52 protein-coding genes (2 of these 52 only partly in view) are annotated in these 57,671 nt (G+C 51.7%); 24 read left to right on the top strand and 28 right to left on the bottom strand.

Going from position 1 to position 57,671, the window contains the following annotated elements; all coding sequences use genetic code 11:
- Window positions 1-258, top strand: partial view of a zinc metallochaperone GTPase ZigA gene (gene zigA / locus K5Y33_RS12725; RefSeq protein WP_222234148.1) — the 3' end only. 963 nt of this gene lie to the left of the window's left edge; 258 of the gene's 1,221 nt are visible here — the last part of the coding sequence; its start codon lies beyond the left edge, outside the window; it ends in the stop codon at window positions 256-258.
- Between the two features lie 28 nt (window positions 259-286).
- Here zigA and K5Y33_RS12720 read toward each other — a convergent pair whose 3' ends face one another.
- On the bottom strand, window positions 287-961 hold the full coding sequence (locus tag K5Y33_RS12720; protein ID WP_222234147.1) for an O-methyltransferase: 675 nt from the start codon (window positions 959-961) through the stop codon (window positions 287-289).
- Between the two features lie 90 nt (window positions 962-1,051).
- On the opposite strand from K5Y33_RS12720, the gene K5Y33_RS12715 reads away from it, so the two are divergent.
- The 4 genes from K5Y33_RS12715 (at window position 1,052) to K5Y33_RS12700 (ending at window position 3,310) form a co-directional block, all read left to right on the top strand.
- The gene (locus tag K5Y33_RS12715; RefSeq protein ID WP_222234146.1) at window positions 1,052-1,690 is read left to right on the top strand and encodes a TetR family transcriptional regulator; all 639 of its coding nucleotides are present in this window, start codon (window positions 1,052-1,054) and stop codon (window positions 1,688-1,690) included.
- Between the two features lie 122 nt (window positions 1,691-1,812).
- A complete protein-coding gene (locus tag K5Y33_RS12710) occupies window positions 1,813-2,634 on the top strand; it encodes a Cof-type HAD-IIB family hydrolase (RefSeq protein WP_222234145.1) in 822 nt (273 codons plus the stop codon).
- A gap of 104 nt (window positions 2,635-2,738) precedes the next feature.
- Window positions 2,739-3,011, top strand: a complete 273-nt coding sequence (locus K5Y33_RS12705) for a type II toxin-antitoxin system Phd/YefM family antitoxin (RefSeq protein WP_222234144.1) — start codon at window positions 2,739-2,741, stop codon at window positions 3,009-3,011.
- An 8-nt stretch (window positions 3,012-3,019) separates the two neighbouring features.
- The gene (locus K5Y33_RS12700) at window positions 3,020-3,310 is read left to right on the top strand and encodes a type II toxin-antitoxin system RelE/ParE family toxin (RefSeq protein WP_110867087.1); all 291 of its coding nucleotides are present in this window, start codon (window positions 3,020-3,022) and stop codon (window positions 3,308-3,310) included.
- Window positions 3,311-3,347: 37 nt separating this feature from the next.
- On the opposite strand, the gene K5Y33_RS12695 is transcribed toward K5Y33_RS12700, so the two are convergent.
- Window positions 3,348-4,238 (bottom strand): SDR family oxidoreductase, encoded by an 891-nt coding sequence (locus K5Y33_RS12695; protein WP_222234143.1) that lies wholly within the window; start codon window positions 4,236-4,238, stop codon window positions 3,348-3,350.
- Window positions 4,239-4,341: 103 nt separating this feature from the next.
- Between K5Y33_RS12695 and K5Y33_RS12690 the strand changes: the two genes are divergently transcribed.
- Entirely contained in the window at window positions 4,342-5,166 is an 825-nt protein-coding gene (locus K5Y33_RS12690; protein WP_192235306.1) for a helix-turn-helix transcriptional regulator, read from the top strand.
- On the opposite strand, the gene K5Y33_RS12685 is transcribed toward K5Y33_RS12690, so the two are convergent.
- The gene (locus tag K5Y33_RS12685) at window positions 5,108-5,539 is read right to left on the bottom strand and encodes a helix-turn-helix domain-containing protein (protein ID WP_192414610.1); all 432 of its coding nucleotides are present in this window, start codon (window positions 5,537-5,539) and stop codon (window positions 5,108-5,110) included. The genes K5Y33_RS12690 and K5Y33_RS12685 overlap by 59 nt on opposite strands.
- A gap of 111 nt (window positions 5,540-5,650) precedes the next feature.
- On the opposite strand from K5Y33_RS12685, the gene K5Y33_RS12680 reads away from it, so the two are divergent.
- From K5Y33_RS12680 to K5Y33_RS12670, 3 genes are all read left to right on the top strand, one after another.
- The gene (locus K5Y33_RS12680) at window positions 5,651-6,700 is read left to right on the top strand and encodes an NAD(P)-dependent alcohol dehydrogenase (protein WP_110867091.1); all 1,050 of its coding nucleotides are present in this window, start codon (window positions 5,651-5,653) and stop codon (window positions 6,698-6,700) included.
- Window positions 6,701-7,130: 430 nt separating this feature from the next.
- The gene (locus K5Y33_RS12675) at window positions 7,131-8,966 is read left to right on the top strand and encodes a methyl-accepting chemotaxis protein (protein WP_222234142.1); all 1,836 of its coding nucleotides are present in this window, start codon (window positions 7,131-7,133) and stop codon (window positions 8,964-8,966) included.
- Window positions 8,967-9,138: 172 nt separating this feature from the next.
- The gene (locus K5Y33_RS12670) at window positions 9,139-10,215 is read left to right on the top strand and encodes a diguanylate cyclase (protein WP_101761219.1); all 1,077 of its coding nucleotides are present in this window, start codon (window positions 9,139-9,141) and stop codon (window positions 10,213-10,215) included.
- A 1-nt stretch (window position 10,216) separates the two neighbouring features.
- On the opposite strand, the gene K5Y33_RS12665 is transcribed toward K5Y33_RS12670, so the two are convergent.
- Window positions 10,217-10,678, bottom strand: coding sequence for an OsmC family protein (locus K5Y33_RS12665; RefSeq protein WP_101761220.1), 462 nt, complete (start codon window positions 10,676-10,678; stop codon window positions 10,217-10,219).
- A gap of 176 nt (window positions 10,679-10,854) precedes the next feature.
- On the opposite strand from K5Y33_RS12665, the gene K5Y33_RS12660 reads away from it, so the two are divergent.
- Entirely contained in the window at window positions 10,855-11,403 is a 549-nt protein-coding gene (locus K5Y33_RS12660) for a GNAT family N-acetyltransferase (RefSeq protein WP_222234141.1), read from the top strand.
- On the opposite strand, the gene K5Y33_RS12655 is transcribed toward K5Y33_RS12660, so the two are convergent.
- The 3 genes from K5Y33_RS12655 to K5Y33_RS12645 all read right to left on the bottom strand — a co-directional run bounded on the left by K5Y33_RS12655 (window position 11,384) and on the right by K5Y33_RS12645 (window position 14,825).
- Window positions 11,384-12,463: a mechanosensitive ion channel family protein gene (locus K5Y33_RS12655; protein WP_110867095.1), complete on the bottom strand. Its 1,080-nt coding sequence runs from the start codon at window positions 12,461-12,463 to the stop codon at window positions 11,384-11,386. The two genes, K5Y33_RS12660 and K5Y33_RS12655, sit on opposite strands and share 20 nt — an antisense overlap.
- Window positions 12,464-12,714: 251 nt before the next feature.
- Complete coding sequence (locus K5Y33_RS12650; protein WP_101761223.1) at window positions 12,715-13,584, bottom strand: ATP-grasp fold amidoligase family protein; 870 nt, start codon at window positions 13,582-13,584, stop codon at window positions 12,715-12,717.
- Window positions 13,585-13,589: 5 nt separating this feature from the next.
- Window positions 13,590-14,825: an oligosaccharide flippase family protein gene (locus tag K5Y33_RS12645; protein ID WP_222234140.1), complete on the bottom strand. Its 1,236-nt coding sequence runs from the start codon at window positions 14,823-14,825 to the stop codon at window positions 13,590-13,592.
- A 610-nt stretch (window positions 14,826-15,435) separates the two neighbouring features.
- Between K5Y33_RS12645 and K5Y33_RS12640 the strand changes: the two genes are divergently transcribed.
- Window positions 15,436-15,624 (top strand): YjfB family protein, encoded by a 189-nt coding sequence (locus K5Y33_RS12640; RefSeq protein ID WP_110867097.1) that lies wholly within the window; start codon window positions 15,436-15,438, stop codon window positions 15,622-15,624.
- Between the two features lie 110 nt (window positions 15,625-15,734).
- Here the strand turns inward: K5Y33_RS12640 and K5Y33_RS12635 are convergent, their stop codons facing one another.
- The 6 genes from K5Y33_RS12635 to K5Y33_RS12610 form a co-directional block, all read right to left on the bottom strand.
- The gene (locus K5Y33_RS12635; protein ID WP_222234139.1) at window positions 15,735-16,343 is read right to left on the bottom strand and encodes an SIS domain-containing protein; all 609 of its coding nucleotides are present in this window, start codon (window positions 16,341-16,343) and stop codon (window positions 15,735-15,737) included.
- The gene (locus K5Y33_RS12630) at window positions 16,340-17,980 is read right to left on the bottom strand and encodes an FGGY-family carbohydrate kinase (RefSeq protein ID WP_222234138.1); all 1,641 of its coding nucleotides are present in this window, start codon (window positions 17,978-17,980) and stop codon (window positions 16,340-16,342) included. Before K5Y33_RS12630 ends, K5Y33_RS12635 begins: the two co-directional genes overlap by 4 nt.
- Window positions 17,981-18,008: 28 nt before the next feature.
- Window positions 18,009-18,962, bottom strand: coding sequence for an ABC transporter permease (locus tag K5Y33_RS12625; RefSeq protein ID WP_222234137.1), 954 nt, complete (start codon window positions 18,960-18,962; stop codon window positions 18,009-18,011).
- A gap of 1 nt (window position 18,963) precedes the next feature.
- A complete protein-coding gene (locus K5Y33_RS12620; RefSeq protein WP_222234136.1) occupies window positions 18,964-19,953 on the bottom strand; it encodes an ABC transporter permease in 990 nt (329 codons plus the stop codon).
- Window positions 19,946-21,466, bottom strand: a complete 1,521-nt coding sequence (locus K5Y33_RS12615; protein WP_222234135.1) for a sugar ABC transporter ATP-binding protein — start codon at window positions 21,464-21,466, stop codon at window positions 19,946-19,948. Before K5Y33_RS12615 ends, K5Y33_RS12620 begins: the two co-directional genes overlap by 8 nt.
- Window positions 21,467-21,711: 245 nt before the next feature.
- A complete protein-coding gene (locus K5Y33_RS12610) occupies window positions 21,712-22,698 on the bottom strand; it encodes an autoinducer 2 ABC transporter substrate-binding protein (RefSeq protein ID WP_110867101.1) in 987 nt (328 codons plus the stop codon).
- A gap of 639 nt (window positions 22,699-23,337) precedes the next feature.
- Between K5Y33_RS12610 and K5Y33_RS12605 the strand changes: the two genes are divergently transcribed.
- Together K5Y33_RS12605 and K5Y33_RS12600 are read left to right on the top strand one after the other, a co-directional pair.
- Window positions 23,338-24,633 (top strand): MFS transporter, encoded by a 1,296-nt coding sequence (locus K5Y33_RS12605; protein ID WP_222234134.1) that lies wholly within the window; start codon window positions 23,338-23,340, stop codon window positions 24,631-24,633.
- Between the two features lie 15 nt (window positions 24,634-24,648).
- On the top strand, window positions 24,649-25,455 hold the full coding sequence (locus tag K5Y33_RS12600; protein ID WP_222234133.1) for a substrate-binding domain-containing protein: 807 nt from the start codon (window positions 24,649-24,651) through the stop codon (window positions 25,453-25,455).
- Here the strand turns inward: K5Y33_RS12600 and K5Y33_RS12595 are convergent.
- The 3 genes from K5Y33_RS12595 to K5Y33_RS12585 all read right to left on the bottom strand — a co-directional run bounded on the left by K5Y33_RS12595 (window position 25,430) and on the right by K5Y33_RS12585 (window position 27,747).
- Window positions 25,430-26,329: a LysR family transcriptional regulator gene (locus K5Y33_RS12595; protein ID WP_101761233.1), complete on the bottom strand. Its 900-nt coding sequence runs from the start codon at window positions 26,327-26,329 to the stop codon at window positions 25,430-25,432. The genes K5Y33_RS12600 and K5Y33_RS12595 overlap by 26 nt on opposite strands.
- A gap of 137 nt (window positions 26,330-26,466) precedes the next feature.
- Entirely contained in the window at window positions 26,467-27,258 is a 792-nt protein-coding gene (locus K5Y33_RS12590; protein WP_255610307.1) for a cytochrome c oxidase assembly protein, read from the bottom strand.
- 12 nt (window positions 27,259-27,270) lie between these two features.
- Window positions 27,271-27,747: a DUF2243 domain-containing protein gene (locus K5Y33_RS12585; protein WP_210080152.1), complete on the bottom strand. Its 477-nt coding sequence runs from the start codon at window positions 27,745-27,747 to the stop codon at window positions 27,271-27,273.
- Window positions 27,748-27,987: 240 nt separating this feature from the next.
- On the opposite strand from K5Y33_RS12585, the gene K5Y33_RS12580 reads away from it, so the two are divergent.
- The 5 genes from K5Y33_RS12580 (at window position 27,988) to K5Y33_RS12560 (ending at window position 34,256) form a co-directional block, all read left to right on the top strand.
- Window positions 27,988-28,602: a TetR/AcrR family transcriptional regulator gene (locus tag K5Y33_RS12580; RefSeq protein WP_222234132.1), complete on the top strand. Its 615-nt coding sequence runs from the start codon at window positions 27,988-27,990 to the stop codon at window positions 28,600-28,602.
- 73 nt (window positions 28,603-28,675) lie between these two features.
- Window positions 28,676-29,776 (top strand): efflux RND transporter periplasmic adaptor subunit, encoded by a 1,101-nt coding sequence (locus K5Y33_RS12575; RefSeq protein ID WP_222234131.1) that lies wholly within the window; start codon window positions 28,676-28,678, stop codon window positions 29,774-29,776.
- Complete coding sequence (locus tag K5Y33_RS12570) at window positions 29,773-32,823, top strand: efflux RND transporter permease subunit (RefSeq protein ID WP_222234130.1); 3,051 nt, start codon at window positions 29,773-29,775, stop codon at window positions 32,821-32,823. Before K5Y33_RS12575 ends, K5Y33_RS12570 begins: the two co-directional genes overlap by 4 nt.
- Window positions 32,824-33,655: 832 nt before the next feature.
- Window positions 33,656-33,940: a hypothetical protein gene (locus K5Y33_RS12565; protein ID WP_101761238.1), complete on the top strand. Its 285-nt coding sequence runs from the start codon at window positions 33,656-33,658 to the stop codon at window positions 33,938-33,940.
- A gap of 64 nt (window positions 33,941-34,004) precedes the next feature.
- On the top strand, window positions 34,005-34,256 hold the full coding sequence (locus K5Y33_RS12560) for a biofilm development regulator YmgB/AriR family protein (RefSeq protein ID WP_101761239.1): 252 nt from the start codon (window positions 34,005-34,007) through the stop codon (window positions 34,254-34,256).
- Between the two features lie 113 nt (window positions 34,257-34,369).
- On the opposite strand, the gene K5Y33_RS12555 is transcribed toward K5Y33_RS12560, so the two are convergent.
- The 5 genes from K5Y33_RS12555 to K5Y33_RS12535 form a co-directional block, all read right to left on the bottom strand.
- A complete protein-coding gene (locus tag K5Y33_RS12555) occupies window positions 34,370-34,654 on the bottom strand; it encodes a biofilm development regulator YmgB/AriR family protein (protein ID WP_101761240.1) in 285 nt (94 codons plus the stop codon).
- A 249-nt stretch (window positions 34,655-34,903) separates the two neighbouring features.
- The gene (ycgZ, locus tag K5Y33_RS12550; protein ID WP_101761241.1) at window positions 34,904-35,146 is read right to left on the bottom strand and encodes a regulatory protein YcgZ; all 243 of its coding nucleotides are present in this window, start codon (window positions 35,144-35,146) and stop codon (window positions 34,904-34,906) included.
- Window positions 35,147-35,486: 340 nt separating this feature from the next.
- Window positions 35,487-35,756, bottom strand: a complete 270-nt coding sequence (locus tag K5Y33_RS12545) for a hypothetical protein (protein ID WP_222234129.1) — start codon at window positions 35,754-35,756, stop codon at window positions 35,487-35,489.
- A gap of 427 nt (window positions 35,757-36,183) precedes the next feature.
- Window positions 36,184-36,444 (bottom strand): hypothetical protein, encoded by a 261-nt coding sequence (locus K5Y33_RS12540; RefSeq protein WP_222234128.1) that lies wholly within the window; start codon window positions 36,442-36,444, stop codon window positions 36,184-36,186.
- A 636-nt stretch (window positions 36,445-37,080) separates the two neighbouring features.
- Entirely contained in the window at window positions 37,081-37,698 is a 618-nt protein-coding gene (locus K5Y33_RS12535; protein WP_222234127.1) for a dTMP kinase, read from the bottom strand.
- 538 nt (window positions 37,699-38,236) lie between these two features.
- On the opposite strand from K5Y33_RS12535, the gene K5Y33_RS12530 reads away from it, so the two are divergent.
- Entirely contained in the window at window positions 38,237-38,743 is a 507-nt protein-coding gene (locus K5Y33_RS12530) for an ATP-binding protein (RefSeq protein WP_217547859.1), read from the top strand.
- A 257-nt stretch (window positions 38,744-39,000) separates the two neighbouring features.
- On the opposite strand, the gene K5Y33_RS12525 is transcribed toward K5Y33_RS12530, so the two are convergent.
- Entirely contained in the window at window positions 39,001-39,330 is a 330-nt protein-coding gene (locus K5Y33_RS12525) for an NIPSNAP family protein (protein ID WP_101761246.1), read from the bottom strand.
- A 511-nt stretch (window positions 39,331-39,841) separates the two neighbouring features.
- The gene (gene cspA / locus K5Y33_RS12520) at window positions 39,842-40,054 is read right to left on the bottom strand and encodes an RNA chaperone/antiterminator CspA (protein ID WP_007885867.1); all 213 of its coding nucleotides are present in this window, start codon (window positions 40,052-40,054) and stop codon (window positions 39,842-39,844) included.
- A 450-nt stretch (window positions 40,055-40,504) separates the two neighbouring features.
- On the opposite strand from cspA, the gene pagP reads away from it, so the two are divergent.
- Both pagP and K5Y33_RS12510 read left to right on the top strand, forming a co-directional pair.
- Entirely contained in the window at window positions 40,505-41,062 is a 558-nt protein-coding gene (gene pagP / locus K5Y33_RS12515) for a lipid IV(A) palmitoyltransferase PagP (protein ID WP_370634135.1), read from the top strand.
- Entirely contained in the window at window positions 41,052-42,569 is a 1,518-nt protein-coding gene (locus tag K5Y33_RS12510) for a carboxylesterase (protein WP_222234126.1), read from the top strand. The genes pagP and K5Y33_RS12510 overlap by 11 nt, the downstream gene beginning before the upstream one ends.
- Here K5Y33_RS12510 and K5Y33_RS12505 read toward each other — a convergent pair.
- Genes K5Y33_RS12505 through K5Y33_RS12495 form a run of 3 tightly spaced genes read right to left on the bottom strand, consistent with a single transcriptional unit; the run spans window position 42,556 to window position 47,575 of the window.
- Window positions 42,556-43,521, bottom strand: coding sequence for an acyltransferase (locus tag K5Y33_RS12505; RefSeq protein WP_222234125.1), 966 nt, complete (start codon window positions 43,519-43,521; stop codon window positions 42,556-42,558). The two genes, K5Y33_RS12510 and K5Y33_RS12505, sit on opposite strands and share 14 nt — an antisense overlap.
- Complete coding sequence (locus K5Y33_RS12500) at window positions 43,518-46,580, bottom strand: efflux RND transporter permease subunit (protein ID WP_222234124.1); 3,063 nt, start codon at window positions 46,578-46,580, stop codon at window positions 43,518-43,520. The genes K5Y33_RS12505 and K5Y33_RS12500 overlap by 4 nt, the downstream gene beginning before the upstream one ends.
- The gene (locus K5Y33_RS12495) at window positions 46,580-47,575 is read right to left on the bottom strand and encodes an efflux RND transporter periplasmic adaptor subunit (RefSeq protein WP_255610331.1); all 996 of its coding nucleotides are present in this window, start codon (window positions 47,573-47,575) and stop codon (window positions 46,580-46,582) included. Before K5Y33_RS12495 ends, K5Y33_RS12500 begins: the two co-directional genes overlap by 1 nt.
- Before the next feature lie 851 nt (window positions 47,576-48,426).
- Between K5Y33_RS12495 and K5Y33_RS12490 the strand changes: the two genes are divergently transcribed.
- A complete protein-coding gene (locus K5Y33_RS12490) occupies window positions 48,427-51,114 on the top strand; it encodes a cation-transporting P-type ATPase (protein ID WP_110867122.1) in 2,688 nt (895 codons plus the stop codon).
- A 125-nt stretch (window positions 51,115-51,239) separates the two neighbouring features.
- A complete protein-coding gene (locus K5Y33_RS12485; RefSeq protein ID WP_222234122.1) occupies window positions 51,240-52,280 on the top strand; it encodes an AI-2E family transporter in 1,041 nt (346 codons plus the stop codon).
- A gap of 336 nt (window positions 52,281-52,616) precedes the next feature.
- Here K5Y33_RS12485 and K5Y33_RS12480 read toward each other — a convergent pair whose 3' ends face one another.
- Window positions 52,617-55,661 (bottom strand): efflux RND transporter permease subunit, encoded by a 3,045-nt coding sequence (locus tag K5Y33_RS12480; protein ID WP_222234121.1) that lies wholly within the window; start codon window positions 55,659-55,661, stop codon window positions 52,617-52,619.
- Complete coding sequence (locus K5Y33_RS12475) at window positions 55,661-56,749, bottom strand: efflux RND transporter periplasmic adaptor subunit (RefSeq protein WP_222234120.1); 1,089 nt, start codon at window positions 56,747-56,749, stop codon at window positions 55,661-55,663. The genes K5Y33_RS12480 and K5Y33_RS12475 overlap by 1 nt, the downstream gene beginning before the upstream one ends.
- Window positions 56,750-57,255: 506 nt before the next feature.
- Between K5Y33_RS12475 and K5Y33_RS12470 the strand changes: the two genes are divergently transcribed.
- Window positions 57,256-57,671, top strand: partial view of a cation-transporting P-type ATPase gene (locus K5Y33_RS12470; RefSeq protein WP_222234119.1) — the beginning only. Its footprint extends 2,284 nt past the window's final position; only the first 416 of its 2,700 coding nucleotides appear in the window; it begins with the start codon at window positions 57,256-57,258; the stop codon falls past the right edge of the window.

Below are 57,671 nucleotides of genomic sequence, written 5' to 3'. Positions count from 1 at the left end.
GGTTTAGCCGGCATGTGGTGGGCCAGCGTGCCAAAAGATCGCTGGCCGGAAGATGCGGAAAACCTTGGCTACATCTTAGAGAACTGGGTTGACGGCAGCGGCGACGCGCGACAGGAACTGGTGTTTATCGGCATAGAAATGGATGAAAACGCGCTGCTTAGCAAACTGGAACAGGCGCTGTTAACCGATGAGGAAATGGCGCTCGGACCCGATAACTGGGTGGAATTCCCCGACCCGTTCCAGCCATGGTTTAACTGATTAGTCAGGTCGCCATTCCTGGCGACCTTCATAATGACTCATTCCCAACCCACATCGACACCTCAACCCCATCGTTAAACGGCAGCGACATAAAACCACGATTACTGTGCACCAGCTCCAGATACTCCGGGCTGAAGTCGGCATCGTCGGCAACAATCAGCGCGCCGGGACGCAAAAACGGCTGCACCAACGTTACAATCTCCGGGTAAATCGCTTTTGCACCGTCCAGCACCAGCATATCGATGGTGGCCGGTAGATCGCGGCTCAATGTCTGCAACGCATCGCCCACGCGCACCTCAATCAAATCGCTGACGCCGGCATCGGCGAAATGGTTACGAGCTAACGCCACTTTCCCCGGTTCAAACTCGCAGGTGATGATGTTACCGCCGCCGTTATCGCGCAGCGCCGCCGCCAGATGCAGCGTGGAAATGCCGAATGAGGTGCCAAATTCAACGATGGTTTGGGCATTGCTGCTGCGCGCCAGCATATACAGCAACTTGCCGGTTTCACGCGATACCGCTAACGGCACCTCTTTTAGATGTCCATAAAGTTCCAGGTAATCGGTTTTGCTGTGTAGCAGGCGATGTTGCTCGGCGTCAGTCATGGTTCTGAAGGCATTATTGGTTGGATGCGCCATATTATCGGCCAGCTCAAACAGGTAATTCAGCAGCGGCGCCAGTGGCGCAGAGGTTAAGGTATTCATGTTGTTCTCCGTGCAGACAAATGGATTTTGCTGTGCCAACAGAATACGATGAATCATTCGCATTTCACTATTCGTGTTCAGGAGATGATAGTGACTGAGCCACGTAACATTAAGATTTCAGAGAGAAAAAGACCCAGGCAGGCGCGTTCCAGCGAGCTGGTTTCCGCCATTTTGCAGGCGGCTACTCAGGTTTTGGCGCTGGAAGGCGCCGCGCGTTTCACCACGGCGCGGGTGGCGGAACGCGCGGGCGTCAGTATTGGATCGCTGTATCAATATTTCCCCAATAAGGCAGCTATTCTTTTCAGGTTGCAAAGCGAAGAGTGGCTACGCACTAGCGATTTGTTAGGTGCGATTCTGCGCAATACCGCCAACACGCCGCGTCAACGACTGCACGATCTCACACTGGCGTTTTTGCATTCGGAATGTGAAGAGGCGGCGATGCGCACCGCGCTGAATGACGCCGCACCTTTGTATCGTGATGCGCCGGAAGTGCAGGAAGCGCGCGCGGCGGGTCAAAACGTCATCAGTGATTTTCTGCGTGAAGTATTACCGCACTCAGAGGAAAGTGAACGATCGCGCGCCGCAGATTTATTGAACAGTACGCTGGGCAATGTTGGGAAACATTTTTCCGAATCGCCGCGCACGCCAGCTGAGATTCAGGCTTACGCGCAAGAGATGGCGGCGATGTTTTGTGCCTGGATCAGGGAAAAAGGCGCCGATATACAGTAAAAGATGGGCTGGAAATCTCTGAAAGCGGTTAACAAACTCATTATTCACATTCTCAATAATCCACACCGCGAGTAAGCTTAACAAAACCTTTATAGAGCCGAATGAGCAAACGGGAGAGCAAAATGGCAGTGAAGATGATTGCGGTGGATATGGATGGCACTTTTCTCGATGACAACAAACAATACAACGCGCAGCGCTTTGCGCGTCAGTATGCGTTGCTGAAAGAGAAGGGCATTCGTTTCGTGGTCGCCAGCGGCAATCAGTATTATCAGTTGCTGCGCTACTTTCCTGATATCAAAGACGAGATCGCTTTTGTTGCGGAAAACGGCGCCTGGGTTTCTGACAGCAATGAAGAGATCTTCTGCGGCGAACTGGCGCAGGAGCGCGTGCATCAAATCCTCGATATTCTCGCTAAAGAGCCGGACATCAGCACCGTGGTCTGTGGCCGCAACGGCGCGTACGTGCACACCTCAATGTCCGACGAAGTGATTGCCATGCTGGCGAATCACTATCATCGTCTGGAAAAGCGCGACAATCTCTACAATATCGACGACACCATCTTTAAGTTCTCGCTGAATCTGGCGCACGAAGGCGTTGATGCCTTGATGGAACGTCTGCACGCTGAGTTGGGCGCGATTGAAAACATCATGCATCCGGTTTCCAGCGGTTTTGGGTTTGTGGATTTGATCATTCCTGGCTGCCACAAAGCGCACGGAATCGCGCTGCTTCAGGAAAAATGGGGCATTGATGATTGTGAAGTGGTGGCGATAGGCGACAGCGCCAATGACATCGAAATGCTGCGTCAGGCGTGCTACAGCTTCTCAATGGCGAACGCCGCCGCGCCAGTCAGCGCCGTGTCGCGTTACAGAACCGAAAGCAACAATGACGAAGGCGCGCTTAACGTGATCGCACGCATTTTGGCGCGCGAAGTGCCGTTTGGCTGATGTTTTGGAGGTGTCGACAATGGTCAAAGTTGTGATTGTAATAGAGCATCGCGAGAACTAATATAGGTACGAATCGGTACGATTTGACCAAAATAGGTGGGATTATGTATAGCTTTACAGCCAGCGAAGCCAAAATCCAGTTTGGCGAAGTTCTCAACAAAGCGACACGCGAGCCTGTCGGCATTACCAAAAATGGCAATCCAAAATTTGTCATTATGTCAGTGGACGATTACAACGCGCTGGAAGCACATAAGCTGGAGAATCTTCGCAATATGCTTACCGAGTCTATTGCTGCTTCCGAGCAAGGCGATGTTTACACTATGGAAGATGTTTTTAGTCCACTGACTGCTGAAGAAATCAAATCTGCCGGGGAGTAAACCCAGGGATGACCGTCATTTTTACCGGACCAGCAAGAAAGCAGGTCAGAGACATCAATGCACATTCGCATAAAACGTATGGGCCAATGACAGCGCAAATCTATGTTCAGGGTATGCAGAACACCTTGAGTCATTTAGATAAAAATCCGGGCACAGGCCGTAAACGTGACGAACTTGGCCCGAATATTTTGAGTTTCCCTAGCGGCTCCCACATGATTTTCTATCGTCTGGTGCCCGGTGGAATTGAAGTGCTCGCTGTTATTCATCAGCGTGATGATGTGGGTAAATATTTCTCTTAGCGTTTTAAGTCAATGATCTTGAGAACTCATCACGGGTTCACTCACTGAAATATCCCGCCTCGCGCATATCCTGCAATAACCCCGGCCCGCTCGGCTGCCAGTTAAACGTCTGACGCGTCCACGCGCTGGATGACGGATTATCGGTAGAGGCGAAAAATGCCATCCAGCCTAACCACGCTTTTGCTTCTTCCAGCGTCAGGCTTTTCACCGGCAGTGATAATCCGGTGCCGATGGTTTCGGCAATCTGTCGGAATGGCACCCCTTCTTCCTGCACTGCATGCAGAATCGCGCCCGGCTCAGCTTTTTCAGCCGCGAGGCAAAACAGTTCAGCGGCATCATCGCGATGCACCGCGGGCCAGCGATTCTCACCCTCGCCGACATACACCGCTGCGCCTTTTTCCTTCGCCATATTGATGATCATCGGAATAAATCCGTGATCGCCTGCGCCATGTACGGTTGGCGGTAAACGCACCAGCGCCACGCGCACACCGCTGTCGGCCAGCGCCAGCGCGGCGACGTTGGAGTTGGAACGTGGATGCGCGCCCGCTGCTGGTTGAATCTGTTCGGTTGCGAGACGTCCCGGCGACACCAGCGCGGTGCCGGTGGTGACAATCAGCGGGCGATCTGAACCTGCCAATACGTCACCCATCGCAAGAATCGCGCGTTGGTCGACTTCGGCGGCATGATCCATGCGGCTGAAATCATGAATATATCCTGCGTGGATCACGCCATCGCTCTGTTCGACCGCCTTACGCAGGCCGTCGAGATCTTGCAGATCGCCGCGAATCACCTGCACACCTTGCTGCTGCAGTTTTTCTGCGGAAGCCTCGCTGCGCGCCAGACCTTGCACCTGATAACCGCGTGCCTGCAGTTTTTTCACAATGGCGGAACCGATAAAGCCGCTCGCCCCGGTCACAAAAATTCGCATATTGGTGCTCCACTTTTTCAAAGTTGAAGCACTATCATAAAAGTCTGCAACGCGACGAAAAGTCGTGAGCTTATACAGGTATACGCACTAACAGGATAAAGGCATGACTCCCCAAGATGACAACCTGCTCGGCAACTATCTGCGTGAACGTCGCCAGCGGCTGGATGCGGCGAAACTTGGTTACACTCTACTTCGTCGCCGCACGCCGGGCCTGCGCCGGGAAGAAGTGGCGGTGCGCGCGTGTGTCAGCACTACCTGGTATACGTGGCTGGAGCAGGGCAGAGGCGGCGCGCCATCGGAAGAAGTATTGGAACGCTTAGCCCGCGCATTAGAGCTGAGCGCCGCCGAGCGCGATCATCTGTTTTTGCTGGCGCAAAATCGTCTGCCTGGCGTGACATGGCAGGCGGGCGTTGATGTTTCGCCATCGCTGCAGCGCGTGCTCGACAGCATGGAGAACACGCCAGCGCTGGTCAAAACCGCAGAGTGGCAAGTGGTGGCGTGGAACCGTGCGGCAACCAAAGTGTTTGTCGATTACGCTGAACTGCCGCCTGCCCAGCGCAATATCCTGCTGATGATGTTTCGCAACGAGGAGATGAAAAAGCGTCTGCCGGACTGGCATAAAGTGACACGCGGCATGGTGGCCAACTTCCGCGCAGATGTGGCGCGCACCGGCGCCAGCGAGCATGTGCGCGCGCTGGTGGAGGAGCTGTGCGAGATGAGCGACACCTTCCGCCAGCTGTGGCAATCACAGGAAGTGAGTCAGCATGGCGAAGGTATTAAACAGCTGTGGCTGCCGGACGAAGGCGTGCTCGAGCTGGAATACAGCACCTTTGCGGTTGAAGGTAAACCGGGTTTAAGCCTGGTGGTGTTTAATCCGCGTCAGCAGCACGATCGGGAATGTGTGGCGCGGCTGATGGCGCGTCCGTAGCAGCGCGAAAGTGGGCTTCCATCTCATCCAGCGCCGCCTGATTCTCCAGCCCCCATTGATACATCTGCTCGATCGGTGCGGCGAACGTCATGCCGAGCGGTGTTAGGCGATAATCGACTTTCGGCGGCACCACATCATAAACGTGACGCGCAATCAGCCCGCGCTGCTCCAGCTCTTTCAACGTCTGAAACAGCATCTTCTTCGAAATTCCCTGCAGACTGCGCTGGAGCTCGCCGGTGCGCGCGCGATGGTTAGGCCAATGATAGAGCGCATGCAGAACCATGCTGCTCCATTTCACCGAAAACAGATCCATTAACCGTCGCGGCGGCGAATCCGCATAAAAAAACAGTTTACCGTCTACCATCGCGGGCATAGTTCTCGTCTCCTGAATGGTTACCAAAAGGTAACTACTATCAATTTTGCACCATGTTCACTATAGTCTGCCGCCTTCAGCTAGCCAAAGCCAACTCATTTCGGAGGCCCTTTGAAAATCAATGCATTAGTCGCGCACGACGCGGCCCAACCGCTCTCTTCAGGCCAGATTGCATTGCGACCGCTGCAACAGCAGGATGTCAAAATTGAAATTCTGTATTGCGGTGTGTGCCATTCGGATCTGCACATGGCCCGTAACGAATGGGCGGTCAGCCGCTATCCGCTGGTGCCGGGACATGAAATTGTCGGACGCGTTGTTGAAACCGGCGCGGACGTAACGAATTTCAAAGCCGGTGATGTAGTTGGCGTCGGCGTAATGGTCGATTCCTGCCGCGAATGCCATTTCTGTCAGCAGCAAGAAGAGCAATATTGTGAAGCCGGCTTTGTGGCGACCTATAACGGCATCGACAAATACACCGGCGACAGCACGTGGGGCGGCTATGCGCAGAATGTGGTGGTCGATCAGCACTTTGTGGTGTCCGTACCGCAAACCTTGCCACTGGCTGGCGTTGCACCGCTGCTGTGTGCGGGCGTTACCGTATGGTCGCCGCTGCGTCACTTTAACGTAAAAGCCGGCGATAAAGTCGGCGTAGTCGGTTTGGGCGGATTAGGGCATATGGCAGTTAAGCTGGCGAGCGCAATGGGCGCGGAAGTCACGCTTTTCACCACTTCACCCGGCAAAGGTGAAGATGCGCTGCGCTTGGGTGCGACGCGCGTGGTGGTTTCACGTGACGCCGGGCAGATGGCCGCCGCGCAAACTTCACTGGATTTCATCGTAGACTGCGTCTCGGCTCCGCACGATCTCGATCCTTACCTTGCCACGCTGAAAACCAACGGTCGCCTGGTGCTGGTGGGTATCCCGGAGCAACCGCACCAGTCTCCAAATGTGACGCCGATGGTAAATCGTCGTTTGAGCATTAGCGGCTCATCGATTGGCAGCATTCAGGAAACTCAGGAGATGCTGGATTTCTGCGGCAAACATAATATTACTGCCGATATTGAAGTGATTGCCGGTCAAGAGATCGAAACAGCCTTCGCGCGCATGTTGAAGGGCGATGTGAAATATCGTTTCGTTATCGATATGCAAGCGACACGCTGGTAAAACCATTAACGCCTGCGCTTTTCCGCAGGCGAGTTCATCCTGAAATCGCCATCTTCGCCGAGACACAAGCTGCTGATAGCATTGAATTTTAAAGCAAGCCAGACCAATAATTTCGACAAACGTAGATTTTAGCTCATATAGTTACAACATACTTTAATGTGAAATGCTAACCAATAGAGCAAACTTTTGCTGACGAGCTGGTTTGGGTTAGTCAGGAAAAAAAGTAAAGTCGTGGGTGATGGGGTTACCACTCCGTTTAGGTTTCAGCCAGTTAGCGCAACAAGTTTGCCCCTAAATTTTGCGCACTGCTCTCAATAGCGCGTCACATCCTGCAATCACTTTTTGCACCATCCCGAATAAACATTTCCCGCAACGCTCCGATAACTCCCTTACAAACCATACAAAAATAATTAACGCAGGAGCAGGGAAGATGGGGCTGGTATCCCGATTACGTAATGTGCGCATCACGCGTAAGCTGTCGGCAGGATTCGGCATCGTGCTGTTGTTAGTGGCGCTGGCAACCGGATTAAGCGTGCAGCGCTTTAACGCCATTCATGACATCTATCAGAAAACTAACCTAATTTATGACATCAACATTGAAGTGTTCCAGGCCAAAATTAACCGCCTCAAATATCTGTATGGCGATGACAAATCCGGCCAGGTGATGGCGAATTACGTCACGCATGCGCAGCAACTCACCAGCGATGCGAAGCAACTTTCATGGTCGGAAGGTGCCAGAGCGCGGGTGGATGAACTGGGAACGCACCTCGCCAGTTTCCAGAACAGCATTGGCGCGATGACGCAAGCCACGCAGCAACTCAATAGCCTGCGCTCGCAACTTGACGCTTTAAGCCGGCAAGACATGACTTCGCGCTACACCCAACTGATTCGCACACCGGTTACTAATCCTGAACTTACCAATCAAATTTACCAGCAGCTGTTCGCTATCAGCAATGTGCGCGAAGAAGCCTGGGCGTTGCGTTTTAACGTCAGCGATGCGCTGCGTAAAACGCTGGAGAATCATTTCCAGCAGGCGGATCATGGCATGAAAGCGCTGCTGGCACAGTTGCCGCCGGAACAGCAGGGCGAATTCACCGCACTGTGGCAGGACACTGAGAAATTCAAAAGCCTGAGTCTGCAAGCGGCGGATGCCTATGGCCAGCTGCGTGCGGCGGAAGACACCGTCAAAGTGGCGGGCGACAAGAGCAGTGCAGCGATCAAACAGATCATTACCATCGTCAAAGCGCGTAACGATGAACTGGCCAACGGCTCGGCGGCGATTTCGCTGCTGATTGGTGGTCTGGCGATTTTGTTCGGCGTGCTGGTGGCGTGGTACATCATTCGTCAGATCACGCGTCCGGTATTCCATAACCTCGAACTGGCGGAGCGCATCGCCAATGGCGATCTCAGCTCGCAGTTTGCCACCGATCGGCATGATGAGTTCGGCAAGCTGACTTCGGCGATGGGACGCATGAACGAACGGCTGCGCAGCATGATCGGCGATGTGCTGAGCAGCGTTAGCAGTGTATCGCAGGCGGCCAGCGCCATTAATCAAGGCAACCTCGATTTGTCTTCACGCACCGAACAACAAGCGGCGGCGGTGGTGGAAACCGCTGCCAGCATGGAGCAACTCACCGCCACGGTGAAAAACAACGCCGCCAATGCGCGACAGGCGAGTCAGATTGCGGCGGAAGCCTCGTACAACGCCAATAAAGGCGGCATCGCGGTGCGTGATGTGGTGAACACCATGGGCGAAATCTCTGACAGCTCGAAGAAGATTGCCGATATCACCGCCGTGATTAACAGCATCGCGTTCCAGACCAACATCCTCGCACTGAACGCGGCGGTAGAAGCCGCGCGTGCCGGCGAGCAGGGACGCGGTTTTGCCGTGGTCGCCAGCGAAGTGCGCAATCTGGCACAGCGCAGCGCCGGGGCGGCGAAAGACATCGAACAGTTGATCAATGAATCGGTCGGACGCATCAGCAATGGCCATCAGCAGGTGGCGCGCGCCGGTGAAACCATGGATCAGATTCTCGGCAGCATTGCGCGTGTGAATCAAATTATGGAAGAGATTTCCGCGGCGTCGGATGAACAGAGCCGCGGAATCGAGCAAATTGCCCGCGCGGTCGGCGAGCTGGATACCACCACGCAGCAGAACGCCACGCTGGTGAGCGCCTCTTCGCACTCGGCGAACTCCCTGGAAGAGCAGGCGCTGATGCTGGAGCGATTGGTGTCGCAGTTCCGCCTGCAAGGTGCTGCACGTTAGAAAAACAGCGTGGAAGTAGCTCCAGATTTACTTCCACGGTCTTTCTTTGGGTCAGCTTGCAATACTTTTTTTCGGCCGCAGAAATGCAAGGTAAATATTCTTAAAATAAAGCGACCTGCCGCCGATATTTCCCGTTAAACTGCAATTCTTGTCGTCCTGATACTTTCCTTGCATGAACTACTACTCACCTGACGATAGCCATTTGAAGCGGCGCTCCCAACGCTTCGTCCGCCGCATGTTTATCATGCGTCAGCTCGGCACGATGTTATGTTTTTTCCCGATTCTCTCAGTACTGATGGAGCGGGATCGTGGCCTGGCGTTTAGCGCCCTGTTATTTGTGAATGCGTTTCTCTGGCCGTGGCTGGCTTATCAGCGCGCGCTGCGGGCTGAAGATTCCACCGCCACCGAGCGGCACAACTTAACCCTTGATGCCGCCTTTGGTGGCATTTGGGTAGCGCTGATGGCGCTGAGTCCGCTGCCTTCCTTTGTCATCATGGCGGTGTTGGCCTCGGACCGCTATGCAGCGGGCGGTGCTGCCCAGTTGATTGCAGCGATGCAGGCATTTCTCTGCGCCTTTGTGCTGGTATGGCTGGTGGATGGCGCAGGCGTTGATTTGGCGTTCAGCACGCGAACTGTCTGGCTGAGCCTGCCGCTGGCAACCTGTTACATGCTGGTACTCAGCGTCACCTCGTACAATCTCACCTGGCAACTGCGCAAACGCAACCGCGAGCTGGAGCGCATTGCGCTGATGGATCCCGGTCTGGGGATTCCCAATCGTCGCTTGTTTGAACGTCGGCTGGAGAGCGAATTTCTCAGCACGCGTCGTGGCGACAGCGCTGGCTATTTACTGCTTATAGACCTCGATTATTTCAAATCGGTAAACGATACGTGGGGACACGAGGCGGGGGATTTCCTGCTGGCGGAAATTTCATCGCTGCTGCGGAATCATGTGGGATTGCAGGATATTCCGGCGCGTTTTGGCGGCGATGAGCTAGGCGTGATTGTGCATCATGCCAGCGACGAATCGGTGGTGGCGCTGGCCCAACGTTTGCAGGAAAAGATTGCGCAGGTGCGTTTACCGGCATCGGCGGAGTTTCGTTGTTCGGTGAGTATAGGTATTGCATCGGCAGCGCATGCAGAATCCATACGTCACTGGTTGCGGCATGCCGATGAAGCGCTGTATGAGGTGAAACGCGCCGGACGCAATGGCGTGCGCTTGTGGCAACCGTCGCTGGCCGGCGCGGCCTGAATTACACGAACTCGGGTTCGCAGTTCACTGGGAAGTTAAGCGAGTTAGCAATAAAGCAGGCTTCGTGGGCCTGATGATGCAGCTCACGCGCGCGGTCCGCATCCGCCGGATCGCGCAGCGCAATGCGCGGTTTCAACGTGATGTTGGTAAACCGACCGCGCGTGCCCTCAATCATTGTCCCTTCTGCTGCATCTTCATAAGCTTCCACCACAATTCCGGCGTCAGAACATAAATGTAGATACCACAATTTGTGGCATGCCGAGGCCGAAGCCAGCAATAACTCTTCCGGATTCCAGCGCGTCGCATCCCCGCGAAACGCTGGATCGGCGCTTAGCGCTATCGTCTCTTTGCCAGCGGCAATCAGCTCCGCGTTACGATCGTAAGCAGTATAAGATGCGGTGCCGTTGCCGCGGTTGCCGGTCCAGCGCACCGTGACCTGATAATAGTGTTCTTTTGCTGCCATTACTGATGCTCCTTTTAAAATGAACATGACATCAGCAGACTATCAGGAATTGCCGCTACAACGCCTGCGATCGGTGAAATCGATTTTCATGAAAGGATAGGGGCCGTGTAATTTGTTTATAGCGAAGGCTGTTAGGTAAACTCAAGGAATCGGATAACGTTAAGGGAAAATTTACCATGTTAGAGACAAACCGCCTGATCCTCCGACAATGGCAGCAAACAGACTTACAACCCTTTGCCGAACTCAATGCCGATCCCGAAGTGATGAAGTATTTCCCGAAAACGCTGAGTCGTCAGGAAAGCGACAACGTCGTTGCAAGATTTAAGTCGATGATTGGTGCAAACCAGGGTTGGGGTTTTTGGGCCGTTGAGATGAAAGCCACCGGCGAATTTGTCGGCAGCGTGGGTTTAGCACAGCAGCCAGATCGCTTCGATTTTTCTCCCTGCACGGAAATTGGTTGGCGTATTAATAAAAAGTTCTGGGGGCAGGGAATCGCCAAAGAGGCCGCCCAGGCATCGTTGGCTTACGCGTTTAATGTTTTACATCTTCCCGAGGTCGTTTCGTTCACCAGCACTCATAACACGCCATCTGAGAAGCTGATGCAGCGATTGGGGATGCAGAAACGCACTACCTTTCTCCATCCCGCGTTACCTGGCGATCACGCGCTAGCTGAGCATGTGCTGTATAAGATTTTCCACAACAACTTTATTGACTCGCCTCTCTAAACCCGGCATCAGTCAATGTCGCCCGCACATGAGGAAGACTCTGCGGATAATTTTGCTGAATAAACTCAATCATCTTTTCCCGCACGTAACAGCGTAAATCAAAGGCGGTGGGGGAATTCTGCGCCGTCATTAATAATCTGATGGTCATGGTTTTGTCAGTGGTATCCGTAACCTGAAGCACCTGAGTTTGTTGATCCCAGAGTTTAGTTTCACTGAGGACTTTTTCAAAATGCTTACGCAGAGGATCTAATGGCATCGAATAATCAAGGTAAAGAAAAACAGAGCCTAATATTTGGGCGTTATTGCGCGTCCAGTTTTGGAAAGCATTTTCGGTAAAGTAGGTGATGGGCAAAACTAAACGACGCAGATCCCAAATACGCACCACAACATAAGTCAGGTTGATCTCTTCAATCCAGCCCCATTCATTTTCCACCACCACAGCATCATCAATTTTTATCGGTTGGGTAAAGGCGATCTGAATCCCGGCGAACAGGTTAACCAGCGATTTCTGCAGGGCAAAGCCAATGATTATACCGGCAACGCCGGCACCGGCGAGAATGGTCGTGCCGAATTTTCGCACGCCAGGGAAACTGAGCAAAATTAGCGAAAGACACAATGTCACCAGTACGACAATCGCGACTTTTTTCACATACATTATCTGCGTGCGAATTTTTCGCGCACGAAGGTTATTCGAAAGATTGATGTCATAGCGAATAAATAGCATATCCTGCGCCACATTAATCAATCGAATAAGTACCGAACAAAAGGATAAAATAATGAATATATTAACGGTGGTGGTAATAAAGCTCAGAGATCCTGGCTGGATATTAACATAATTAAGTCCAGCACTAATTAACAGTAAAGGGATAAACAGAAACAGCGACCCGCGCAGATGCTTTTCCAGTGACTTGAACAGTTTTCTGTCACGTTTTTGCCAGTAGCGAATAAATCTAAGGAGAATAAATCGCGCCAGAAATCCTATTGCGAGTGAGAGAGTGACAAGCATAACAGCAGGCACCCATGTTGGAGCACCAGATAACTCATCAAATAATAATGGCATTACTTTCCCTTTTATTAAGCCAACAACCGTGGTTGTCAGATAAGTCAAAAAATTCAGTAACCATTCTGATATCGGTTATCTGCAGATTATTTATTCATACTTATCAGTATAGACGCTGTAGCAGTCAGGGGATGGGTGGCGTATGCATCGGTCGCCACAAATGGCGACCCTTAGGCAGTTTGGCGAGGTTTTTGTAGGGTGCGCATTGATGCGCACCTGTTACGAAAGGAGGTAAATCAATCACTTTGAAACTACAACTTTAGCTGGCTGCCTAAAATAGCATCGGCTTCCTGCAGTGTCACATCGAGTCCCGCAGAGGGCGTAAATGTCAATTCGCCAAAAATAACCTTACCGTTGAGAAGGTAGAAGTCAGCACGAACAAATTTAAAATCAGCGGCCAGTTTAACCGCATACTCTTTCATGTTATTGAAACCTTCCGGCATTTTTGGATAGCTGTTGGTATTGATTAATTCAACAGTATCTTCAAAGGGAAGCGGATGCCAGTTCATATCAAAATAGTAGAATTTAGGTGTACCTTTCTCTCGCTCCATGCACACCATTACCGCATAAGGTTTTCCATTGAAACAGTAGAATTTATAATCCTCTGGGAATCCACCACGTTCATTCTCAATGTATTTTTCGCATAAGATTTTACGGTCAATTTTCTTATACTGCGGCTCAATGAAATGGGAGGAGAAATCCTGCTTCAACCACTTACTGAGTTGCTTGTTGGTTTTTTCAATGTCCAGTGATGCTTTGCTATCACAGATTATGTTGTAACCTGCGCCATGGTTACACTTAAGTGCGAATTTATTGGGTAATGCGCGGTAGTCAATATCCATTGGGTCATCATACACGCCGTAGAGTTCATTCAGGATTTCACCACACCCTTTCGCTATCACATACTCCCGAACCTTATACTTGTCCGCGCACAAGGTATAAATATCGCCATTTAACTCATTGAATTTGAGCCACTGAATTTTTTCATTGAAATTTATTGGATTGGTTAAGTTCAGCTTTTTCTTGAACTTAATATAGTAATGTGTTTTAGCGCAAAATTCTGGGTACATATATGCGCTGATTTTTAACGCTGATTTGACTGTGTGTTTTATCATTTTCATTAAAATTATCTCAGTTTGAAAATGTTAAGATGCATTTTGATGATTGTTTTATTTCTGAAGAAGTAATTGAGTAAAGTGCAAGACATAATCTCAACGATCAAAAAACAGTATGCGGCCCCATTAATGCCGAAGGAATTAATCATTAGCCATGAAAGCGGTATGGTTAAGACACAACATAAAAACATCTTTTTAGCCAGGTAACTGTATCCGGACTCTTTGATCATATAGCGATAACAAATTGTACCTAATGCAGAGAACATAGTGCCGATGATAATGATGGGAATGATACTCACGGAATCCATATACTTATCGCCATACAGTAAATGTATGAAGTATTCACCAAAAAAGTAGAATCCAGCTAACGCTATAAGCGAACACAAGATGACAATTCGGTTGATTTTAATGAGTAGCATTTCAACGGTGATTTGATCTTTTTCACTGTATATCTTTGAGAAGAAGCTTGTTATTAATGCCAATACGATAAATGACCAGGCACCTCCTAAAGTTAACGCGACGCTATAAACGCCCAGATTTGAGTAAGAAAGGATTTTTGCCAAAAAAATGCTCGATATCTGCGTATAGATGTCAGCCGATAGACTCGATAAAATCAGCGCACCGCCGGTGAATAACATATGACGGTTATACATTCCGGCGCCTTTACGATTCTCATTTATTTTTGTGGTGTAGTTAAAATAGATAAGACGCAGGAAATAAGGTATGAGCGGGATGATAACAATAGGAATGGTGAAGTAGTACACGGGCATTTTGAAGTATGAAATAGAGAATCGAATCAACAAGGCAAGAGATAAGCCGATCACATTGGTGATAGTGTTTATTTTTGATTTTAATTGCGTGTTGTTGTAGATGGAAAAGAAGTCCATCACAATGTAGTAAGTGGCAATACAGTTGGCCACACCAAATAGAAACACAATGATGTCAGTGAAGAAGTAGAGGTAGATCAATACCGCGCTTGATGACAGGAGAAAGAAAAATCGCCGTTGATTTTGTGTGTGTATCGCTAATGCGATCCCAGACTTACTCTTTTCACTCATGCGTTTAAAGATGATGTTCTGACCGCCAAACCACGATAGCGTTTGCACAAATATAAACAGAGAAGTTGAAATGTTTATTTTGCCATAGTCTTCAGGGCCAACGTATTTTGCCATCAGCGCATTAATATACAGTAGCCCGATGATATTGACTGACTTTTCTAACATGATCCATATTGAGTTAGAGTACATTGCATGTCTCTCATCTACAGAGCTGTGTTGATAGCGTTAAGGACTGTTTATAAGCCATCCGCAAAAAATGAAGCTTTCTTCTATATGCATTAATGTTGTGTATTATTGCGAAATATTCATATAAAAAACACCCAATATTACTGTTTATTCTGCAGGCTAAATTAATTGGTTGACAGTGTGGCTGCTGATATCCAATTAGTGAAGGGTTTTTTTATTAATCAGATTAATGACGTGCGTTTTCAAATATTGAGTCCATTATTTAATTGTGTTCGACTCTATATATTGTGATGATGATCATGATTTTCTTTAACGGGACTAATTACCGAGAGCACACAGTGTAGCGGCGCAATTCATTGCGCGATTATGCCCTATTTCATGGGGCTGATTTCTGACCACGTCAGTACCGCTGTGGCTTACAGCCTGCTGCAGCTGTGCTTTGTTGTGGTGCTGGCCTCGCAGACATTCATAATGCGGTGAGTGGCTTGAGGGGCGATTCTGCGGAATCGCCTTATGAATGAACGTTAAAGTAATGCGTGCAAATGCCGATAAGCCTTTCAGGCTTTTAAAAGCTGTTTTTGTACTCAATATTCGTATTAATCAGGAGAGCAAGATGGATGTATCACAAATTACATCACTGGCTACCGGCCTTGATAACATGGAACTGGCTAATAAAATAAGCACGTTAGTACTGAAAAAGACATTAGATAATCAGCAATCGATGGCGAGCGGCATTCTGGATTCGATTCCTCAGTTGCCTGCAAACCCTGCAATTGGGCGCAACATTAATACCACTGCCTGAAGTCAGCATTAACGGTTTTATGGAGTGATGTCGATCGGGTATCACTCCTCAAATGATTAAGTAGTGTTGGCATGTTATTAGCGGAAGAAATTACAGGATGAAGGTGTCGATCACATATCCTGTTCGCGCAGTATTTTGCCGACATTTCCGCCCGGATGGACGTTGAGCAGCCGCTGCTGATCGAAGCCGTTACGCAGCATGATGTTACAGCACAGCGCATCGAACACCGCCAGCACCAGCATGATAGAAGTGGTAGCCAGCATATTGAGCGGGTCGATCTCCCGCTGGATATGCGTTTTCACCACCAGCGTAGCGGCGTCGGCAATCGCTGAGTCCAGGTTTTCCGTCACGCTGATGATAGCAACGCCTTTGGTTTTAAGCGTCGGCAGCAGGCGCGTCAGTTCTTCAGAATTACCGCCACGTGAAATCAGGATCATCAGGTCGTTGTTGCGCATAAATCCCAGGTCACCGTGGGCTGCATCGGTAGCGTTGAGGTACACTGCCGGTTGCTCGACGCATGCCAGCATGTGGGCGATTTTCCGCGCGGCAATGCCCGAGGTGCCAACACCGGTCACAACAATTTTACCGTGGCATCCGGTAACCAGCATCAGGAGCTGATGCCAGGTTCCGGCATCAAGATTACGTTGTAACGCCAGTAATTCCTCGCTATAGGTCTGCCAGGCCTGACATGCCTGAGAAAATTCTTCTTCCGCATTCATTCAATTTTCCCCTGCATCAGGTCACGATATTTCATGCTGTCGTGATACATCTCGTGGAATACGCGGTATTTACGATCGTAATACTCTTTGATTTTGTTGGTCTGTGGTGTGATGGTTTTACCAATGCGGCTCATTGCAGCCATGGCTTCCGGCAGCGAATCATAGACACCCGCTGCAACGGTGCCCATCATGGCGCTGCCGAGCAACATCGCTTCACTCTCTTCCGGCAACAGCATTGCGCAACCTGTCGCGTTGGAATGCTCCTGCACAAAAATCGGGTTTTTAGTGCCGCCACCACTCGCCATCATGGTATCAATGCAATAACCACTCTGGTTCATGGTTTCAATAATATGACGAGTGCCGAGCGCCAGCGCCTGAATGGTGGCGAGATAATGCAGCGCCATGTCTTCCGGCGTGCGAGACAATTTCAGGCCAGTCAACGTGCCCGTGAGTGTTGGATTAGCACGCGGTGAGCGGTTGCCGTGGAAATAGGGCAACATATGAATGTCTTTGGTCAGGAAAGCGATATTTTCTGGCTCACCCGCCATTTTGCGCAAAATACCATTCAGAATTTCATAAATCGTTTTGCCGCTGTCTTTTCCCTGTTTGAGTAAATCCTGATAACACGGGTGTGACTGAATGACATGATCAATTAACGCGCCGGTAGTCGATTGTCCGCCTTCATTCAGCCAGTAATCCGGCAGAATCGCCGAATAATATGGTCCCCAGATCCCACCGATATAGCGCGCGCTACGCGACATCGCCATATGAGCGGTGGACGTCCCGCCAATCAGCGCGATGCGATTATCGAAATCTGCTGATTCGCCGGATACGCCGCTGGCACCCAGAATGCCGAGGCTACCCGCGTGGGCATCAATAATGGAGACGCTGACCGCCGTACCGGCAATCAACCCCATTTCTGCAGCGGCGCGCTGAGTTAATCCATGCCCCAGCGGCTCACCCATGGTTTTTACTTCACTGCCGATTTTTGACGCGTTGTTTTCCAGCAAATCTTCCAGACCGATCTGGCGGAAATAGCTCGAGTCCCAGCGGTCTTCGTGACCGATATATGTCCATTTGCAGACGGTGGAGCACAACGAACGTGTGGTGTCCTGCGTGGCGCGCCAGGTAAGAAAATCAGGCAGGTCGAACAGATGCCCGACGTTGCTCCAGGTCGTCGGCATGTGTTGCTTCAGCCACAGCAGTTTTGGCGTCTGCATTTCTGGTGAGATGATTCCGCCGACAAATTCCAGCACGCGGTGGCCGGTGGCATTGATGCGTTCTGCCTGCGTGATAGCACGGTGATCCATCCATACAATAATGTTCTGCTCGCTTCGCCCGGACGGGCTGACGGTCAGCGGTTTACCTTCTTTATCCAGCACCACCAGCGAACAAGTGGCGTCAAAACCGATGCCTTTCACCTGAATAGGATTGATATCTGCCTGATTAACCGCGTCTTTTACGGCGTTACAGACAGACTGCCAAATCTCATCGGAAGACTGTTCAACGAAATCGGCTTTCGGGCGGTACAGCGTGATCTCACGGCTGGCCTGGCCGACCATGCGGCCGGTCATATCGAAGACGCCTGCGCGGGCGCTGCCGGTTCCTACGTCTATTCCAATAAAATATGTCGCCATGTTTTTTCCCTTCGTAAAAATCTTTCGCTTATGATTTTCTGTTTTGCAGAGCGATAAACAGGATCAGAACGCAACCCCACAGCGCCATGGTCAGATAACTGCTGACGCCCATCAGGTTAAGGCCGCTCTCGAGCATTTGCAGGACGATCAACGCCAGTACCAGTCCGATGACCCGGCCAAACCCGCCGTCGGGATTAATTCCGCCAAGTACAGAAGCCAGAATGGTCACCAGCAAATAGGAGTCGCCATAGCCTGCTTTGGCCGAGTTGAATTTGGACATCATCAGCAGTGCCGCGCCCCATCCGAGCAGCGCGGAAAGCACATACACCGCGAGGGTAACTTTGTGGGTGTTGACGCCACTGAACCGCGTGGCCTGTTCGTTGGACCCCATCAGATAGAGGCTGCGTCCCAGCGTGGTATGTTCCAGTAACACCCACAACAGCAGCGCCACCAGCAGGAATAACAGCAGCGCCACCGGAATGCCAAGCAGGCTGCCGTTGCTGAGATACTGAATGGCTGCCGGGAAGCCGGAAATCACAGCACCATTGGTTAGCAGAATATTCAGCCCGCCAATCAGCGTCATGGTACCGAGGGTCGCCAGAATCGGCGAAACACCGATATAGGCGATCAGTGCGCCATTGAGCGCGCCAATGAGCACAGCGATGACCAGACCCGCGAGCATCGCCAGCGCGAAATATTCTGGCTGGTTCTGGTGCGCCACCAGAATGGCCGCCATCGCCAGCGAACAGGCATTGGCTCCGGCAATGACCGAAAGATTGATACCGCCGGTGAGCATGGTGATACCCATACCCAGCGCCAGCATGCCCAGAATCGGTAACTGAGAGGAGATCGACTGGAAATTGCCGACGCTGTAAAAACTGCCGCCCAGCGTGAACGAGAACAGCACGGCAACGGCGACGATGATCAATAACTGCAAGCGGATGATGCGATCGCCCGGAAAGAAGCGGTTTAAGGTTGTCATGTCACATTCCCTTTGCCAGTTTGCGTTTTTCATTCCACGCGGTGCTGCTGATGCTGACCAGAATGATCACGCCGCTGAAAACCTGATGCCAGTAAGATGAAATGCTCAGCAAGGTCATACCATTTTGCAGGAAGGCCAGCAGCATTACCCCCAGAATGGTGCCGGTCAGCGAGCCACGGCCGCCGGTCATGCTGGTGCCGCCTAATACCACCGCCGCCAGCACCGTCAGCTCATAACCCAGCAGGGAATTAGGCGCGACAGACTGGGTGATTTGCGCCTGAACCACGGCCGCTATACCCGCCAGCAATCCCATAAATCCGTATACATAAAAATGCAGTCGCAGGATGTTCAGGCCGAGACGCGACGCAGCGTCTCGGTTACTGCCCATGGCATAAATCTGGCGCCCCACGCGTGTGCGGTTCATCAACACGCCGGTGGCGATGATCACGCCCAGCAAGCTAAGCAGCGGCAGTGTCAGGCCATAGTCGTAACCGTCGGCGGCGGTAAAGGAGAACCAATTAACACCGTTCATAAACCAGTCGGGAAACCCGTATAACCAGGTGCCATTGGTGACATACACCAGCAGACCGTAAAACAGGTTTAACGTGGCAATGGTGATAATGATGGCCGGAACGCGGAGCCAGTACACCAGAAAACCGTTGACCAGCCCGAGCAGCAACCCGCTGCCCATCGACAGGGCAAATGCCAACGGAAAGCTACCGCCGTGATGGATGATGTAACTGGCCATCACGTACTGACCGATTGAGGTAATGGCCGGGAAGGAGATGTCGATGCCCCCGGCAATTAACACCACAAACAGACCACAGGCCAGAATGGCAAGAATGGCGTAACTGGTGGCGACGTCAGTCAGGTTACCCAGGGTCATAAATTCACTGGTGCCGACGCTTAAGCCAATCACCAGCAGCAGAACCAGTAATCCCAGCCAGAACTCGTGCTGGGAAAACAGTTTCGACAGAGATTTATTATCCATTAATCACCTCCGCAATCTGCGCTTCGCTGCTTTGGTGCGGCGCGAATTCCGCTACCAGTTCGCCTTTGCGCATCACCAGCACGCGATGACTGTTGTAATACGCTTCCGGAATTTCATCGCAAATCATCAGCACCGCCATGCCAGATTCCGCCAAATCGCGTGCGATGCGATAAATTCCCTCTTTGTTGGCAATATCTACGCCGACGGTCGGCGAATCGAGGATCAGAATATGGGGTTGTGTTGCTACCCATTTGGCGATGGCGATACGTTGTGCGTTACCGCCGGAAAGGGTTTTAACGGGTAACTGGCTATCCGAGACTTTGATGTTCAAATCGCGGATCAGGTCCCTCACCACCGCTGCGGCTTTCTTATGGTCCATTAATCCTGCGCCGGTGTGCAGCTTGTCGAAAATGGACACCAGCGTGTTGTCATAAATGGATTGCTCCATGATCAGACCCTGCGTCAGACGGTCTTCTGACACATAAGCAATGCCGTGACGGATGGCGTCGCGGTTACTGTGGAATTGCACCACATTGCCGTTAACGCGAATTTCTCCGCTATCTGGTTGGCTCATGCCGAACAGGCTCAGACAGAGTTCCGTCCGGCCCGAACCGAGCAGGCCAATAATCGAGGTGATTTCACCCTGGCGCAGCGCCAGTGAAATATTCTGATACTGACCTTTGCGGCTTAGTTGGCTGACTTCAAGGAGTGGCGTTACGTTGGCTGGCGCACGATGCGGCAGATGACTGTAGGTAAAACGTTGTCCGGTCATCAGGAATGCCAGTTCATTACTGTCGAGTTCGCTGGCCGGATAGGTGCCAACCAGTTTGCCGTCGCGCATCACGCTGATGCGATCGGCCACTTCCATCACCTCATCAAGACGGTGGCTGACAAACACCACGCAGATACCGGCGGATTTGAGCTCATTCACCACGCGCAATAGACCATTCACTTCAGTACGAGTCAGCGATGCGGTCGGTTCATCCATAATCACTAAACTGGCGTCAGCGGCGATAGCGCGGCATATGGCGACTAATTGGCGATCGGCGATCGACAGCTTTTCGACTTTACGATCCGGATCCAGAGAGACGCCGACCCGTTGCATCGCTGCCACCGCTTTTTTGCGCATTGCCTCGCGATGTACCCAAAAATCTCCGCCTGGTAAATAACGGTGAATGGCAATATTTTCGGCTACCGACAGATTGGGAAATAAAGACAAATCCTGATAAATAACCTGAATGCCGTAATACGAAGAGAGCTGCGGCGTCAGAGTATGAAATAGTTTTCCGTCCAGCGTAATGGCCGCGCCTTTTTCCGGCTGATAAACACCAGAAATGACTTTAATGATGGTACTTTTGCCACAGCCATTTTGACCAGCAAGGCAATGCACTTCGCCTTTATTTAACGTCAGGCTGACATTGTCTAATGCTAGTACGCCGGGAAATTTTTTGCTGATTCTTTCAAGGCTGATAAAGGCCTCATAAGGGGCAGGGGACGTATTAAGCGTATTCATCACCGATCCTTAAGCATATCCTTTGTAATTCCAGTGGGCATTGGCTGCGCAATTTAGAGCTAATCAATGGGTTATGTTTGCGCATTGGCCGCTTTGCCCTGCTGGAATTATTTAGGGTATAAATTTTCATGTCTGATTCGAGATCTAAATACGGCACAACATACAACGCCGCATTTATTTCTCTTAGCCTGGTGTGGCGCTGGAGATAATCTGTCTCCGGAAAATACCTGAATTAAAAAGCCTGATCAGAATCCAAGTGATTTCGCATTCTCTGGTGTCACTTCCAGAATTTTATTAAAGCGAATGACTTTTTTATCCATATCTACGTCAGCTTTCCCCAGCCCTTCGATAGTCAGATCTTTGGTGACTTCTTTACCCTGCAACAGCTGATCAGCGACCGTTACTAAGGCATAGCCGGCATCTTTTGGATCCCACAGCAGCGCTTTCTTAATATCACCGCGCATTAAATATGGAGCAGCTTGAGCGGGCATAGCGATACCAACAACGGCGATTTTATTTTTAGCGCGTTTCTGTTGAACCGCCTGACCCGCACCAATCGGGCCGAGCGAACCGAAACCGATAATCCCTTTCAGGTCGGGATAGGTCTTCATTAAATCCAATGTGGTGGAGTATGACTTATCAATATTTTCTGCCACCGGCAGGCGAGACGTTACTTCATGCATATCCGGGTACTTTTCTTTCTGATATTTGATCGCAGCATCCGCCCACGCGTTATGCAGCGGCACAGTCAGGGATCCGACATAAATGGCGTACCCTCCTTTGCTACCCATATCTTTTGCCAGTTCGTCCATATTGGCTTCAGCATATTTCTGGCTGTCAATGGTTTCGATATCCCATTGACCAATTTGCTGGTCCGGCGATTCATGGGTTAATACCACGATGCCCTGGTCACGCGCTTTCTTTAATACCGGCTCCAATACTTTGGCATCGTTTGGCACCACGATGATGGCGTCGACTTTTTTAGCAATCAAATCTTCAATCACCTTGACTTGCTGGGCCGGGTCTGGAGTGGAGCCGCCGACTTGATAAGCGTTGACATCCAGTTTTTGCGCGGCTTCTTTCACGCCGACTTCCATGCGGGTAAACCATGGAATACCGGTGACTTTGGCGACCACGGCAATATCGTAAGGCTTAGCGGCGAAAGTGGGTGTTGTGAATAACATGCATGCTGAAACCACACATGCACTGACTAATGCGAGGTTAAATTTCATTGCGATACCTTTCTTATGATGTTTTGCAGTAGGGAGCGGACGGTTGGTATTCAATTCACACTCAGAGATTAACTGAAGGAGACACCGGTTTTCGCATGATTGTGATCAAAATGTGAACAATGCCCAGTTTTGTTAAATTTAAAGATTGCTTGTGTTAATAAAAAGTAAATAAACACTCCTCCATTTCCCGGCATCCCTAATTTCAGAGGTGATGGGCCACTTTTATTAACAATTTATTTACAATGAAGTAACAAAAGAGAAATATTTGACCGCGTCGTATCTTTCTTGCAGCTAAGAAGGCGGTGCCAGAAATTTTATTTGCACGGAATGTGAACAGCAGCGCATTCCTGGCGATTTTAAGATTCCAAAAACGACGTTTCCCCATCGACGTCATTTTCATCCTCACCAGATATGAGCCTTGTCACAAAATACTTATGACGTTTTTAGCCCTCAAAAAGTAACGCTAAGAAGTGAGGGGCTGTTAAAGGCCCGTTGCAGCTTGTTAATGAATTTGTTAACGCAGATTAATGCATCAAACGCATCAACCCATGAGTTTATTGCGCTTATATAGTTTGTTTTGCTCATCCAGTCTGCAGAAGCAGGCGCTGTAAAAGCGCTAATGACAAACTGGAGATAAACATGCATTCCTCTAACCTACCCATGACGGCCCGAACCCGATGCAGTGCGATACTGCGGGTGACTTCTGGCAACTTTCTGGAACAATTCGATTTTTTCCTTTTCGGGTTTTATGCCACTTATATCGCCCATACTTTCTTTCCGGCCAGCAGTGAATTTGCTTCGCTGATGATGACCTTTGCGGTCTTTGGCGCAGGGTTTTTAATGCGTCCGGTCGGCGCGATTGTGCTGGGCGCGTATATTGATAAAGTTGGCAGACGTAAAGGGCTCATTGTTACCTTGTCGATCATGGCGGCGGGGACATTCCTGATTGTTCTCATTCCGTCTTATCAAACGATTGGGCTCTGGGCACCCTTTTTAGTGCTATGTGGTCGCTTATTGCAAGGCTTCTCAGCGGGCGCAGAGTTAGGCGGCGTATCCGTTTATCTGGCAGAAATTGCCACGCCCGGCCGTAAAGGTTTTTACACCAGCTGGCAATCTGGCAGCCAGCAAGTGGCCATTATGGTGGCAGCGGCCATGGGCTTCGCACTGAATGCGTCCATGGAAGAAAGCACCCTTCGCGAGTGGGGATGGCGTTTGCCTTTCCTGTTCGGCTGCCTGATTGTTCCGTTCATTTTTGTTCTGCGCCGTAAACTGGAAGAGACCGAAGCGTTCACTGCTCGGCGCAACCACCTGGCGATGCGAGACGTGTTTAAAACGCTGTTAGCAAACTGGCAGGTGGTTATCGCCGGAATGTTGATGGTCGCCATGACCACCACCGCGTTTTATCTGATCACCGTATATGCCCCTACCTTCGGTAAAAAAGTGCTGATGCTGAGCGCTTCTGACAGCCTGTTGGTGACTCTGCTGGTTGCGGTATCAAACTTCTTCTGGCTACCGGTTGGGGGAGCCTTGTCAGACCGCTATGGCCGTAAGCCTGTATTGGTGACCATGGCGATGCTGGCGCTGATGACTGCTTATCCGGCACTTAACCTGCTTGCTGAAGCACCCAGCTTTTCGATGATGCTGACAGTGCTATTGTGGCTCTCCTTCCTTTACGGTCTGTATAACGGCGCCATGATCCCGGCATTAACAGAGATTATGCCGGTAGAAGTGCGAGTTGCAGGCTTCTCTCTGGCCTACAGTCTGGCTACGGCTATTTTCGGTGGATTTACGCCAGTCATTTCAACTGCACTGATTGAGTACACCGGCGATAAGGCTTCACCCGGCTACTGGATGAGCTTTGCTGCGATTTATGCATTACTGGCCACCCTCTATTTATACCGTCGCAGCGCGTTATCACTTCAAACCGCTGGTTAGTTCAGGAATAACATCATGCAAAAAATACATCGTTCACTTCTCATTACGCTGTTAGTGAGTTCCGTTAGTTTTTCAGCGGCGGCCAAAGATGTCACCGTTATGATTTCGGGCGGATTTAAAGCGGCGCTGGAAAAACTGGCCCCACAATTTGAAGCAAAAAGCGGCGACAAGATCATTTTGATCTCTGGTCCCTCGATGGGGAGAACGCCTCAGGCGATTCCTGCGCGTCTGGCGCGCGGGGAGAAGGCGGATGTGGTGATTATGGTCGGTGATGCGCTGAAAAACCTGGAGAAGGATAACTGGCTTCAGCTTGGTTCGCGCGTTGAGCTAGCCGACTCTTCAATTGGTATGGTCGTCAAAGAAGGTGAGCCTAAACTAAATATTAAAACGGATGCAGATCTGCGTAATGCCCTTTTGCAGGCCAAATCTATTGCTTATTCTGACAGTGCCAGCGGCCGCTATGTCAGCAGCCAACTGTTTAAAAAACTGGGTATAGAAGACCAGGTAAAAACAAAAGCGCATAGGGTAGAGCGCATTCCGGTGGCATCCGAAGTGGCTAAAGGCAATTATGCCATCGGTTTCCAGCAAGTGAGTGAATTGCTACCTGTGCCGGGCGTCACCTTTGTGGGTGAACTGCCTGAAGATGTGCAATACGTTACCCGCTTTGCCGGTGCGGTGACCGCCAAAGCAATAAACGGGCAGGAGGGCAAAGCGTTACTCAACTTCCTCTCTTCGGCTGAGGCGCAAGATACTGTGCGCGCTACCGGATTGCGTTCGGTGACGGCTGAACTGCCGGTTAAACAACACGATACTGTTCAGTGATCAGCTTCTCTAACTCAGCTGCAATGTAGGATTGCATACGGCCACTGCGCCTGATCAGGCCAACCGTACGCTTTACCACCGGCTCAGTGAGTGAAAGGTGTGTGAGTACTGAATGCTCTGACATCGGCATCGACATAGCGGGTACGGCAGCCATGCCGATACCCGCTTCAACCATACCTAGCATGGTGGTCACATGACGGGTTTCGCAGATACTGGGGCGCTCAGGAACGATGTGATCCAGCATCTTATCAAGTAGATGGCGGTTACCGGAGGTCTTATCCAGCTCAATGTAATCCTGCTGATAAAACTCTCGCCAGGTCAGGTTTTTTTTATTGGCTAATGGATGATCCCGCCTGCAGGCCGCCACGTAGACATCGCTCGTTAAGGGTATAAATTCGATAGTGGTTTGCAAATCTCTGGCAAAACAGATGCCGAAGTCTGCCTGACCACTGGCCACTGCTTCAATGACGTTTCCAGCGCTACTATCAATGATTTTCACACGCACTCGTGGATAGCGTGTCTGGAAACGGCGGATAACATCGGGCATAAAATAGTAGGCTGCCGAGGGTACAGTGGCAACGGTGACCAGCCCTATACGATCCTGACTCACCTTATTAATATCCGCTAATACCAGTTCAACATTCGCCAGCAGCTGATCTGAGCGTTCAGCAAAGGTCCGTCCATACAGTGTCAACGTGACACGCCGGGTCGTTCTATCGAACAACTTGATCCCTAACGCGGATTCTAGCTTTTCTATCCTACGACTCAATGCTGACTGTGAAAGGCAGATGGACTCAGCGGCAAGCCGAAAATTACTGTATTCAACCAGCGCACGGAAGGCATAAAGATCGTTAAGGTCAAAATTTACAGGCATAGCAGCAGACAGTCCTTTGGAGCCAGCGGGTGTTCAAAGGGGCAATGATAGCCACATTATTGATTACGGTAACCACGTCTTACCTACAAATGTTATTACTTTTCATATTGGCAAATAATTTTGTCATGGAATGGTCATTATTTCCCCACCAGCATTTCTGGCAGCGTGCTGCGTTGCCGGAACCACGCGGCAAAAAAGCCGACGATAATGCAAAACTCGGCAATATCTCCGCCGTAATACATCCACTGCGCAGCCTGCTGAATTTCTCCAGCGCTGGCTAAGGTTCCACGTGGGTATCCGAAGCCGTACATCAACTTCGCAAGAATAGCGTGAGCGGCCGTAGCAAAAAAAATTGCCGCCAGACGCACAGTTCTTGATGGACGGTGAGGCGCGGGATCGGGCCCGGCAACAGACCAGGTAAACAGGTAGCCGGAGAGGACAAAATGCAGATGCAGGAAAATAAACAGGGCAGGAATGGCCATGCTCAACGCATATAACGGAGTGAGATAAAGAAGATACATCCCGCCAATATCCAGCGAAGCAGCGGTAAATGGATGGATTAAAAAGCGTATCGGGCGGGTGCGGAGAATAGTCATCATAGCGCGCGCCCACCGTGCGGATAGAGTGCGTAATATCAGTGAGCTGGGCGCCCCAAATACCAATCCGAGAGGTCCAAACATACCAAGTAACAGATGCTGCAACATATGACCGCGTAAGTCATGATGCGCCCAGTTAGCCAAAGGCGGCAGCATGGATGCCACGATCATGACGATGCCGGCGGTGAAGCTGGCCATGCGCCAGGCGCTCCAGTGGGCAACCCGGCGTAAACGGACAGCGGCGATCAAATAAAAAAAGAGGATGACTGCAGGAGCTATGACCAAAAGAATAAATAGTGCGACTGAATGGGGCATCGCCGCAGGATGCATCATGGGATCCACGGATCAAACTTCCGTTTTAGCGGATAGAGCAGACCGCGCGTGACGATAAATCAGCAAGCCTGCCACCAATAACAGCACAGCAGACAGATTCCAGATAAGGTCATAAAGCAGCACGTTATCAACATAGCGGATCTGATGCAGCCTGAGCAGCTTGTGATCAACAATTCCATCAAACAGTTGAAAAGCCCCCAAACCCATAATGAATCCTGCCCATGCTGCCGTGCGGTTGAGTTTTCCACGGCTTCGCAGGTCCGCAAACATGAAAAAACCAAGCACGAAAAGAATCAGCTCGCCTGCGTGCAATAATCCATCTGAAAGCAGGCTAAACGCGGGTGTGCCCCAGTCAAAAAAGTGATGCCAGGCCAGAATCTGATGAAATACCACTTCATCAATTGCCGCCATCATACCGATTCCCAGCGGAAGGGTGGCTATGAATGAACGTTTCAGATCGGGTTGAGGACTGGAATTCAAAGTTGGCACTACGCTCTCCGGGTAAAAGTTAAATTTCACTTAAGAAGCGTAGATGATAATTCCCGCAGCCCGGCCGGTTTACGCCAGCGATATGCCGGGCAGGGCGCACGACATTACCAAAAGCGGTTTTCCAGGGATTCCGCTGGGATTGTGATGATAGCAATCAGGCCTTGAAGCGATGAGAAATTGTGACCAAAATATCCGCTGGTCACTCATCATTTACATTAGCTCACCGAGCAAAGTTGAAATATGACAGAGAAAAAAACTACCGCCGCCACGCGTGGGCCTTCCGACCATACCATCCGCAATCAGATTGTGGCTGCCGCCATGGAGTACTTTAGCCATTACGGCTTTGAGAAAACCACCGTATCCGATCTCGCGCGATCAATCGGCTTCTCCAAAGCCTACATTTACAAGTTTTTCGGTTCTAAGCAGGAAATCGGTGAAGTCATCTGCGCCAATTGCCTTACGGATATCACGGAAAGGCTGAACGCTGCGCTGGAGAAGTTACCTTCCGCCACGGAAAAAATAAAGCAGCTGTTTCAGACGCTTGCTGTGGCAGGCTGCGAGCTGTTTTTCCGCGAGCGTCGGCTGTATGACATTGCCGCCGCTTCCTCGCGTGAGCACTGGCCTGCTGCTGTGCAATATGAGGATTCCCTGCGTGAAATTGTGCTCGCCATCCTGCGCGCAGGACGCACTGCCGGGGAATTTGAGCGTAAAACGCCGCTGGATGAAACGGCCGCCGCCGTCTATCTGGTACTCAGACCTCTTGCCGATCCACTCCAATTGCAATCCTCACTTGATACGGCCAGAGAAGATGCAAGCCAATTGGCTGCATTAGTACTTAGAAGTCTCGCTCCGTAGTTTGTGACCATTGACATAATTGGTCACTAGTCAGAGAATGGCGTCCTCATACTTCCCTTGAGTAAGGTAACCCATGCTCCGGCATCTCCCTTTGTTGTCCGTCATCTGCCTGCTGCCGGTCATTCTGACTGGTTGCGGCGAACCTCTATCAGCCGCTGACGATCCGCGCTCCCGGCCGCCACTCATCAGGACGGCGACCGTCGAGCCTGCGGCGGGTCAATCTCGCGTTTTTACCGGCATTGTGGCCGCACGTTTTCAGAGCGACCTGGGTTTTCGCGTGTCGGGCAAGGTGCTTGAGCGTCTGGTTGATAAGGGGCAAAGCGTCAAACGCGGCCAGCTGCTGATGAGGCTCGATCCGGCTGATCTCGCGCTGCAGGTCCGCGCTGCGGAGGGTGCGGTAAACGCCGCCCAGGCACGCGCGCGCCAGACCGGCGATGATGAGAAACGCTATCGTGGATTGGTGGGTTCTGGCGCGGTCTCTGCATCCTCTTACAGTCAAATTCGTGCAGCGGCAGATGCCGCGCGTGCCGATCTGAGCGCCGCGCAGGCGCAGGCACGCGTGGCGCTCAACGCCTCGCAATATGCCGTACTGAGTGCTGATGCCGATGGCGTGGTGGTGGATACGTTGGCCGACCCAGGTCAGGTGGTTAGCGCCGGTCAAATGGTTGTGCGCCTCGCCCGCGCCGGTCAGCGTGAGGCGATGGTCAGTCTGCCGGAGACTTTGCGCCCGCAGGTGGGATCGCCGGCCACAGCCATCCTGTATGGCAGTGGGATCGAGAACGATGCCAGGCTGCGCGAGTTGTCAGACTCGGCGGATGCAGCAACCCGCACCTACGAAGCACGCTATGTGCTGAGCGGTGCCGCAGCCAGTGCTCCACTGGGTTCAACCGTAACCCTGCGTATCCCGGAATCTGCGGCGACGCAAGAATCCTGGTCAGTACCGCTCAGTGCAGTGTGGGATGCGGGACGTGGTGCTGGCGTCTGGCTGGTGGAAGGCAAACCCGCCAAAGTCACCTGGCGTGCCGTGACGCTGCTCGGCATTAGCGACGACAGTGCGCGCGTGTCGGGTCCGCTTCAGAGCGGGGAACAGGTAGCCGCGCTGGGCGCACACCTGCTGCATGAAGGTGAAGCCGTCCGCATCGGAATGCCTGGGTCGCAAGGAGCCACGCCATGAGCCGCAACCGCTTTAACCTCTCGGCGCTGGCGGTGCGTGAACGATCGGTCACGCTGTTCCTGATCATTCTCGTTACGGTTGCCGGCATAGTGGCTTTTCTTGGTCTGGGAAGAGCGGAAGATCCCCCGTTTACCGTCAAGCAGCTGACGGTGATCACCGCCTGGCCTGGCGCCACCGCGCAGGAGATGCAGGATCAGGTGGCTGAGCCGCTGGAGAAGCGGCTGCAGGAGCTGAAGTGGTATGACCGCACCGAGACCTATACTCGTCCCGGAATGGCATACACCATGCTTTCCCTACAGGACAGCACGCCACCTTCTGAAGTGCAGGAGCAGTTTTACCAGGCACGCAAAAAGCTCAGCGATGAGGCGCGCAACCTGCCGGCGGGTGTGATCGGGCCGATGGTTAACGATGAATTCTCGGATGTGGTTTTTGCCCTCTATGCACTGAAAGCAAAGGGTGAACCGCAGCGATTTCTGTCTCGTGATGCCGAAAAACTCCGTCAGCAGCTGCTACACGTTGCGGGCGTAAAAAAAGTCACCATTACCGGCGAGCAGGCAGAACGTATTTATGTCTCCTTTTCCAGCGATCGCCTCGCTACGCTGGGCATTACACCGGAACAGATATTTAACGCCCTGAACGGGCAAAATGCCCTGTCACCCGCCGGTTCGATACAAACGCGCGGGCCCGAGGTGTTTATCCGCCTTGACGGTGCGCTGGATACGCTCGAAAAAATCCGCAACACGCCGGTCGTCTCCGGTAATCACACGCTACGGCTTGTCGACGTGGCCAAGGTCGAACGTGGCTATGTCGATCCGCCCGATTTTCTCATCCGTAAAGAGGGTGAACCTGCACTGATGTTGAGCGTGGTAATGAGGGAAGGCTGGAACGGTCTTGAGCTGGGTAAAGCGCTGGAACAAGAGGTCCGAAATATAAATAGCGACATGCCGCTGGGCATGACGCTCACCAACGTTTCCGACCAGGCGGTTAACATCAGTTCGGCTGTCGATGAGTTCATGGTGAAGTTCTTCGTGGCTCTGCTGGTGGTGATGGTGGTGTGCTTTGTCAGCATGGGCTGGCGCGTTGGCATCGTGGTTGCTGCCGCGGTTCCGCTGACGCTTGCCGTGGTATTTGTGGTGATGGCCGCCACGGGAAAAAACTTTGACCGCATCACGCTGGGTTCACTTATCCTCGCACTGGGTTTACTGGTTGATGACGCCATCATTGCGATAGAGATGATGGTGGTGAAAATGGAAGAGGGCTATGACCGCATCAAAGCATCGGCCTACGCCTGGAGCCATACGGCCGCGCCGATGCTGGCCGGCACGCTGGTAACCGCGATCGGCTTCATGCCCAACGGCTTTGCGCAGTCCACCGCCGGTGAATACACCAGCAATATGTTCTGGATCGTGGGGATTGCCCTGATTGCCTCGTGGGTGGTGGCAGTATTGTTTACCCCTTATCTGGGCGTGAAGATGCTGCCCGACATCAAGCCGGTAGTCGGTGGCCACGCGGCAATCTATAACACCCGCCATTACAATCGCTTCAGACGACTGCTAACCAAAGTCATCGCGCATAAGTGGTGGGTGGCAGGCGCGGTGATTAGCTGCTTTGTGCTGGCCATCATGGGCATGGGGCTGGTGAAAAAACAGTTCTTCCCAACCTCCGATCGTCCTGAGGTGCTGGTTGAAGTGCAAATGCCTTACGGCACCTCAATAGAGCAGACCAGCCAGACCACGGCGCGAATTGAGCACTGGCTGAAAAAGCAAAAAGAAACCCGCACGGTAACCGCGTATATCGGGCAGGGTGCGCCGCGTTTCTATCTGGCGATGGCCCCGGAATTGCCGGATCCCTCTTTTGCCAAAATCGTGGTGCTGACCAACGGCGAGCACGATCGCGATGCGCTGAAGCAGCGTCTGCGACAAGCGGCAGCAGATGGGCTCGCGCCTGAAGCGCAGGTGCGCGTAACACAGCTGGTTTTCGGTCCCTATTCGCCTTATCCGGTCGCTTACCGGGTGATGGGTCCCGATCCAGACGTACTGCGCCAGCTGGCCGCGAAAGTGAAAGTACTGATGCAGGCCAGCCCGATGATGCGCACCGTCAACACCGACTGGGGTTCACGTGTACCGGTAATGCATTTCAGGCTGGATCAGGATCGGCTGCAGGCGATGGGGCTAACGCCTGCCGGAGCGGCTCGTCAACTGCAGTTCCTGCTAAGCGGGGCATCTATCACGGCGATTCGTGAAGATATCCGATCTGTGGAAGTGGTTGGTCGTGCAGCCGGAGAGGTGCGCCTCGATCCCGCGCGCCTTGACGCTCTGACGCTAGCCGGAGCCGATGGGCAGCGCATTCCACTCTCGCAACTCGGTGAAATCGACATCCGCATGGAAGATCCGCTGCTGCGTCGCCGCGATAGAACGCCAACCATAACGGTGCGCGGCGATATTGCTGACGGATTGCAGCCACCGGATGTCTCAAGTGCGTTGAGCCGGGAACTTCAGCCATTAATCGCGTCACTGCCGCCGGGGTACCGTATTGAACAGGCTGGCTCGATTGAGGAGTCGGGTAAAGCGACCAAAGCGATGCTGCCACTGTTCCCAATTATGATTGCTCTGACGTTGCTGATCATCATCCTGCAGGTGCGTTCCATGGCAGCGATGGTGATGGTTTTTCTGACCGCGCCGCTCGGGCTGGTTGGCGTTGTGCCCATGCTGCTGCTATTCCAGCAGCCCTTTGGCATCAATGCACTGGTTGGGCTGATCGCGCTGTCAGGGATTCTGATGCGAAATACGCTGATCCTGATCGGACAAATCCATCAGAATGAGCGGGAAGGCCACGAACCTTTCAAAGCTATCGTTGAGGCAACGGTACAGCGCGCCCGGCCGGTTCTGCTGACAGCGCTAGCGGCGATTCTGGCATTCATTCCACTGACGCACTCCGTGTTCTGGGGCACGCTGGCTTACACGCTGATTGGCGGGACGCTGGGCGGCACCATTATGACGCTGGTGTTTTTACCTGCGATGTATGCCATCTGGTTCCGTGTCAGGTAGGCTAATGCTGAAAAAAATCCCCGCCTGGAGCGGGGAAGGAAGTATGAACAATATGCAAAGACTCTCGCACGCTGTGCGTGCTGTGTGTAACCTTCGTACCAAGTATGAAGCGATAAAAGAGTAGTAGCAGTATTTAACGCCTGCAACTCAGGTCCACAAATAAAAATGAAAAGGCTCGGGCACGAGGCCTTTATCACTTCAATCATCACAGTAATGGTCTGGTAGACAGTCCTGAAATCACTGCCTGGCTTCGTTTATCCTCGTCAGTAAAACCCGAGCGTTACTTATCAACGTGGTCTTTTAAAAATGAGAAATCGATTAATAAATGGCATTTATTTGGAATGGCCAAATAAAAATTATCAATATTCTTGATGATTGAGTCCATAAATAACCGAAGCGGTTTCATTTTGATAAAGATGCAATTTAAATGACTGTAATAGGAGCTAAAATAAAAAAATATAACCCGTGCATTTTTTTTAATCTCCTATAAATTGACCCAGCGGTACTCTCCGCACGTAACGAATGATGCTTTGCATCGCCTCTGAAAGCGTTAGAGATTTCCACTTTCAGAGGTCATTTTTTCCTGCCATAAAAGTCCAATCCTTTTTACTTGCCCTATCTCATATTAAATATTCATCAATTCACGCCAATAAAGCTGTACAACATTGCGATCATTGTATAAGTTTACTGCATGACGATCTGATTAAATTATGAATACGTGAGGTTTCCTTGCAACAGAACCTGGGAAAATGCCATTCAGTAAATGATATTGCAGCGTTTTTCAGCCGCATCTCTCTCTCTTCTCAACACTAAATGTTGAACAGAGAGTGATATGAAAAATCACCATGAACAAAAGTTGAGTGATCTTCTCATCGGCGAGGCGGTAATAGCATTGCTGCGCGAAAAAGCCGGCATCTCGCGACGTGCGCTCCTCTCGAAACTTGAATGGATGCTGAAAGCCGAAAAGGATGAAGAACGCGCGCGCGCAATACTTCTCGCTATGCAGGATGTTAAGAAAGAAATTGCCGAGAGTGAATCCCCTAAAGTTGAAGACCGGGAGCACATGGCAAATTTTGATATAGACAAATTCGGTAATGACGACTCAACCCGACATTAACGCCGGCTAAGGGCTTAAGTGCGTGGAAGAGAGACAAAAATGCGCAACTCAGTAAGGATATTTTATGCAGCAGAATACTATCGAGTCAGACCTGCAGAGTTATTTACACAGCACCGGTGACCAGTATGCACAGGAAAAAGAAGTCATTGGTATCATCGTAAAGTCATTGATCGCAGAGAGAGGAAGAGTGACGAACAAGGCCATCATCATGAGTCTGATAGCGGAGCTGGAGAGTGCGACAGATATTGAGCAACTCGATGTGCTGCGCAACTGCCTTGAAATCGTTGTAGGCCGTACGCCTAATGATGATGATTAATAAAACAAACTATTCTATTTGCCTATCAGCGGGGAGAGTTGTGTCAATTCCCCGCTTTTCTGACCGCTACATCCATATTAAAAATACTGATCCTCATGTCCCTGAGACTTTACTCACCAGTAAAAAAATGCCCAACGTTCTTCTTCACCCGGAGTAAAGCCCACCACCATCTTCAACGCGTTGAGTAACGCGTCAAGTTGCAACGGGTCCGTGGTATTTTCAATTTCCGAGATGAAGTACAAAATAATGGCGCTATTGGAGACACTCTTACCCTGACTCTCAAGCGTCTGGATGGCGGAGTCAATCAGTGTCTTCTCCGCAGAAAGGTTGTCACCTGCGTTTTGGAGATAGTCAGTAATGTCTATTTCGCGGGACGTTTGCTGTGCGCTTTGTTGCATTTTCTCTCCTTGTGATCAGATATTTCTGCGGCAACGTTTGAAAGATGTTTACGCTATTGCGTTGGGTGTTGGCTAAACAAACCCATGCTTTCTGGGCTATTTACCCAGTTAAAAGTCATTCAAAACTAAATTTAGCGCATATTTCTGTTATGGCACGCCTTTCATGGATAAAAATCCATTAATGAGCGGTTTAAAGCCTGAATCCCTTCGACGGGATCGTGACTGGCTTATCTCGCCAACAGATAAAACTTAGCGATCAAACAGCATGCCGATTAATGTCTGATAATGGCGTTCTTCTTCTTGAGTGGCTGCGACTTCGAGACGTCTTAACAGTTTAGTGCAGATAGCCTTACGATTAAGGTTCTTGCCTGCCCGAAGGATTTCGACAACAATTTGACCTAGCGTTTCTTGCTGAGTTGGCGCGCTTGCTTTGCTAAAATAATGTGCAATATCGCTGGCTGTATCGGGAAATTTAGAAACACTCTGACGCATGCGAACCTCGTAAAAGTTGGGATAGTCGATTCTGTCTGAACATAAAGTTAGACAATCTTTTAAAACTTGTACAGGATTAATTTATCTGTACAGATTTTCTTTTCAAGCAAAAGATGCTTATCCTTTTTATTCAGGTAGTTATGTTTGGTTGTGAGATCAGCTGTCGGGTTCTGGTTGTTGAAGATAAGGGTAAATTTGTACAAAGAGAGAGGAGGCGATTAACTGGAGGAGGGGGTATTGAAAGGTTCAGGGAATGAAGTCTGTTTAACTCACTTACTTATCGACATAATGCGGAGCGCCCTGAGGCGCATCCTTAACCTGAATCAACGTTAGTCACCCATTAACGATCATTGTTGATAGCGCGTAAATGTCTGGATGCTGAAAGCCAACGTAGCTCTTCGCGGTTTCGTGGGGAGGTTTCGACAAAGGCTTTTAGCCAGCGTCTGGCGTCGGCTATCTGAGCAAGTCTATTGTCGCTGGCATTGCCTTCGGCCATGGTGCCCAACTCAATGATGAGGGAGTGAATGTTGATTTCCTTCTGACTCACAGCAAGATTAATCACTGCCTCGCCAATAATGATATGGCCTTGTTCTTCGTCATGAAATAACACTGCGTTTCCTCCAATATTTTCGATTACCGTAGGAATAGTGTAGTAACAAACTTCCTTAAGGTCTTTAAGATTGTTTAGAGATTACGGTTTATCAAATTTTGCATGTTAACGTTGCTGCTCAACTTGCTGATAATTATCTTAAATTATGCCAGATGTAAACGCATTGCTTGATGATAAAGAAAAGTCTCAAATTTCGAGGGAAAATAATGAAATCGTTTTCAAGACAAAACTTGCCTCAATTAATGAAGATTTTGATACGTAATTTGGGAATGGGAAATGAATATTGCCAAATGACCGGTGGGGATTAATTGAGGAAAGGGGAGAGTGTCGTCCCTGACATTTTCTCCAGCCGGTACACGTTAAACGCGACCGTTGAGGTCATCTTCGTCGTCGTCTTCCGGCCAGAGCCGGACTACGTCCTTAGGCGTCAGTTCGTTTCGTCGTTCAAGCCTGCAAGCGTTTGCAGGTATGGCACGTTATGGACAGCGCGATCGGGCTCTTCGAAACTCTTCAGCCATTTTGTGGCTTCAGAAATATCAGACAACCTTGCCTTGCTGCCGCCTGCATTTGCCATATGTTCCAGTTCGTCAATCAGTGATTGTACGCTGACAACTCTCTGTCTCAAGGCAATACTCAGTGCCGCTTCGCCAATAATGACGTAGCCTTTCCCGTCGTGTTGAAAAGACATTAACCATCCTCCATTTTCACGTTTATGACAACCTCGACTTAAACTGTAGGCGCTATGACGGATTTAGCTAAAGGTTAATTCCTAAAAGTCATGAAATCTTAGATTTATATATTTTCTAAGTGACTATTCACTGCCGTTATTAGGTGCTAATGCAGGGTGATATTATGTGCAATTTTGCATGAAAGAGGTTTAATGTTAAAGGCGTTAAGCGCTTCTCAATGATGGATATTAACTCGGTGAAATAATGGGAAGGCACTACAAAAAGGGGTGATATATTTAATTCTAAAGTAATCCGTGAACAGCTGTATAAATATGAAAGCGCAAGGATGCAATAAAACCCTTTGCAGGTAACGATATTGGTTTCGTTACATTTACGGATAGCCAGCTTATTACGCGGAAGTTGGCGGACACCAGCTGCATATTATGCACCGCGCTGTTATATCTGGAGCCCCACCCAGTCATAGCGTATCCACAAGACGTGCGTCTGTAGAACTTTCAGGGATTACACCGATGTACAGTTGGCCCGAGTAGCAACTGATAACCATAGACGGATGTGTTCAGTGTGCAGTCAGAGTGATGTGTTTCCACTAATAGGTTTAACCGAATGCGGCAGAAAAAGGGTCTCAGAACTGATGCCTAAAGGGCATTCAGCAGTTTGTAGATCTCATTTACAACCTGCATGGCTGCGTGTTCGATCATCCCTTCATTACGACATAAAACCCAGCCGTGTTCTGCAACGGCTCGCTCGAACGACTGAGTACAAGCGACATGATCTTCCAGCTTATGCATCACCGTACTACTTAACCCGCGCGTTCTGGCCGCAGCCCTTGCCCATGAAATTTCAGGCGCAGTAACAACCCCGACATGCAGGTCCGGCTCTTGCACGTTTCGATCAATGTTTAACTGTAAAATCTCAGCAAATGGAACCATCCGGCGAAACGCGGCATCCGACGGGTACCAGCGATCCATCAAAATGATGCTGTTCGGTGGCTGTTTAGTCAGCACATGTTGGGAAATCCATGCACGGCTATCAGCAAAGCGCGCACAAACTTCCCGCTCTAAAACCATGGAGGGATTTCTGGCCAGCCTGTTCACCAGAGCCATGGTTTCTCTCCTGAAGGGATCGCTTTTTTTCTCGCAAAGCCGGATTACCTTAATGTTATCTGACCTGAGTACTTTCGTAATGGCTTCCAGTAGCGTGGTTTTACCGACGCCTTTGGGTCCATCCAGAGAAACAAACAGCGGACGGCTCATAGTCGAAATGACGGGTGATGTAGCGTTTGTGTGAAATTCAAATCGGGCAAAAGCATCCTATTTCCTTCTTATTAACCGGTGTCCACTTTCTACGTCCGTTGAAGCTGTCTGGCGCGTCAGCGTGAACTAAATGAAAGGCTCTCATAACAGACACTGATGGACATTGTGGCAATGGCTTTAAGTTACGAGTCTCATTTTCTGATGGTAAATTCATTTTTAGGTCAATGCCCATATGTTGCGATCTACACGATGGAGTTTAGGGGATCCGATTAGCAAAAGGAAAACTTCTCTCAGTACGCTTGTTATTTAAGCAGAGAGGCGTTAATGGGCGGCTTTGGGCGAGCAGCGGACGTTTAAAAGTAAAAAGTTAAAAAAAAGCTGATTTTTATGTTGTCGCCTGTTAGCCTGGAAAAATGCAGCAACCGGCTCAGTACAATCTCACCCACTCATTATCATCACTTCCAATTTTTAGGTGGGATTACGTTCGCCATTTCCCGCCAGTAAAGTGGGCCTTAACGAACAAACCATTGAGGTAAATATGGACTTCGACACAGTGGCAACTTCAGCAAAACCAACCCTGCATCTTTTATGCGGAAAAATTGCATCAGGCAAATCCACATTATCTGCAAAATTAGTTACTTTACCTGGCTCCGTAATTGTTAGTGAGGACAACTGGCTGGCTGCGATCTATGAAAATGAAATGCAATCATTGGCGGATTATATTCATTGTTCTTCAAAGCTCAGAAGGGCTATGAAGCCCCACCTGGTGGCACTACTCAAAGCGGGTTTATCCGTTGTTCTGGACTTTCCGGCAAACACACGGACACAGCGTGAATGGATGATGAGTATTATTAAGGAGTCAGGTGCTGATAATCGTCTGCATTATTTGAACGTATCTGATGAAGTCTGCAGAGCCCGGTTACACGCCCGTAACGCAGAAGGTACGCACGACTTTGCAGCTACAGATCAACAGTTCAATACCATTACGAGTTATTTCTCAGAACCTACAGTTGACGAAGGGTTTGAAATTATCGAATACCTCTAAATGCATCATCCGCACTTAAGCCACCATTGAGTAGCTTTATTGTGTTCCCAAAATTGATGGCACTGATGATGCCTTGATACAGACAGCCTCCGCTTCTGGCCAAAGTGGACAGCGTTTAACGCTGTCCGGCATGAGTGATGCGAGGTATCTCATAACTAATATCTGGTGATATCTTATAGTTTCCACGCTTCATCATCCAAAGCGACAAGGTAATTTATATCAACAATGCATGTAATGTCCCTTTTATCACCTTGTTTCTAATTACTTCTAAGCCCATCAATTGCCATAGTCGGAAGTATCAATACCGATTTTACGCTGGTTTGAATTCGTTCGATGATTGCTTCTCGAGGGCCATTTATCCATTCATCACTCATATAAAATTTTTCCTGAGACGCTTTCATATGTTCAACATCATCAAATGCCCGAATCAGAAAGTAAGAATCCTCATCATGAATCGAGTTGCCAAATGCAATGATGTCGATACCCGCTCCACGATGGAGAGGAGCACTTATTTCAACCATGATTGTATGGAATTCTCGTCCAGTGCCTGGCTTCAGAATGTACTGCAATAACTCGACTGCTCTCATTAATTTCATTCCCTTGGTTTACGTTAGATACCTGGATTAGCGGTAACTTCCTAGCTATGCACATAATCAAATTGTACTAAATATAACCATCAAAGTTACGCTTAAAAAGATTTTCGTAAACAAGCAATTCTAACATCGTTGTTTTTACAGCTCTTCGCTTGTGGATAAGGCAAAAAACCTACCTCATTTTTTTTCGATTCAAAACCGTAATCTTCTATGCAGAGTTGGGCTTGAGCTGTGCGCCAGATACTGGCTAATGCCACATTCGATCCAAGTAAAGTCGCATAACCACCGACGTACATTACCTGCATTGCAGCTTTAACGACTGGAAGGCGCTGCCACTACGTAAATTCCGCTGGCGAGCATTTTATTCACTACGCAAACCTTAGTCACACCAATTTCAGGCAATAAAAAACCCGCACGAGGCGGGTTTTTTTATTATCAGCGGTGCTTATCTGCTCAGACTATTGTCTTCATCGCTATTGTAAGCGCTGCTGATAATGAGCGCGGCTTACAGCGGAGTAACGTTGCCCGCTGCTGGGCCTTTGGCGCCATTTTCAATGGTGAAGGAAACTTGCTGACCTTCATCAAGAGTTTTGTAGTTGTCGCTCTGGATAGCAGAGAAATGGACGAAAACATCCTTGCTGCCATCGTTAGGAGTGATAAAGCCAAAACCTTTATCAGAGTTAAACCATTTTACTAAACCAGTCATTTTGTTAGACATAGATAATTCCTTAATTGATGAGCCACTTGTAGCGGCGAAAATTGGCCTGAAGTGAAAGATTTACTTATTGGGCACTTAGGAGGAGGCTCTCGAAGAAGGATATCTAGGGATAACACTTGAACTGAGGACTGCTTTACTAAAACTGCTTTCATAAGGTCTGTGTTCCAAACCGATGACGCATTAAGACATAGCGATAATAATTTAGCAACGAATATGTTTATTTATTTTAACCATTTAAAGACCTGGACGGCTGAACGGCCGGTTACGCTTCATCTTTGGCTGCGCTTTGCCGCGCCGATTATCACAAGGTGGTTTGTTATCTGCGTGGTGATGCTACTTATAGCAATAACAAGCAACTATAATCTCACCGGTTAAGTGGCTTGATCTGCTTTGTGAGCACATCAGCTTTTCCACTCCTTTTCGCGGCGGTGAATTTCAGAGGCATACATGATGCGTACTCTTCAGGCGGCCTGGTTGCTTACTCTGGCCCTGTTTGTCTGTCCCGCCTCGGCGGCCAACACGATCAGCGATGGCTGGGAATGGCTCAAGCAGGACGTTTCACAAACCTGGCAGGAACCGCAGTATTACGATCTCTATCTGCCTTTCATCAGCTGGCATGCTCGTTTTGCTTACGATAAAGATAAAACCGATAACTACAATGAAACGCCATGGGGCGGCGGGTTGGGCGTCTCGCGCATCAATGAAGACGGTAACTGGAGCGCGCTCTACGCGATGGCGTTTAAAGATTCCCATAACGAATGGCAGCCGATTATTGGTTATGGCTGGGAGAAAGGCTGGTATCTGGATCAATCGCGCGATTTTCGTCTCGGTCTCGGGCTAACTGCCGGTATCACCGCGCGCGATGACTTCGCCAATTACGTGCCGCTGCCTATCGTGCTGCCGCTGTTCTCCGCTGGTTATAAACGTTTCAACGTGCAGTTCACCTATATTCCCGGCACTTACAATAACGGTAACGTGCTGTTTGCCTGGGTTCGCTATGCCTTCTGATTCCGTCAACGCGTTGCATAAAGATCGCCTCAGCAAAGTGCTCAAGCGCATTGCGTTGGGCTTGCTGGTTTTGCTGGTGATGTTCCTGGTGATCCGTGGTTATCAATCCGAACAGGGACCGCCGCTGCATCGCTGGCATACGTGGTCGGCGGATGAGATGTCGGTGGATGAGATTGATCGCGCCAGCTTCGCGGATTATCTGACGCGTGAAGCAGCGATTTTCCACGACATGAAGCTCAACGTGACCGACCAGCTCAGTGACGATGAGAAAACGGCGCTCAACCGCTTTAACGCGCAAAGCCCGGTTTATCCGGCGCGATTCGACACCGACTGGAATCGCTCTTATATCCTCGAGCCGGAAGGAAAAGCGAAAGGTGCGGTGGTGCTGCTGCATGGATTAACCGATTCGCCGTACAGCATGCGCTATCTGGCGCAGGCGTATCAGCAGAAGGGTTTTGTGGCGGTAGTGCCGCGGCTGCCGGGACACGGCACGGCGCCCGGTTCGCTCACCAAAGTTGACTGGCAAATGTGGATGGCGGCTACCCGCTTAGCGGTGCGCGAAGCGACACGCCTGGCGGGTAGCAACGTACCTTTGCATCTGGTTGGATACTCGAACGGCGGCGCGCTGGCGGTGAAATACAGCCTCGATACGTTGCAAAATAACGCGCTGCGCAAGCCGCAACAGCTGGTATTGCTGTCGCCGATGATTGGCGTCACCGCCTATGCGCGATTTGCCGGCTTAGCCGGCTGGCCCGCTATCATTCCCGGCTTCGCCAAAGCGGCGTGGCTGAGCATCATTCCGGAATACAATCCCTTCAAGTACAACTCGTTCCCGGTGCGCGCGGCGCGGCAATCGTGGTTGCTGACGCAGGCGATGCAGGATCAGCTGCTGCATGTGATTCGCGGCGGCAGCATGCCGGCGTTTCCGCCGGTGCTGACCTTCCAGTCAGTGCTGGATTCCACCGTCAGCACCCGCGCGGTGGTCAATGCGTTCTATCGCTATCTGCCGGATAACGGCAGTGAACTGGTGATGTTCGACGTCAACCAGGCGGCGAACTTGCGCGCGCTGTTCAGGCCCGCGCTCTACTCAGCGGTCAATAATTTGTTGCCGCCTGCGCCGCGCCGCTATGCCTCAACGGTCATCACCAACGCGTCACCGACCACCTATCAAACCGTGGCGCGCATTACAGCGGCGGATCAAACGAAAGAAATCGTGCGTTCGATGCATGAAGCGTGGCCGCAGGATACCTATTCGTTATCGCACATTGCCGTGCCGTTCCCACTCAGCGACTCGCTGTATGGCCGCGAGCCAACCGAAAAGAATCGTTATGGCATTAGCTTTGGCACCATCTCGCTGCGCGGTGAAACCGCCAGCCTGATCGTTGGGCTGGATACGCTGATGCGCAACACTTCCAATCCGTTTTTCGATTACATGATGTTGCAAATCAAGGGGCGCATTGACTGCAGCAGTCAGAGCAATCTGCCGGCCTGCATCAAAGCGTTATGACTTTTTTCAGCCAGCCGCTGGCGAGGATCACTCTGGAGAGCAACACCGAAGCGGCAAAGGTCACGGCAATCAGCGTCAGCTTAGTCGCCAGCGAGGTGATGGGAATCAGCGCGGTGAGCAGATGGAAAACCGAGTAGTGAAGAATATAGACGCCGGTCATGGTTTTGCTGATGGTCGCCAGAATGGTCTCTTTAACCGCCACATTGCGGCGAAAGCGCACCTGACTGGCGGCGATCACCAGCACCACCACCAGCAGATAGATCTGCGAGCCAGTGAGAATAAAGGCGTTGCGATCGGCTTTGAATAGCGCAAAGAAAAAGTGCTGCTCATAAAACCAGGTAAACAGGTAGATAAAGGGCAGGGCGATTACCGCGCCGCGCGCCACTTTTTTGCGCTCCATCCAGTCATTAATCAGCGGATCGCACAGCAGCTGGCCGGTTAAGTAAAACAGCAGCCAGGTCCAGAGCCGATACTGCGGTTCAAGCCGGAACAGCGGGTCGTCCGGATGCAGCACCGCCAGCAAATCGTAGCCATATGAGAACGCCAGCAACGCAAACACCAGCGCAACGAACGCGCGTCGATGCTGGCTAAGCCAGATCATCAGCGGGTGAAAACTGTAGATGATAATGAATGAGAAGATGAACCACGGCTGGATCAGGTAGCCGCGCTGATAGGGTTCCCACAGGTAATAGACCGTCATCCAGAACAGAAATACGATCACCAGATTGCGAATCTTGCCTCTCTGCCAGTTAACATCCTGCTCGGAACGGGCATCCATAATCCCGGCGACGACAAAAAACAGCGGCGTCGCGATGGTGGAGATAAAGGTCAGAAACGCCAGAATCCAGTGATAATCGTAATCGTAGCGATCCCAGGTGTTGTACACGGTGAAAAATGTCACCGCCGTCATACATCCCAGCGTTTTAATCACGTTTAGGCCGGTCACATTCATGATGCGCTAGCCACCGTTTGGCGATGGAAGCAGGCGTAAATCACCGGCAGCACCAGCAGCGTCAGCACCGTGGCAAAGCCCAAACCAAACATGATCACCACCGCCATGCTCTGGAAGAACACATCGCGCAATAGCGGCGCCAGCCCGAGCACGGTGGTAAAGGCGGTCAGCAGAATAGGGCGCAGACGCGAGGTGGCGGCGTAGATGATCGCGTCAGCCTGCGGCTTTACTAGTTTCTGCTGTTCAATCTCTTCGACCAGCACGATGCCATTTCGAATCAACATACCGCTCAGACTCAGCAGGCCGATTAACGCCATAAAGCCAAACGGAATCCCGGTGATCAAAAAGCCCGGCGTCACGCCAATCAGCGCCAGTGGCACCGTCAGCCAGATAACGACGGCGTTTTTCAGCGAGCTAAACATCAGCACGGTGATCACAAACATCACCAGATAACCCAGCGGCAGCGAGGTAAACACGCCTTGCTGCGCTTCACTGGAACTCTCCGCATCGCCGCCCCACTCAATGCTGTAGCCGTGCGGCAGCGAGATTTGCTCAATCAGCGGCTTCACGCGCGCCACAATATCGCCGGACGTATCGTTGCTGAGCGGATTCGGGTCGGCCTGCACGGTGAGTACGCGGCTGCGATCGCGGCGCAGAATCAGCGGATCTTCCCATTGCAGCGTAAAACCGCTCACCACGTTGCTGAGCGGGATGTAATGCTGCTGGCTCTGGCTCCACACCAGCACGTTATTGAGATGATTGGCGTCCTGCCGCTCGCTGGCCGGTGGCCGCACGATAACCGGCAGCAGGTCAGCGCCTTCCCGATACAGCCCAACGCGGCTACCGGTGAAATTCATCTCCAGCGCGTTATCCACCTCCTGCTTATCGACGCCCAGCTCGCGGCCCAGCGCCAGATTGAACTGCGGGCGAATAACTTTGCTGCGGTTTTGCCAGTCGTTGCGCACGCTGTCGGTGGCGGGATCGGCGGTGAGGATGTCGCCGACCTGGCTGGCGATCAGGCGCATTCTGTCGGGATCGGGACCTTTGATACGCACCTCGATCGCGCTACCGCCCGAAGGACCAAACATCACCCGTTTGGTGCTGGCATTGACCTGCGGATACTGACGCACGATGTAAGCATCAATACGGTGTGACAGCGCCCCGATATTACGCTGATCGTCCATGCGCACCATGATTTGCGCATAGTTGCTGTACTGACGCTGCCCGTTGTAAGTGAGGATAAAGCGCATACTGCCCTGGCCAATGGTGGTGACGGTAGAAACTACGCCTTGCTGCCCGGTAATCGATTTTTCAACGTCGCTGGCCATCTGCTCGGTGGCGTTGATATCGGTGCCGTACGGCAGCCAGAGATCGACAAAGAAGATCGGCGTATTGGCTGAAGGGAAGAAGTTTTGTCGCACCGATCCAAAGCCCCAAATCGCCAGCGCCAGCAGCACCGCCATCAGCGAAAGCGTGAGGGTTTTTTGCCTGAGCAACACCAGCAACATGCGCTGATAAAAGCGATAAAAACCGCCGTCATAAGGTGAAACTTCAGCCGCAGCTTTAGTAGGTTCCTGTGTTTTAAACAGCCACCATTTGATCAGCACCGGCGTGATGGTAAGCGCCGAGAACCAGCTCAGCAGCAGGGAAATCAGCAATACCTGAAACAGCGATTTGCAGTACTCGCCGGTGGAATCCTGCGAAAGACCAATCGGCGCAAACGCCAGAATGGCGATTATCGTCGCGCCCAGCAGCGGGAAGGCGGTGCGGCGAATCACAAAGTTGATGGTGGTCATCAGCGGCGAGTTTTGCTGACGCGCGATTAACACACCTTCGACAATCACAATCGCATTATCCACCAGCATGCTCAGCGCAATAATCAGCGCGCCCAGCGAAATGCGCTGCAACTCAATGCCGCACAGATACATGATCAGCAGCGTGCCCAGCACATTGAGCGCCAGCGACGACGCGATGATAATGCCGCTGCGCACACCCATAAAGATCAGCAGCACGCCGACGACAATCGCCAGCGCCATCAGGAAGTTGGTAATAAAGCCATTCACCGAGTGCGCCACTTCGGCGGCCTGATCGTAAAACACGTTGATCTGAATGCCCGCCGGTTTTTCTGCCGACATCTGCTGCAGTTTGGCCTCCAGCGCGCGCCCGACATCAATGACATTCACGCCGGGAACAAACGAAATTCCCATAGTGACCGCCGGACGTCCGCTGGCGTGGTAAATGCTGGAGGGCGATTCACTCAGCCCGCGCGACAGCGAGGCGATATCGCGCAATCGGGTGGTGGCGTGATCGCCAGGCGGGCTGACCAGCAAGTCGCCCAACTCCTCGATGTTCTGAAACTCGCCGGTTGGATGCAGACGGATCGATTCCGTGCCGGCTTTGATGTCGCCCGCATTGGAGACCACGTTGAGTCGACTTAGCACGCTGGCGAGCTGCGGCAGCGTAATGCCGCGCGCGGCCATCATCGTTAAGGAGACATCGATATTAATCTGCTGCGGGATCACGCCGCCCAGCGCCACCTTGCCCACGCCCGGCACCAGCACCAGTTCACGCCGTAGCTGCTCCGCGTATTGCACCAGTTCCGGGTTGCTGAAGTTGTCGCCAGAAATGGCGAAGAAGAAACCAAACACATCGCCAAAATCATCGTTAACGAACGGCGCTGCTACGCCGGGAGGAAAGAAACGCGCCGCGTCGCCGACTCTGCGCCGCAGTTCATCCCAGATTTGCGGCAACGCGTTAGAGTGGTAACGCGAGTCAATGTTGACGGTAATCTGCGACAGGCCGTTGGAAGAGATGGAGCTGACATTGTCCAGATAGGGCAACTGCTGCAGCGCATTTTCCAGTGGTAAGGTGACTTCCTCTTCTACCTGCTGCGCGGACGCGCCGGGATAATGGGTGACAACCACCGCGGTCTTAATGGTAAAGGCTGGATCCTCGAGACGGCCAATATTGAGCAGAGCAAAAATGCCGCCGACGCTCAATAACAGAATCGCCAGCCAGACGCGGACCGGATTATCGATAAACTGCCGGGAGATATCCATTACAGCCCCCGCTCACGCGTCCAGATGCGTACCGATTGCTGAGCATGCAACTCGTTGACGCCAGCAGCGACCACGCGTTCACCGGCATGCAGCCCGGTGGTGATCACCACGCCACGATCGGTTACTTCGCCCACGCTGACTTTGCGATCCTCTAACGTCAACTGATCGCCGCTGCCTTGCACCACCCAGACATGCGGCTCGTTGCGCTGGCTGTTATCGGGATTAAACACCGCTTCCACCGGCACCACTAACGATTCGCGATTCACGTTGGCGGGTAGATTGGCGAGGTTAATCGTCACCGTGCCACTGACGCCGCCCACCGCCGGGAAATCGGCCGGGCGCGGCATAGTTAAAATGATCTGCCACGTCAGCGAGTTGCTGTTACTGCTGCCGGTGTGCTCTTTGTACTCGGCCTGGAATTCGCGATCCGGCAATGAGTTGATGCGCACCACCGGGCGATAGGTCAGGTTGCGCATATCCAGCGCGGTAAACAGGTTTTCCGGTACGCTGAAAACCACGTCGAGCAGATCGTTGCGGGTCAAGGTGGCGATGGTTTGTCCGGCGGCGACCACCTGATGATTGCGCACGTTAACCACGGCGGCCACGCCGCTGAACGGCGCGGTTAGCGTCATCTGGCTTAACTCCTCACGGGCAATTTGCAGCGCGGCATTGGCCGCATCGCGGTTGGCGCGCTGCACGTCCATGTCTGCCTGCGAAATCGCCTGGCGGCCGGAGAGCGTCTGGAAGCGGGCAAATTGCCGCTGGGCAAGCGTGGCGGCGGTCTGGCGCTCATTAACGCGCTGCTGCGCTTCCCGCGCCGTAAGCCTGGCGATGAGCTGGCCCTGCTCGATGCGGTTGCCCTGGCGAATATCCAGCGATTCAATCTGTCCTGCACGTTTGAACGACAAATCGGTGGAGTCGCCGGATTCAATGCGCGCCGGGAAAATACGTTGTTGAGATTCGCCGGACGCCACAACTTCAACGACTTTCACCATGCGTGGCGGTGGCGTGACTTCCTGTGTTTTTTGATCGCAACCCGTTGTTAAAAATATAACAATGGCAGTCAGCGTAATATAACGAGTCACTGTTTTATCCTCAGCAACAACGAATCCATTGTTGGCAATAATGTGAGTGGATAATTTAATTACCAAGCATAGAGACAACCGCGTAGGTGAATAGTCCTACGGCGGAGCAGGTAACGATCGCAATGACAACATAAAGACTCAGACGGAGCAGGCTATAACCATACATCGTTGCCTCCATTAACCATGACCACAGAAAAACTGCGCCATCGTCTTGAAAGGTGAGAAGTATTAACAGGATGTTTTTGTTATCGATGAGCATAGACGCAGATGTCAAAAAAAGTAAAGCCTGATAGCTTGTAATATTTTTGATGAAATTAACCAGATTTAAATCTAATAAAACTGATTTTCATGGATATTTAATCCGCAATATCGATATAAAATATCAGATTAAAGCAACCTGAATGTTGGCTTTAAATTACCCAGCCTTATGAATTATCACACTATATTTTTATTATTATCCGCGATCGGATAAGTCTGGTGAGATAAATGGTTTCCGCCTCGCGACTTTTATTGAGAAATGAATGCGTTGAATATCCCTGTGCTACGTTTATAGCGTTCATTTTACAAAAAACTTTCAATTTCGTATAGAAAATAGGGCTGCTCCATTGCCGCTGAGCAGCCATTAACTACATATTTTTCAATCTGAAACGGACCGCTTCTTCCACCGGATAAGTCAGGTCTGATCTTTTCGTTCAATGGCGACTTGTTAAATACGGGATATCACCGCCTTGATTTCCGAAACAGGATTTGAGGAGAAAGCGATGAATACTGCGAAACCGGAAAGTACCTATTATCAACTTTCTGTCGATGAAACGCTGGCCAGTACGCAAAGTTCCACCGAGGGAATCAGTAGTGCTGAAGCGGCGGCGCGCCTAACACAGTACGGGGAAAATGCCCTGCCACAGAAACCCGGCAAGCCGGTTTGGCTGCGTTTTCTCGCTCACTTCAACGATGTGCTGATCTACGTTTTGCTTGCCGCTGCGCTGCTAACTGCCGTCATGGGACACTGGGTTGATACGCTGGTGATTCTCGGCGTGGCGGTGGTGAATGCCCTGATTGGCCACATTCAGGAGAGCAATGCGGAAAAATCCCTGCAAAGTATCCGCAATATGCTCTCCAGCGAAACGGTGGTGATCCGTGCGGGTAATCACGAGACGCTGCCCACCACCGCGTTGGTGCCAGGTGATGTGGTGGTGATCCGCGCCGGCGACCGCATCCCGGCGGATCTGCGCGTTATTGAGGCGCATAACCTGCGTGTCGAAGAAGCGATTCTGACGGGCGAATCCACCGTGGTCGAGAAGGGCACTGACGCGCTCATCGGCGAGCTGCCGCTGGGCGATCGTACCAATCTGCTGTTCTCCGGCACCACCGTCAGTTCGGGCGGCGGCAAAGGGCTGGTGGTCGCTACCGGTGGCGCCACGGAACTTGGGCACATCAACCAGATGATGTCCGATATCGAAAAGCACCGCACGCCGCTGCTGGTGCAGATGGATAAACTTGGTAAAGCCATTTTCCTGATCATCCTGGCGATGATGGCCGCGCTGTTTGTCTTTAGTTTGCTGTTCCGCGATATGCCGGTTTCAGAGCTGATGCTGTCTCTGATTAGCCTTGCGGTGGCATCGGTTCCCGAAGGATTACCTGCGATTATCTCGATCATTCTGTCGCTTGGCGTACAAACCATGGCGAAGCAGCAGGCGATCATCCGCAAGCTGCCTACCGTGGAAACGCTGGGCGCGATGACAGTGATCTGCTCAGATAAAACCGGCACGCTGACCATGAATGAAATGACGGTGAAAGCGATTATCACCGCCGATCAGATTTACCGCGTTGATGGCGTGAGCTATGAACCGGTGGGCGCCATCCATAAAGCCGATGACGCTGTGCCGGTGAAAGTGGCGCAAGGCTCGATCCTCGAGCGCTATCTGCGCACCATCGATCTGTGTAACGACAGCCAGCTGATTAAAGACGAAAACGGACTGTGGAAAATCACCGGCGGCCCGACGGAAGGCGCACTTAAAGTGCTAGCCGCCAAAGGACATCTGCCTTCAGTCACCACCGAACTGCGCAATAAAATCCCCTTTGATTCGCAATACAAATACATGTCGACGCACTATCTGATTGGCGATGAAGAGTGCGTGCTGCTGACCGGCGCGCCAGACGTACTGTTCAGACATTGTCAGCAGCAGCAAACAGAAGCCGGATTACAGCCGATCGATCTGCCGTGGTGGGAAGCCAAAATTGAAGAGTATGCGCGCGAAGGATTACGCATGGTGGCGGCGGCCTGGAAACCGGCCACACCAGGACAAACTGAGCTGACGCATCAGGATTTGCATCAGGGCATGATTTTGCTCGGCATCGCCGGGATGATGGATCCACCGCGACCGGAAGCCATCACCGCGATTGGCGACTGCCTGCAAGCCGGCATTCGCGTCAAAATGATCACCGGCGACCATCCGCAAACTGCGATGAGTATCGGGCAGATGCTGGGAATCGGTAACGCCAGCACCGCCATCACCGGACGCGAGCTGGAAGTGATGGATGACCAGCAATTGAGTGAGGCGGCGCAGGCGTACGACATCTTTGCCCGTACCAGCCCGGAAGATAAATTCCGTCTGGTGCAGGCGCTGCAAAGCAAAAAAGAGGTGGTCGGGATGACCGGCGATGGCGTTAACGATGCGCCCGCGCTGAAGCAGGCGGATGTCGGTATCGCCATGGGGATTAAAGGCACCGAAGTAACTAAAGAAGCTGCCGATATGGTGCTGACGGACGATAACTTCGCCACCATCGCCAGCGCGGTGCGGGAAGGGCGCCGTGTCTATGACAACCTGAAAAAGACCATTTTGTTCATCATGCCGACCAACCTCGCGCAAGGCTTGCTGATCATCATTGCCTTGCTGGCCGGTAACCTCATTCCGCTGACCCCGGTGCTGATTCTGTGGATGAACATGGCGACTTCCGCCACGCTCTCCTTCGGCCTGGCGTTTGAAGCGGGTGAGCAAAATATCATGCGTCGTCCGCCGCGCGATCCCAAACTGCATGTGATGGATGGTTTCGCCATCTGGCGCGTGATTTTTGTCGGTTCGATGATCGCCATAAGCGCCTTCGTTCTGGAAGCCTGGCTGCAACCGCGCGGCTATTCACCGGAATTTATTCGTACCGTGTTATTACAAACGCTGGTAACGGCGCAGTGGTTTTATATGCTGAACTGTCGTGTTTCCGACGGCTTCTCATTGAGCAAAGGTTTGCTGATGAATAAAGGCATCTGGATCGTCAGCGGCGTGCTGTTAGTTCTGCAATTGCTGATTATCTACGCGCCCTTTATGCAGCTGCTGTTTGGTACCACCGCGCTACCGTTACGTTACTGGATTATTACCTTGATCATTGGCTTCGTGATGTTTTTAATTGTCGAAATCGAAAAGCCATTAACGCGGAGATTCAGAATCAATTAATAGCGCGTGACATTCAGGCCGGTTCTCTTACGGCCTGAATGTTTTTCGTCACTTGACCTCAAACAAGGCCCAGCGCACAGGTTTTTCTCTATAATACATTTTGTATAGGATGAAGGATCTTAATAATGGGACTGAACGAGTTTCCTTTATGGTCAAGGCTTTTGCGCGTACTGATAATTCTCGCCACGTTGACCATAATTCTCACCGGTATCTATCTGGCATCGGCATTAATTAATCAGGTGATGCTGTCATTGTTTCTGGCGATTATGCTCGATCCGTTAATCAGTCGGCTCGAAAGAAAACGCGTGCCGCGTCTGCTGTCATCGCTGCTGGTGATTGTGCTGCTGTTATTGGTGATTGTGTTCACCATCATCAAACTCACCGTATTAACCCCCGATTTAATCCAGCTGAGCCGTCAGGCACCGCAGCTACTGGCCGAACGCTTCGAGCCGGTGACGCAGACATTTAGTCATTTGGGCCTGGTTTTAACGCCCAACGACATGCTGGCGTTTGTTGATGCGGGTGCGGTGGTGCGCTTTGTCACGGGTTTTCTCACGCAAATACCCAGCATTCTTTCCTGGTGGCTGATGGTATTTCTGATGCTGTTTTTCATGCTGTATGAAATGAGAAATTTAAAAATCCTGCTACGTAAACAGGCCGAAGGGAAATATCAGCGCTATTACGTGGCGCTTGAAGAGGGCGTGCAAAGCGTTATCGTTTATGCTCAGGTTAAAACCCTGACCAGTATTGTCGGCGGCATTATTGTCTGGGCGGGCGCACATCTTCTTGGCCTGAAGTTCGCCTTTTTCTGGGGTGTGTTGATGTTTGTCTTCAACTATATTCCGGTGCTGGGTTCATTTATGGCGGCCATCCCGCCAGTGCTGCAAAGTTATATGCTGTACGATATCCAAACCGCATTGGTGGTCGCACTGTTCTTCGTGGCGTTGAATTTAATTCTGAGTTCAGTCATTGAGCCGTTGTTATTGGGCAAACGATTGAATATGGCACTTACCACACAACTGCTGGCGTTTCTTATCTGGCAATCCTTGTTGGGCATCATCGGTGCGATTCTGGCAATTCCGCTGACGTTTATGTTGAAAAAGATATTACTGGCGAGCGCTGGGAATAAAAAGCAGGGAGAGCATTTAACAAACCTGTCGCCATAAATGGCGATTCGCTTATTATTTTCTCAATGGTGAGTGCGCAGGCCGGCCGGGGCTTCAGTGCGTGTGGTTGAAAACGGCTACATTGTGAGAGGCGCTGGCGCGTCTGCTGCGGCGAAAGGGCTATCCGCAGCGCTGAGGCTTTTACGTTGGGCCAGGAGCCTCACGCATGGATGCGTGAGGCAGTTCGGGGCCGGCCAGGACGGCCGATCCCCGAACGGTCCGTCGGCACAACGTGGAAGCCGAAGGCACCGCGCTAGCGGCGCGAGGACGGCCCGTGACGCAGCAGATGCGTCAGAGCCCACACGGATAATACGGACTCAAGGCAAAATTTCACGCTCAAGACTTTCTACCCCGATAAAAGGTTTGATACAGCACCGGCAACACCAGCAGCGTTAGCACCGTGGCGAATCCCAAACCGAAAATGATCACCACCGCCATGCTCTGGAAAAACACATCGCGCAGCAGCGGTAGCAGGCCGAGCACGGTGGTGAAGGCGGTGAGCAGAATCGGGCGCAGGCGCGACGTTGCGGCATCGAGAATCGCTTGCTGTAACGGCTGATGCCGCGCCAGCCGGTGCGTTTCCTCAACCAGCACGATACCGTTACGAATTAACATGCCTGACAAACTCAGCAAACCAATCAACGCCATAAAGCCAAACGGAATGCCGGTGAGCAGGAAGCCGCAGGTGACGCCAATCAGCGCCAGCGGCACGGTAATCCAGATCGCCAGCGCATCGCGCAGCGAGTTAAACATCAGCACGTTAATCACAAACATCGCGAGGAAACCTAACGGCAGCGAGCCAAGCAGGCCGCTTTGGGCATCGCGCGAACTCTCCAACTCGCCACCCCATTCCAGATGATAGCCGGCGGGCAACTTCAGCTGATCGATGGCCGGCTGCACGCGCGCCACAATCTCTGCGGCGGTGCGGCCGCTGGCGGGATCGGGATCGGTTTGCACCGTCAAGACGCGCATGCGGTCGCGGCGCATTATCAGCGGATCTTCCCATTCCAATTGGAAATCGCTCACCAGATTGGCCAGCGGCACATAACGCTGCTGCGCCTGACTCCACACCTGAATATTGCCAAGATGGTCGATATTCTGCCGCTCCAGCTCGGAAGTCTGCAGCATGATCGACATCAGCCGCGAGCCTTCGCGCAGCAAACCGACGCTATCACCGGTGAAGTTGATACGCAGCGCGCGGTCGATATCGCGCTTGTCCACGCCCAGCTCCTGACCGCGCAGCGGCGAATACTGCGGACGAATCACTTTACTGCGCGCCTGCCAGTCATGACGCGGCGGAAACGCGCTGCCCTCGGCGAGGAAAATGTCGTCAATCTGGCTGGCAATCTGCCGCAGCGTAATGGGATCGGGGCCGGTAATCCGCAGCGCAATGGCGCTGTCGCTGGCACTGCCGAAATTGATGCGTTTGATGCGCTCCGTCACCTGTGGGAAGTGCTCGCCGATGTGCTGCTCGGTGTGCTGCGTCAGCATTTCCAGCTGCCTGGCATCCTGCACGCGCACCATGATCTGCGCATAATTGCTGTACTGACGCGTTGCATCGTAGGTCAGCGTAAAGCGCATCGCGCCCTGACCAATAGTGGTCACGGTACTGCTGACGCCCGGCTGCTGGTTGATCCAGCCTTCAACCTCGCGCGCGGTTTGTGCGGTGTAATGGATGTCGGTGCCATACGGCAGCCACAGATCGGTGAAGAAAATCGGCGTATTGGAGGCGGGGAAGAAGTTCTGCTTCACGTAGCCGAAGCCATAGACCGAGACGGCCAGGCACGCGGCCATCAGCACTAAAGTAGTGATGCGGAAGCGCAGCAGCGTGGTGAGTACGCGGCGATACAGGCGAAACACCACGCCCTGATACGGCTGCGTGGTCTCTTTGCTGATCGCCTGGCGACCATCCATCCACTGCACGAACACCGGCGTCAGCGTCAGCGCGGTAATCCAGCTGAGCAGCAGAGAAATCAGCAGCACGTGGAACAGCGATTTACAGTATTCGCCGGTGGAATCCTGCGATAAACCAATTGGCGCGAAGGCGATGATGGCGATCACCGTGGCGCCGAGCAGCGGCAGCGCGCTGCGTTTCACCATCTGCATCATCGCCTGTTGCAACGGCTTGCCGCGCTGGCGATCGACCTTGATGCCTTCCACCACCACGATGGCGTTATCCACCAGCATGCTGAGAGAGATAATCAGCGCACCCAGCGACACGCGCTGTAGCTCAAGCTTAAACAGATACATGATCAGCAGCGTGCCCAGCACATTAAGCGCCAGCGAGGCGGCGATCACCATACCGCTGCGGACGCCCATAAACAGCAGCAGCGTGCCCACCACAATCGCCAGCGCCATCAGAAAGTTATTGATGAAACCATCCACCGACTGCTTCACTTCCTGCGCCTGGTTATAAAACACGTTCAGATCGATGCCGAGCGGTTTGGCCTGCTGATGCTGCTGAATTTTGGCGCTTAACGCATCGCCGACATCAATCACGTTGACGCCAGGCGCAAAGGAGACGCCCATCGCCAGCGCAGCGTTGCCGTTGGCGTGATAGAGATTGCCCGGCCGTTCGGTAACGCCATGGCTGAGCGTGGCGATATCGCGCAGCAACACTTGCTGGCTGCTGCCGGGCGCAGAGATTGGCAGCGCACCGATCTCATCCAGTGAGTGAAACTCGCCGGTCGGATGGAAACGAATCGCTTCATTGCCGAGGCGAATCTGGCCCGCATCGGAGACGGCATTGACGCTGTTGAGCAAAGCGGCCACGCGCTGTGGCGTCACGCCCAGCGCTGCCATCTTCTGGCTGGAGAGCGTGATATTCACCTGCTCCTGCTCAATACCGGCAATCGCCACTTTCGCCACGCCAGGTACCAAATTCAGCTCACGCCGCAATTGATCGGCGTAGGTGCGCAGCTCGCTGTTGGTGAAGTTCTCGCCGGAAAGGGTAAAGAAGTAGCCGTAGACATCGCCAAAGTCGTCATTTACCAGCGGCGCGCTGACGCCGGGTGGAAACTGGCGCGTGGCATCGTCAACGCGGCGACGCAATTCATCCCACACCTGCGGCAAGCCGTCGGCGCGATAGTGGCTGTGAATCGTAACGGTGATCTGCGACAAACCGTTGCTGGAGATCGAACTGACGTTGTCGAGCGACGGCAAGCGCTGCAAGGCGTTCTCCAGCGGCAGCGTCACTTCCTCTTCCACCTGCTGCGCCGACGCGCCGGGATAATGCGTCACAATCACCGCCGATTTAATGGTGAAAAGCGGATCTTCCAGACGGCCAATGTTGAGCAGCGCAAAAATGCCGCCCACGCCCAGCAGCAGGATCACCAGCCAACTGCGAATCGGGTATTTGAGAAACGGTTCCAGCAGGCGCATCACAGACCTCGCTCGCGTGTCCACAGGCGCACCGCCTGACCATCACGCAAATCGCTGACGCCCGCGACCACAATGCGATCGCCCACTCGCAGGCCGGAGAGAATTTCGATGCCCTGCGCATTGAGTTTTCCCACCACCACCGGCTGCTGCTGAACGTTAAGCGCATCACCTTCACCGCTGATCAGCCACACGTAAGGCTGATTCGGCAGGCTGTGATCCGGGTTAAACACCGCGTTGGCCGGCACGCGCAGCAGCGGCGTGCCGTCGGAAGTGGGCAGGTTATGCATCTGCACTTTCACCGTGCCGCTCAGTCCGCTGACCTGCGGTAAATCCGTTGGACGCGGCATCGTCAGCACCACTTGCCAGGTTAGCGTGGCAGCATCAGCTTCTGCGCGATGCTCTTTATATGCCGCGCGAAACGTGCGGCCCGGCATCGCATTCAGGCTGATCTCTGGCTGATAACTCACGTTTTGCACGTCAAGGCTGGTGAACAGGTTTTCCGGCACGCTAAAAATCACATCCAGCACATCGTTGCGGCTGATCACCGCCACCGTTTGTCCCGCGGTGACCACCTGATGATTTTGTGAGGCCACGCTGGTGACGATGCCGTCAAACGGTGCGCGCAAGGTGTGATAATCCAGCTCCTGTTTGGCGATGTTGAGCGCCACGGCGGCGGAGTCGCGATTGGCCTTTTGCACATCCATATCTGCCTGCGAAACCGCACTGCGCGTGGCCAGCGCACTGAAGCGCTGATACTGACGATCCGCCAGCTGGAATCTGTTCTGCTGATCGTTGACGCGCAGCTGCGCATCGGTATCGATCAGTCGGCCAATCACCTCGCCAGCCTTAACATGGCTGCCTTCACGCACCTGCAACTGCGCCAGCCGCCCGGTACGCTTAAACGCTAATTCGGTGTAATCGCCCGCCGAAATACGCGCTGGAAATACCCTGGCTTTCTCTGTGGTATTTTCCGTCAGCGTTAGCGCTTTAATTACGCGAGGTGCGCTGAGTTCATCACCGCTTTTATTGTCACAACCGATCAAAACCAAACAAATTACAAGTGCACCCAGCACTGGCCAATTATTCATGCCCCTGCCTCAATAAGAAAGAAAGGGCGGAAATATGCCATTGCCTGAAAGAGAGAATAATGACCCTCCGCAAAGTAAGGGTCATTAGGTGGAAACAATTATGTGCGTTTAAGGTTGGTTTAATTTAGCGATGTCTGGCGAAATCAATTATGTCACCATGCGCGAAACCACATGATAAGAGAGTAAGCCGATGGCGGTAGCTGATGATACCGCAATGATAATAAAGGAAATGATCATCGGTATTGTCAGGTTGTGTAATTTATTCATAATAATTCCCCCTATGATTAATACATTTCGCGATGAAACTAAAATTAATATGTGTCATGTGCCTTTCTATTTGCGTTTAAATAATAACATTACGCAATCAGTGCTATCACTATTAGCATCACACTTCTGAATCGGTAAAAACATGACCACGGTCAGTATGCTTCGGGAAAATATAATTAAAATGTGGTTTTTATTTTCGCACGCTTTTTTATTTTCAATTCACTGTCACGGGGTTAATTATGACCGTTATTCCTATTCAGCCAAAACGTCCGGAAGCATCCGCGCGTCCCTATTATCAGCAGGATAACGCCGCCGTATTTAAAGCCATCAACAGCTCACCCGCGGGGTTGAGCAGCACCGACGCACAGCAACGACTGGATGCCAACGGGCCGAACGTGCTGCCGCAAAAGGCGGATAAGTCACTGCTGATGCGTTTTCTGGCGCATTTCAAAGATGTACTGATCTACATCTTGCTAGCTGCGGCGGTGATCACCGCGGTGATGGGCCATTGGGTGGATACCTTTGTGATTCTCGGCGTGGCGGTGATCAACGCCCTGATCGGCTTCATTCAGGAAAGCAACGCCGAAAAGTCGCTGAAAAGCATCCAGAACATGATGTCGAGCGATGCCATGGTGCTGCGCGATGGCCAGCAGAT

Origin of the sequence: Pantoea sp. DY-17, assembly GCF_019795975.1 — a bacterium.
Taxonomy (GTDB): domain Bacteria; phylum Pseudomonadota; class Gammaproteobacteria; order Enterobacterales; family Enterobacteriaceae; genus Pantoea; species Pantoea leporis.
Note: the sequence above shows the minus strand (reverse complement) of the source record. Positions and strands in the feature narration are given on the sequence as shown.

Excerpts from the sequence above, each read along its gene's own strand:
- K5Y33_RS12610 (WP_110867101.1), bottom strand. The coding sequence starts at position 22,698 with ATGAAATTTAACCTCGCATTAGTCAGTGCATGTGTGGTTTCAGCATGC.
- K5Y33_RS12500 (WP_222234124.1), bottom strand. The coding sequence starts at position 46,580 with ATGGATATCTCCCGGCAGTTTATCGATAATCCGGTCCGCGTCTGGCTG.
- K5Y33_RS12650 (WP_101761223.1), bottom strand. The coding sequence starts at position 13,584 with ATGAAAATGATAAAACACACAGTCAAATCAGCGTTAAAAATCAGCGCA.
- K5Y33_RS12690 (WP_192235306.1), top strand. The coding sequence starts at position 4,342 with ATGACTCCCCAAGATGACAACCTGCTCGGCAACTATCTGCGTGAACGT.
- K5Y33_RS12530 (WP_217547859.1), top strand. The coding sequence starts at position 38,237 with ATGGACTTCGACACAGTGGCAACTTCAGCAAAACCAACCCTGCATCTT.
- K5Y33_RS12640 (WP_110867097.1), top strand. The coding sequence starts at position 15,436 with ATGGATGTATCACAAATTACATCACTGGCTACCGGCCTTGATAACATG.
- pagP (WP_370634135.1), top strand. The coding sequence starts at position 40,505 with ATGCGTACTCTTCAGGCGGCCTGGTTGCTTACTCTGGCCCTGTTTGTC.
- K5Y33_RS12635 (WP_222234139.1), bottom strand. The coding sequence starts at position 16,343 with ATGAATGCGGAAGAAGAATTTTCTCAGGCATGTCAGGCCTGGCAGACC.
- K5Y33_RS12555 (WP_101761240.1), bottom strand. The coding sequence starts at position 34,654 with ATGCAACAAAGCGCACAGCAAACGTCCCGCGAAATAGACATTACTGAC.
- K5Y33_RS12655 (WP_110867095.1), bottom strand. The coding sequence starts at position 12,463 with ATGCCATTATTATTTGATGAGTTATCTGGTGCTCCAACATGGGTGCCT.
- K5Y33_RS12645 (WP_222234140.1), bottom strand. The coding sequence starts at position 14,825 with ATGTACTCTAACTCAATATGGATCATGTTAGAAAAGTCAGTCAATATC.
- K5Y33_RS12575 (WP_222234131.1), top strand. The coding sequence starts at position 28,676 with ATGCTCCGGCATCTCCCTTTGTTGTCCGTCATCTGCCTGCTGCCGGTC.
- K5Y33_RS12630 (WP_222234138.1), bottom strand. The coding sequence starts at position 17,980 with ATGGCGACATATTTTATTGGAATAGACGTAGGAACCGGCAGCGCCCGC.
- K5Y33_RS12540 (WP_222234128.1), bottom strand. The coding sequence starts at position 36,444 with ATGTCTTTTCAACACGACGGGAAAGGCTACGTCATTATTGGCGAAGCG.
- ycgZ (WP_101761241.1), bottom strand. The coding sequence starts at position 35,146 with ATGCGTCAGAGTGTTTCTAAATTTCCCGATACAGCCAGCGATATTGCA.
- K5Y33_RS12660 (WP_222234141.1), top strand. The coding sequence starts at position 10,855 with ATGTTAGAGACAAACCGCCTGATCCTCCGACAATGGCAGCAAACAGAC.
- K5Y33_RS12535 (WP_222234127.1), bottom strand. The coding sequence starts at position 37,698 with ATGAGCCGTCCGCTGTTTGTTTCTCTGGATGGACCCAAAGGCGTCGGT.
- K5Y33_RS12685 (WP_192414610.1), bottom strand. The coding sequence starts at position 5,539 with ATGCCCGCGATGGTAGACGGTAAACTGTTTTTTTATGCGGATTCGCCG.
- K5Y33_RS12695 (WP_222234143.1), bottom strand. The coding sequence starts at position 4,238 with ATGCGAATTTTTGTGACCGGGGCGAGCGGCTTTATCGGTTCCGCCATT.
- K5Y33_RS12570 (WP_222234130.1), top strand. The coding sequence starts at position 29,773 with ATGAGCCGCAACCGCTTTAACCTCTCGGCGCTGGCGGTGCGTGAACGA.
- K5Y33_RS12510 (WP_222234126.1), top strand. The coding sequence starts at position 41,052 with ATGCCTTCTGATTCCGTCAACGCGTTGCATAAAGATCGCCTCAGCAAA.
- K5Y33_RS12595 (WP_101761233.1), bottom strand. The coding sequence starts at position 26,329 with ATGCCTGTAAATTTTGACCTTAACGATCTTTATGCCTTCCGTGCGCTG.
- K5Y33_RS12495 (WP_255610331.1), bottom strand. The coding sequence starts at position 47,575 with ATGGTGAAAGTCGTTGAAGTTGTGGCGTCCGGCGAATCTCAACAACGT.
- K5Y33_RS12665 (WP_101761220.1), bottom strand. The coding sequence starts at position 10,678 with ATGGCAGCAAAAGAACACTATTATCAGGTCACGGTGCGCTGGACCGGC.
- K5Y33_RS12620 (WP_222234136.1), bottom strand. The coding sequence starts at position 19,953 with ATGGATAATAAATCTCTGTCGAAACTGTTTTCCCAGCACGAGTTCTGG.
- K5Y33_RS12675 (WP_222234142.1), top strand. The coding sequence starts at position 7,131 with ATGGGGCTGGTATCCCGATTACGTAATGTGCGCATCACGCGTAAGCTG.
- K5Y33_RS12700 (WP_110867087.1), top strand. The coding sequence starts at position 3,020 with ATGACCGTCATTTTTACCGGACCAGCAAGAAAGCAGGTCAGAGACATC.
- K5Y33_RS12590 (WP_255610307.1), bottom strand. The coding sequence starts at position 27,258 with ATGATGCATCCTGCGGCGATGCCCCATTCAGTCGCACTATTTATTCTT.
- K5Y33_RS12490 (WP_110867122.1), top strand. The coding sequence starts at position 48,427 with ATGAATACTGCGAAACCGGAAAGTACCTATTATCAACTTTCTGTCGAT.
- K5Y33_RS12600 (WP_222234133.1), top strand. The coding sequence starts at position 24,649 with ATGCAAAAAATACATCGTTCACTTCTCATTACGCTGTTAGTGAGTTCC.
- K5Y33_RS12670 (WP_101761219.1), top strand. The coding sequence starts at position 9,139 with ATGAACTACTACTCACCTGACGATAGCCATTTGAAGCGGCGCTCCCAA.
- K5Y33_RS12710 (WP_222234145.1), top strand. The coding sequence starts at position 1,813 with ATGGCAGTGAAGATGATTGCGGTGGATATGGATGGCACTTTTCTCGAT.
- K5Y33_RS12560 (WP_101761239.1), top strand. The coding sequence starts at position 34,005 with ATGCAGCAGAATACTATCGAGTCAGACCTGCAGAGTTATTTACACAGC.
- K5Y33_RS12615 (WP_222234135.1), bottom strand. The coding sequence starts at position 21,466 with ATGAATACGCTTAATACGTCCCCTGCCCCTTATGAGGCCTTTATCAGC.
- K5Y33_RS12720 (WP_222234147.1), bottom strand. The coding sequence starts at position 961 with ATGAATACCTTAACCTCTGCGCCACTGGCGCCGCTGCTGAATTACCTG.
- K5Y33_RS12705 (WP_222234144.1), top strand. The coding sequence starts at position 2,739 with ATGTATAGCTTTACAGCCAGCGAAGCCAAAATCCAGTTTGGCGAAGTT.
- K5Y33_RS12565 (WP_101761238.1), top strand. The coding sequence starts at position 33,656 with ATGAAAAATCACCATGAACAAAAGTTGAGTGATCTTCTCATCGGCGAG.
- K5Y33_RS12605 (WP_222234134.1), top strand. The coding sequence starts at position 23,338 with ATGCATTCCTCTAACCTACCCATGACGGCCCGAACCCGATGCAGTGCG.
- K5Y33_RS12580 (WP_222234132.1), top strand. The coding sequence starts at position 27,988 with ATGACAGAGAAAAAAACTACCGCCGCCACGCGTGGGCCTTCCGACCAT.
- K5Y33_RS12505 (WP_222234125.1), bottom strand. The coding sequence starts at position 43,521 with ATGAATGTGACCGGCCTAAACGTGATTAAAACGCTGGGATGTATGACG.
- K5Y33_RS12525 (WP_101761246.1), bottom strand. The coding sequence starts at position 39,330 with ATGAGAGCAGTCGAGTTATTGCAGTACATTCTGAAGCCAGGCACTGGA.
- cspA (WP_007885867.1), bottom strand. The coding sequence starts at position 40,054 with ATGTCTAACAAAATGACTGGTTTAGTAAAATGGTTTAACTCTGATAAA.
- K5Y33_RS12485 (WP_222234122.1), top strand. The coding sequence starts at position 51,240 with ATGGGACTGAACGAGTTTCCTTTATGGTCAAGGCTTTTGCGCGTACTG.
- K5Y33_RS12475 (WP_222234120.1), bottom strand. The coding sequence starts at position 56,749 with ATGAATAATTGGCCAGTGCTGGGTGCACTTGTAATTTGTTTGGTTTTG.
- K5Y33_RS12625 (WP_222234137.1), bottom strand. The coding sequence starts at position 18,962 with ATGACAACCTTAAACCGCTTCTTTCCGGGCGATCGCATCATCCGCTTG.
- K5Y33_RS12480 (WP_222234121.1), bottom strand. The coding sequence starts at position 55,661 with ATGCGCCTGCTGGAACCGTTTCTCAAATACCCGATTCGCAGTTGGCTG.